Below are 55,433 nucleotides of genomic sequence, written 5' to 3' on the forward strand. Positions count from 1 at the left end.
GGTCTGAGCGGTGCAGGTCGAGGCAATAAAGCTGAGGCGGGCCATTGGCAGGGCCCGCCTCATTTCATCTGTTGCAGCAGCCCTCGGTTGCGGCCGACACGGGCCGCGGCGCATCGGGGCAGCTCGCCATATGGCAACACATGTTGAGCACAATGGCGGTCAATAGAGCGGCAACGTCTCCGTCGCACGCCACATCTTCTGTAGCCGCTTGTGGTCAAGACCGACGCCGGCCTCTTTGGCCTTGATCAGCTCATTCGCGATATGATGCTCTGGCGAAGCGGCATCCATGTCTTCCATCAGATCTTCAAGCCGATCCCGCACAGCGCTTGCATCGCGTGCGGCAACCATGGAATCCAGTAGTTTTTTCAACTGCTTGAGAAACGCTTTGGTTTTCTTGGATGAGAACATCACCTGTGTGAATTCTGCCGTTGCTCGCAGTTTGCGCAGGCTCTTGCGGAAACTGTCGCGGGCCTGACTGTCCAGGCGTTTCAGCGTCTCACCATGTTTCAGGGCCTGGTTCAGGCGCAGTTCCAGCGTTTCATGGCAGAGAGCTTCCAGCTTCTCCTGACTTCCCGCAGCCGGGCGCCAGAACTCGGGATCGCTCATATCGCGGCCTCGCGCCATCATTTCGACGACCCGCTCCCCTTCAAGGAGCTCACGCAGGGCAGCACGCTCGCTGTTAATCCGTTCCAGCGCCCGCACCTCCAGCGACTGCAGCGCTGTATTGTCGGGCAATGCCACCCGTGCAGGGGTCAGCGTATCCTGCCAGAGCAGGTACAGATCGCGCAGGCGGGTGACCTCCGCGCTGAGCCATCGCGCGTCGTCCAGCAGCGCCTTGTTGTGATCGGGGGGCAGCAGCGGTCGGAACAGGGTCAACCCGCTGCGCAACCGCCTGAGCGCAACGCGCAAGGCCTGCGCGCTGTCAAAGGCATCGTCTCGCGCCACAAAGGCGCGAGCGGTGTCGATTTCTTCCATGACCTCCGCCATGATGCTGGCGGGGTGGTTCGCAGGGCTATGCGGATCAGTCATTCGTCTGTGTTCAAGGCCTTGGCTGTATGGGCAGAAGTGCACTGTGACAGATTACAGCGCATCCAGCAGCCCTTCGCCAGCAGACACTTCACAGGTACCCGGACTTTCTTCGAGGTGCAGGATTTTTACCTCACCATCTTTTACCACCATGGCATAGCGTTTGGACCGACCGATCAGGCCAGCGGGTGGTGCGTCAAACCGCATGCCGATGGCGTCGGTAAATGTGCATTCCGCGTCTGCCAGCATGGTGATGCCTGCGTCCGCAGCGCCGGTGGCCTCGCCCCATGCTTTCATCACGAACGGGTCATTGCCTGCGATACAGATGATTTCGTCGACGCCCTTGGCCGCGAGCTGATCCTTGGTACGGATGAAGCTCGGCACATGCGCAGAGTGGCAGGTGGGGGTGAACGCGCCGGGTACGGCAAAAATCGCCACCGTGCGCCCGGATGTCAGATCCTGGAGTGCGACCGGTTCAGGGCCTTCCTCTCCGATCCGGGTCAGTGTGGCGGCGGGCAGCTTGTCTCCAACGGATATCATCGGGCGGTCCTCTCTGTGGTTTTCGAACGGGCTCACGACGGGTTTGGGCAATTGCGTCACGACAGCCCCTGCATGTAGTGTCCCGCGCAGACGGTATAAGAACTGCATCAGGAGACAAGAGGGCACATGACTCATATCGCGGTGATTGGCGCGGGCCAGGCAGGGGCGTCCCTGGTGGCAAAGCTGCGCAAGAGCGGGTTTGACGGTGATATTACCCTGATCGGGGCCGAAGAGGCATTGCCCTATCAGCGCCCGCCGCTGTCCAAGGCCTATCTCTTGGGAGAGATGGAGGTGGAGCGCTTGTTCCTGCGCCCCGAGAGCTTTTATGCGGAGAACAACATCACACTCCGCCTTGGCGCCAAGGTGGACGCGATCGACCCGGCGGCAAAGACCATTCGCATCGGCGAGGAGATCATCGCCTATGACCAGCTGGCTCTGACCACCGGCTCGCATCCGCGCCGCCTGCCGGTCTCCATTGGTGGGGATCTGGGAGGCGTGCATGTCGTGCGCGACCTCACTGATGTTGATGCCATGGCCCCGGCGGTGACCGACGGCGCTCGCGCGTTGATTGTCGGTGGAGGATATATCGGACTGGAGGCGGCCGCAGTCTGCGCCAAACGCGGGGTATCGGTGACTTTGGTTGAGATGGCAGACCGCATCTTGCAACGAGTCGCAGCCCCCGAGACCTCGGATTACTTTCGCACGCTTCACACCGGCCACGGCGTCGACATCCGCGAAGGTGTCGGCCTCAACCACCTTGAAGGCGAGGACGGCACGGTGACGCGCGCGGTGCTGAGCGATGGCAGTACGCTTGATGTGGATTTCGTGGTGGTTGGCGTCGGCATCGCTCCGGCCTACGAACTGGCAGAGGCCGCAGATCTTGAGATCGAGAACGGCATTCGCACTGACGCACATGGCCGTACGTCTGATGCGTCAATCTGGGCCGCGGGCGATTGCGCCTCTTTTCCCTATAAGGATCACCGCATCCGGTTGGAAAGCGTGCCCAATGCCATCGACCAAGCGGAAGTGGTGGCCGAAAACATGCTGGGTGCGGAAAAAACCTACGTTGCCACGCCTTGGTTCTGGTCTGACCAGTATGATGTGAAGTTGCAGATCGCCGGTTTGAACTCTGGGTATGACAATGTGGTCACCCGTCAGGGCGAGGGCGCTACGACCTCCTTCTGGTACTACACCGGCGACCAGCTGGTGGCGGTCGACGCGATGAATGACCCCCGTGCCTATATAGTGGCGAAACGTCTGATCGAAGCGGGCAAAACCGCAGACAAGACCGTGGTGGCCAACCCGGATGCGGATCTGAAGCCGCTGTTGAAAGCGTGAGGATTATTGCTGGCGATTTCCGCGGTCGCGCTCTTGCGGCCTTGGGCAAAGGCGATGCGGCTGCCCATCTGCGCCCGACCACGGATCGGGTGCGCGAAAGCCTGTTCAACGTGCTGTCTCATCGGGTCGAGTTCGAGGAGGCGCGTGTGCTGGACGTTTTTGCCGGCACGGGGGCGCTGGGGCTCGAAGCTCTATCGCGCGGCGCGGCTGCGGTTGCGTTTGTGGATGATGGGCGCGTGGCGCAAGGGTTGATCCAGAAGAACATCGACATCTGCCGCGCCAAACCGCACTGCCACCTGCACCGCCGGTCAGCGTTGAAGCTCGGCGAAAATCCTGACCCGGCATTTGATTTGATCTTCCTCGATCCCCCATATGGCAAGTCACTCGGGCAAAAGGCGTTGACCGCGCTCAGTCTGGGCGGCTGGATTGCCCCGGGCGCGCTTGTGGTCTGGGAAGAAAACGCGCCGATGGATGCGCCCGAAGGCTTCACGCTGGAGGATGCGCGCAAATATGGCGACACGCATATCACATTGCTTTGGGCGCAGCATGAGGCGCGCTCTTAGATAAATCTCAGATGCGCCTGCGATGAGAATCGACCCGGCGCCGCAGTCTGCATGGAGGATCCGCATGCCCACGACCTATCCCAGACCTGCGCTGGTGATCTTTGACTGTGACTGAGTTCTGGTGGACAGCGAGCGGGTGTTCAACGCGGTGCTCGCGCGCAACCTGACGGGCCATGGTCTGACCCTCGACACAGATCAGAGCATGACCACATTTGCGGGTCTTGCCATGCCAGAGGTTGCAGCCAGTGCAACCCAGATGGGGGCCACCTTGCCACAGGATTGGATCGACGAAGTCTATGGTGAGGCCTATCAGACCTTGCGTGACGGCGTGCCGCTGATCCCCGGCGTCATGGAGGTCATCGCCCGTCTCGATCACGAAGGTATCCCCTGCTGCGTTGTGTCCAACGGGAGCGAGGAGAAGATGCGGATTACACTCACGCCGCATGGTCTCTGGGATCGGTTCCACCCCAACGCCATGTTTTCGGCCCATACGCTGAAGGTTGCTAAACCTGATCCGGGCATTTTCCTCGCGGCGGCCGCCCACTTCGATGTGCAGGCGCGGGATTGCGTTGTGATCGAGGACACGGCCACGGGTGCGCGCGGGGCAGCCAGGGCGGGCATGCAGTGCTTCGGCTACGCCGCGCATGACAACGGTGCCGCACTTGTCGCCGAGGCGGCAGAAGTATTCCACGACATGACGGATCTGACGCGCCGTCTCGGCCTGAGCTGACGCGCGGGGTCATCTGAGGGAGGTGGCTGAGCCGACTGGTCGCGTAGTCGGCATACAGGGGCAGGAGGGGTCTCGCCCTCCGCCTTGATCAGTCGTTCTTATAGGTCGGGTGGAACAGCCCGGCAGGCGACAGGGTGAAGATATCCACCCCATCCGCCGTCACACCGACAGAATGTTCGAACTGCGCCGACAGCGATTTGTCGCGGGTCACGGCGGTCCAGTCATCTGCCAGCACCTTGGTTTCGGCGCGGCCCAGGTTCAGCATCGGTTCGATGGTGAAGAACATGCCTTCTTCCAGCACCGGCCCGGTGCCCGGACGACCATAGTGCAGCACATTCGGCGGTGCGTGGAACACCTGACCCAGCCCATGGCCGCAGAAATCGCGCACCACGCTCACCCGCTGGCTCTCGGCATAGGACTGGATCGCATGGCCGATGTCGCCAAAGGTATTGCCGGGCTTCACCACCTCGATGCCCTTCATCAGCGCATCATGGGTGATCTGGATCAGCCGTTCGGCCTTGCGCGGCAGCTTGCCCGCCACATACATGCGGCTGGTGTCGCCGAACCAGCCATCGACGATCACGGTGACGTCGATGTTGAGGATATCGCCATCCTTCAGCTTCTTGTCGCCGGGGATGCCGTGGCAGACCACATGGTTGATCGAGATGCAGCTGGCGTGCTGATAACCCTTGTAGCCGATGGTGGCCGAGGTCGCGCCCGCGTCCTCCACCATCTGGGTGATGATGCGGTCAATCTCGCCCGTGGTCTGGCCGGGGAAGACATGCTGGGCGATCTCATCAAGAATCTTCGCCGCAAGCGCACCGGCTGCGTGCATGCCCGCAAAATCGGACTGATCGTAGATGCGGATACCGTCTTTGGTGGTGCGGCCGTTCTTGGATCTCATCGGGGCATGCTCCGTCGCGTGTCGTTTGCCAGCTATTTAGGGGTTTCCACCGCAAAGGGCCAGAGGCGGCAGGGGTCTTTGTCGGAACCTTCGCCAGGGTCGCGCGTTTTAGGGCGAGAAATACATAAAGAAACGCCAAAAGGGACGCGCAATGGAAAGTTTAAACACACTTATGCAGACCGAGATCTACGACGGCAAGGCGCTGACGGATCTGGTCACGCTGGAATTTCTGGCCCAGCTTCTCGGCAATGTGCTGGCGGCTGCGTTTATCCTCATTGTCGGCTTCATTGTTGCGAGTTGGGCAAAGCGGCGTGTCGTTGCCCTAAGTGACAGCCATATGCGTCTCGACAATACTCTGTTCCACTTCCTCGGCAATGTGGTTCGTTACATCATTCTGGGCTTCGCTCTCCTGTTCGTGCTGAACACATTCGGCGTTCAGACCACCTCCATCATCGCTGCCATCGGTGCGGCGGGCCTGGCCATCGGTCTTGCCATGCAGGGCGCGCTGTCGAATGTGGCGGCGGGCGTCATGATCATCCTGTTCCGCCCCTTCAAGCTGGGTGATTTTATCGACGTGAACGGCGAGATGGGCACGGTGAAGGAGATCAGCCTGAACAATACCGTCATCGCCAGCCTGTCCAACGTGAAGGTGATCATTCCCAATGCCGAGGTCTGGGGCAATACGATCTCTAACTATTCCGTCTACGACACACGTCGCGCCGAGTGGAGCTTTGGCGTGGGCTACGGCGCAAATCTCGCGTTGGCCGAACGCACAATCCGCGACACCATCATGGCTGATGACCGCTCGCTCAGTGATCCGGAGCCGTTTATCCAGGTCAATAATCTGAACGACAGCTCGGTCGATTTTCTCGTTCGGGTCTGGGTCAATTCTGCGGATTATTTTCAATATCAGGCGGATATGAAGCGCAAGGTGAAGGAAGCCTTGGACGGTGCCGGTGTGGATATTCCTTTCCCGACACGTACTCTCGTGCAGCCCGACAACCCGCAAGACGAAGAGCGCGACGCGGCATAATGTTATTCGGTCATCCCGCGAAGGGGTGGCCGACTTCCACACCATCGGGGGTGATCTGGGTTCCGATGACCAGCCGTTCGACGCCCCGTGCCTGCGCTGCATCGAATTCGGCTGCGTAGGTCGGGTCAATGTCGGAGGCCAGCTGGAAATCTGTGCAATCCGTACGTTGCACCAGATAGAGCATCACCGCCCGATGACCGGCGTCTGCCATTTTGGCAAGCTCTCGCAGATGTTTTGCTCCGCGTGCGGTGACACTGTCAGGGAACTCGGCCAGCCCGGGTTCGCGCGATAAAGTCACGCTTTTGACCTCGACATAGGCATCGGGCAGGCCGTCGCCACTCAGTAGGAAATCGATGCGGCTGTTCTCGCCATATTTCACTTCGGCCCGCAGGGAAGAGTAGGCGGCGAATTCTGCAATCTTGCCGACCTCCAACGCGGCCTTGAGGGCACGGTTCGGCACCGATGTATCGACACCGGTGAAATGCCCGTCCGCATGTTCCACCAGCCGCCAGCCGTATTTCAGCTTTTTCTTCGGGTCGTCGTTGGGTTCCAGCCAGATCCGCATGCCGGGTTCTGCCAGTCCCATCATCGAGCCGGGGTTGGCGCAATGGGCGGTCACTTCGCGCCCGTCCTCCAGTCGGCAATCAGCCAGGAAGCGTTTGTAGCGTTTGATCAGCGTGGCGGGGATCAGGGGCGTTGGAAACTGCATGCCACCGGTCATGCGCCAGAAAGCGCCGCCTGTCAAAGCCGGGACCGTGCCGGGCGCGCGAACGTGGTTGCACCGGCTGTCGGGGAAGCTATCCTCTGGCGGAGCCTCGAAAAACACATCCGCATGAAATTCAGGAGACGCGCCATGCCCAATCCCACCGCTGCAATGCTTGTGATCGGGGATGAAATTCTGTCGGGGCGCACGCGCGACTCCAACATGTATTTTCTCGCCGGAGAATTGAACAAACTCGGCGTCGACCTGAAGGAAGTGCGCGTGGTGAGCGATGAGGCCGATGCCATCGTGGCCGCGGTTACGGATCTGTCGAACGGCTATGACCATGTCTTCACATCCGGTGGTATCGGCCCAACGCATGACGATATCACAGCCGATTGTATCGCCCGTGCCTTCGGGGTTGCGATCGACGTGCGAGCAGATGCCCGTGCCATTCTCGAGGAGCACTATGCCAAGACCGGTGCGGAGCTGAACGAGGCGCGTCTGCGCATGGCCCGTATCCCTGATGGTGCGACGCTGATCGACAATCCGGTGTCCCGCGCGCCCGGCTTCACGCTGAACAACGTGCATGTGATGGCAGGGGTGCCTGCGGTATTTCAGGCCATGGTGGCCACGGTCCTGGCGACACTGGCAGGGGGGCAGCCGCTTCTGAGCCAAACCCTCCGCGTGGACCGGGGCGAGGGCGAGATCGCGGCGATCCTGTCCGCGCTGGCCGAGAAATACAGCGACCTGTCGATCGGTTGTTATCCGTTCCAGATAAACGGAGCTTTTGGCGCCAATGTGGTGGTGCGCGGCACGGAGGGGGCGCGTTTGGATGCGGCGATGACCGAACTGGCACGGGATCTTGGCCTGTGAGCACCACTGCGGTGACCGATCCGAAGTATTATGACGTGGTGGAGGCGACATGGCCGTGTCTGCGCAAGGAAGAGCTGGGCGCCATCACCCTGCGCGTGGGGGCAGGCGGTGGCAGCCGCGTGTCGGCCGCAACTGCCGAGGCCGAGGTCAGCGACGACCAGATCGCCGAGGCAGAGGCCGCCATGCAGGCGCTCGACCAGCCGCGCCTGTTCATGATCCGCGACGGGCAGGTCGATCTTGACGCTCAGCTGGATCGTCTCGGTTATGTGGTGGTGGATCCGGTGGTGCTTTGGACCTGTGCGCCTTCTTTGCTGACGGATGTGCCGATCCCGCGTGTCACCACGTTTGATGTTTGGGAGCCTTTGGCGATCCAGCGCGAAATCTGGGAGACCGGCGGCATCGGCCCCGCGCGCCTGGCGGTGATGCATCGGGCCGTGGGGCCAAAGACGGCCTTGCTGGGACGCTGGGACGACAAGCCTGCGGGGGTGGCCTATGTCGGGCTGCACGGTGACATTGCCATGCTGCATGCGCTTGAGATCCTGCCGCATCAGCGCCGCAAGGGCATGGGCGTCTGGATGATGCGTCAGGCCGCCGTCTGGGCAGAACAGCACGGAGCGGCGGAACTTTCTGTTCTCTGCACGCGCGCCAATGTCGCTGCCAACGCGTTATACAGTGGCCTCGGCATGACGGAGGCCGGAGGCTATCACTATCGGATCAAACATTGACCAGCAGTCGCCGGAGGAGGGCGCCCGCATGACACAGATAAAAGAACCCACCGCGCTCGACCTGCCGATGACGGACCCGCTGCCACCTGAAACGCAGAAGTATTTCGACATCTGTCAGGATAAACTGGGCATGGTGCCCAATGTGCTGAAGGCGCATGCGTTTGACGTTGAAAAGCTCAATGCCTTTACCGCCATGTACAACGACCTGATGCTTGGCGACAGCAAGCTGACGAAGCTGGAGCGGGAAATGATTGCCGTCGTCGTCTCCTCCATCAACAAGTGCTTCTACTGTCTCGTCGCGCATGGGGCCGCGGTGCGACAATTGTCAGGCGATCCGCAGCTGGGCGAGATGCTGGTGATGAACTACCGCGTGGCGCCGCTGGATGCACGGCAGCGCGCGATGCTGGAATTTGCCGCAAAGATGACGCGCGCCAGTGCCGAGATCGAAGAGGCTGATCGCGAGGATTTGCGCGTCAACGGTTTCGATGATCGCGACATCTGGGATATCGCCAATGTGACGGGGTTTTTCAACATGACCAACCGTGTCGCCAGTGCCACCGCAATGGTGCCCAACGCTGAATACCACGGGCAGTTCCGTTGAGCCTGCGGCGGCTTCTCCCTGTTGCGCTGGCGCTTGGACTTGGTGGGCATGCGGCATTTGCTGCGCCTATCCAGATCCCGCTGCCTGACGGCGAGGAGCTGCTGCGCGAACAGGAAACGCCACTTGATACGCTGCTTATTCCCACAGGACCTGTTGCCGGGGATGACGTGCCCGCCCGCGCGCTGGAAGGGCGCGTTTATCGGCGCAGCTGGCGGGTCAGTGGCGATTGGAGCACGCTGCAGGTTCTTGCGCCGATCCGGAGCGCGCTGCACGAACAGGGATTTGAAACCATCTACAGCTGCACGGCGCGTGCCTGCGGCGGGTTTGGATTTCGGTTTGGAATCGAGGTGATCCCTGCGCCGGACATGGCGGTGAACCTCTCGGATTATGAATTCCTGTCAGCCCAGCACCCGGACACAGGCGCTGCGGTGTCGTTATTGGCCTCCCGCACCGCCGGATCGGTCTATGTGCAGCTGTTGGAGCGGTATGACCCGGCACATCGCGTGCGTCCCCCCTCGCTTCCTGAGGCGTTGTCGTCGCCAGATGCCGAGAGTTCTGACGATGTGACAGATGGCAATACCGCCCTTTCGGCATCAGCAGAGCAGGCCCTGCTGATAGACGCCTTGAAGAAGGGCGGCAGCCTGTCTACCGGTGCGATCAAGGACCTGCTGGTGTTGCAGGGACATGTCCCGCTTCTGGATCTGGAGTTCGATACTGGCTCGACCCAGATGGGGGAAGGGCCGTTTGATACGCTGGAACAGCTGGCCACATTCATGCGCAGCAACCAGAGCGCCGTGATCCTGCTGGTGGGTCATACCGATACGGTTGGTGCGTTGGATGGAAACATCGCGATCTCACGACAACGGGCCGCCAGCGTGCGCGCGCGGCTGGTCTCCAAGTATGAGATTGCCGGGGATCGCATTCAGGTCGCCGGTGCCGGTTTTATGGCCCCGCTGGCACCCAACTCCACCGAGGCTGGGCGGGAAATCAATCGCCGGGTGGAGGCGGTCCTGGTTCAGCCCTGAACGCCCCCCCCGGTCTCAGGCCAACAGGATCCAGACCGCGACACCAAACAGCATCAGGGCGAACCCTTTGTTCAGCAGTCGCGCTTGTCCGGGGCTTGAGAAGACGGTGGCAAGTTGATCGCCGACCAGCGTCCAGACTGTAAATGCCAGCAAGTTATTGAGTGTGAAGACGGTGGTGATCAGGATGACCAGCCCAGCGTTCTCCCGATCCGAGGGCGGCAGGAACTGGGTGAACATCAGGGCGATGATGACATAGGCTTTTGGATTGAGAAGCAGCAGCATCACCCCATCACCGAACCGGGCCGAGGACGCCGTTGTGGTCACACCGGTGTGGCTGGCCTTCAGGAACCGCCAGGCGATCCACAGTATATAGAGGCCACCCAACAGTTTCAGAGTGCCAAACACCGCTGGCGCCTGCGCGATGATCGTCAGGCTGCCAAAGCCGATCATCAGGGTGATGCCCCATGTTGCAAGGTGATATCCGGCCGAAGCCGCCAAGGTGCCACTCGCCCCAAACCGGGCTCCCGCCGCGGCAAAATACAGGTTGCCGGGACCGGGGCTATAGGCCAGCGGGAACAAGAACATCAGCAAGGCAAGTATCATGATGGCTCTCCTCGGGGGGCAGGATGTGAGCCCTAGAGATGCACGGCAATTCACTTCTATCGCGACCCGAAACCTGCGCATTGGAGGCACCCGACAGACGAAAAAGCCCCTCGCGGAAGGCGCAAGGGGCAGAACGTCTGGCAGGGCCGTGAATGGCTGTGGGGTCAGCGGGGCAGAGGCGGCGCCCGCCCTACCAGGTTTCCATGCCTTTCTGAGCAAAGGCATGGACGAGGAAATCGATAAAGGCGCGCACCTTCGGTTGGGTGAAACGGCCCGGCGGGTAGACGGCATAGACGCCAAGGGTTTCGACCGGCAGCGTGGGCATGACATCTTCGATCAGCCCCTCGGCCTTGGCCTCGGCATAAAGATAGCTCGGCAGATAGGCGATCCCGAGACCGGAGATCGCCGCGTTCAGCAGCGATTGCCCGTCGTTGACCGACAGCCAGCCGGTGGAGCGCACCTGGCGCTTCTCGCCGGACGGGGCGGTCAGTTTCCAGACGTTGCCGCTGGACTGGTTAGAGTAATGCAGGAGCTTGTGTTCGTTGAGGTCGTCGATCTTCTGCGGGCGACCGTATTTCTCAAGGTATCCGGGCGAGGCCACCATCCGCTTGGTGGTCTCGGTCAGCTTGCGGGCCCGCAGGGAACTGTCTTCCAGCTCGCCAATGCGCAGCGCCATGTCGAACCCTTCGGAGATCAGCTCCACAAAACGGTTGTTCAGCACCATGTTGACGGTGATGTCGGGATAATCACCGAGAAACTCTGACAGCACCGGCGACAGGTGGTTGACGCCGAAATCGGTGGCGACCGAGATCCGCAACAGTCCCGAGGGCGCGGTTTGCATGGAGGTCACCAGGGCATCCGCCTCGCCGGCATCGTTCAGCACCCGACGGGCGCGGTCGTAATAGGCCAGACCGATTTCGGTGGGCGACACGCGGCGCGTGGTCCGGTTCAGGAGACGCGCGCCAAGGCGGGCCTCGAGGCTGGACACATGTTTGGAAACCGCCGACTTGGAGATGCCCATCCTCTTGGCGGCGTCGGTGAAGCCACCTTGATCCACCACATTGGCAAAGGCTTCCATCTCGGTCAGTCGGTCCATTTCACAATCCTCGTCGCACATTCTGTCTTGCGTCCTTCCTGCGGGGGAATTCGGGCAAGAACGGGGCGGGCTTGGGATAATTGCAGGGTTTTCGCCGGATCGTTCAGGCTGGGGAAACAAGCGATGTGCAACAGTTCGCTCCACACCGAAGCCTTGTGCGATGTGGCCGGGGTATCAGGAGAGGTCATTGAAAACACGAGGACTCCTGCCATGCTGACCTGCATCATCCGCTACCAGATCGACCCCACGAAACAGGCGCAGTTCCGCCAGTATGCGCAGACCTGGGGGCAGGCCATTCCCCGCAATGGTGCAGACCTGATCGGCTATTTCGCCCCGCATGAGGGCTCCTCGACACTGGCCTATGGCATCTATTCGATACCGTCTCTGGCCGAATATGAAGCTTATCGCGCGCGTTTGGCAGCCGATCCGCTGGGGCGGCAGAACTATGAATTTGCCCAAGCTGAAAAGTTCATTTTGCGTGAAGACCGCAGCTGGCTCAAACTGGCCTCGGCACCCCATGGCACCACAGGAGAGGCACAGTGATTGCAGTCATATTCGAAGTCATTCCGGCGGAGGGCAAACAGGACGCCTATCTGGAACACGCCGCCGCGCTCAGGCCGCTGTTCGAGGTTATGGAAGGGTTCATTTCGGTGGAGCGGTTCCAGAGCCTGACCACACCGGGAAAGCTGCTGTCGCTGTCGTTCTGGGAAGATGAGGACGCATTGGCGCGCTGGCGGCAGCTGGAGAAGCATCGCGCGGCACAGAGCAAGGGGCGCGACGGCTATTTTGCCGACTACCGCCTTCGGGTTGCCGGCGTGATGCGTGACTATGGCATGACGGAGCGCGCGCAGGCTCCGGCAGACAGTCGCGCCCTGCATGACAGCTGAAAGGTGGTCGGTAGACCTCCCGCCAGTCGGGGTTACATTCAAATGCCACCCTCCTGTTGGGCCGCGCAGCGCGCCTGCGGCGCGCTGCAGTTGCGGGTCGCGCCAACGGTGCGGCTGAGACCTGACCGGCGCCGGGTCAAGGGCCGCATCTGCGGCCGTGCCGCAGGCACGGTTTATCCTTGAGGCGACAGAGGTCTCGTAAACTGGAAAAGGCGCTTCAGGAGCAGATCTGCCCCTGAAGCGCCTCTCAGTGGGTTTTCCTGCATCGCGCAGCGATGCCCGGCCCAACGCCGCCAGCCGGTCCCGGCAAAGCCGGGGCAGGCGCGGGGGCGGGAGCCCCACCGGCCGTATTGCTGCGATCTTTCCGGCTCAGGCGGCCTTTCGCTCGTGACGACCTTCTTCGACCTCTTCGACAATCTTCGCCACAAAGGCGTCGAGATCGTCGGGTTGACGGCTGGTTACAATACCTGCGTCCGCCACCACTTCGGCATCCTGCCATTTCGCGCCTGCGTTGACGATATCGGTCTTGATCGACCCGTAAGAGGTCATATCGCGCCCTTTTACGATCCCGGCTTCTGCCAGTACCCAAGGCGCGTGGCAGACTGCGGCGATCACTTTACCTTCATTGTGGAAATCCTTGACCCGCTTGATCACATCCGCCTCGACCCGCAACAGGTCGGGATTGATCTGGCCACCTGGAATGACCAGCGCGTCGTAGTCGAAGGTATTGGCGTCCGCTATCTTCAGGTCGGCTTCGGCCTCACCCTTCCAGTCCAGGCCTTCCCAGCCCTTGACCGGCTTGCCGTCCAGGGTGGCGACATGGACCGTGGCGCCCTTGGCGCGCAGCTGGTCGCGCGGCACTTCAAGCTCGGATTTCTCAAAACCATGCGTCGAAATGATGAGGATTTTTGCGTCGGAAATCTTTGGCATGTCGTGTCCTTTCCTATCTGCGTTGAGATCGCGTCACCGCGGTCTCGTCACCCAGAAAACGAAGCCCCGCCCAGATTGTTCCGGACGGGGTCGATTTCAGATCGGCTGACGCGACGTGAAGCGACTAGAGTGTCGCCGCCAGCCGGGTGCCCTGGTTGATGGCGCGTTTGGCGTCCAGCTCGGAGGCCACATCAGCACCCCCAATCACATGGGGCGTGATGCCCTTGGCCTCCAGCGCATCCGCCAGAGAGCGTTCGCTGACCTGCCCGGCACAGAGCACGATGGTATCCGCGGCGATCACGGTAGGATTGTCCCGCGTCTCGCCAAAGCTCACATGCAGGCCCGCGTCGTCGATGCGTTCGTAGTTCACGCCGCCGACAAACTCGACCTCCTTCATCTTGAGCGCGGCTCTGTGGATCCAGCCGGTGGTCTTGCCGAGACGCTTGCCATGGCGCTCTGCTTTGCGCTGCAGCAGGGTGACCTGACGGGCGGGGGGCTCGGGCTGGGGGCCTTCAGGGGCCAGGCCGGAGCGATGTTCCGCCGGGTCCGTGACCCCCCATTCGCGCATCCACAGCGGCAGGCTTTCGGTGGGGCTCTCGCCCTCGTGCAGCAGGTATTCGGAGACATCAAACCCGATGCCGCCAGCGCCGATCACGGCCACCTTTTCGCCCACGGCTACCTTGTGGCGCAGCACGTCGATATAGCTCACCACGGACGCGTGGTCCTGTCCCGGAATGCCCGGATCGCGCGGCAGGACACCGGTGGCGATGATCACCTCGTCAAACCCGCTCAGGTCCTCTGCATCGACCCGGCGGCCCAGCTGCAGGGTGATTCCGGCCTTGGCGACCATGGTGCGGTACCAATCCACCAGCCCCCAGAACTCTTCCTTGCCGGGGATCTGCTTGGCCATGTTCAGCTGGCCACCGATTTCCTCGGCGGCATCAAAGAGCGTCACCGCATGCCCCCGTTCCGCCGCCGCCAGCGCGGTCGACAGGCCCGCAGGTCCGGCACCGACGATGGCGACGGATTTTGTCACCTCGGCCTTGTTCAACACCAGCTCGGTTTCATGGCAGGCGCGGGGATTGACCAGACAGGAGGTCAGCTTGCCACCGAAGGTATGATCCAGGCAGGCCTGATTGCAGGCGATGCAGGGCGCGATCTCGGTCCCGCGCCCCTCCGCCGCCTTGGCCACGAAATCTGCATCCGCCAGCATCGGGCGCGCCATCGACACCATGTCGGCGCAGCCCTGCGACAGCACGTCTTCGGCCACCTCCGGCGTATTGATACGGTTCGAGGTGATCACTGGGATCGACACATGACCCATCAGCTTTTGCGTGACCCAGGAAAAGGCCGCGCGCGGCACCGAGGTGGCAATGGTCGGAATGCGGGCCTCATGCCAGCCGATGCCGGTGTTGATGATGGTGGCGCCCGCAGCCTCCACCGCCTTGGCCAGCTGCACCACCTCCTCGAAGGTCGAGCCATTTGGCACAAGGTCAATCATCGACAGGCGGTAGATCAGGATGAATTCGCGCCCCACTGCCTCACGCACCCGGCGCACCACCTCGATTGGCAGGCGCATGCGGTTTTCATACGACCCGCCCCAGCGATCCTCGCGCTTGTTGGTGTGGGTGACGAGGAACTGGTTCAGGAAATATCCTTCGGAACCCATGATCTCGACGCCGTCATAGCCCGCCTCCTGCGCCAGACGGGCGGCGTTCACGATATCGGAGATCTGCTTCTCGATACCCTCCTCGTCCAACTCCGCCGGCGGAAAGGGCGAGATCGGCGATTTCACCGGGCTGGGCGCGACGCATTTCGGCCCGTAGGAATAACGGCCCGCGTGCAGGATTTGCATCGCGATCTTGCCGCCCGCCTCATGCACCGCAGATGTGACCACTGCATGATTGGCGACATCCTTTTCCGTGGTCATCATCGCCGCCCCCGGCAGCACTGATCCTTCGAGGTTCGGACCGATGCCGCCAGTGACCATCAACGCCACGCCACCACGGGCGCGCGCCGCGTAGAATTCCGCCACCCTTGGCCAGTCGCGGGTCTCCTCCAACCCGGTGTGCATGGAGCCCATCAGCACCCGGTTCTTCAGCGTGGTGAAGCCCAGATCCAGCGGGGCCAGCAAATGTGGGTACGCAGCCATGACACTCTCCCTCCATGTCCGTCGGGCCACCGCACGGCGACCCCTTTGGGCGACAAGATCGCGCGGCTGCAGCGGATTGTCACCCGTCAACGCGGCGTCACCCCCTTGCGTGCCCCGGCGGCACACGGTCTAAGGTGGCGACACCTGGATCAACGCGGAGCCCGCATCTGATGAGCAAGACGCCCCCTAAAGCCTTCAGCGCCGCGCAGATTGCCGCGCTGCCCTATCGCCCCAATGTCGGCGTGATGCTGATCAATGGCGCGGGCGATGTTTGGGTCGGGCAACGCATGGACCGGCACAAGGAGGCTTGGCAAATGCCTCAGGGGGGCATCGACAAGGGCGAAGATGCCCGCGCCGCCGCCCTGCGCGAGCTGGAAGAGGAAACCGGCGTCACGCCCGATCTGGTGGAGATCATCGCCGAAAGCGACGGCTGGTTGCCCTATGATCTGCCGCAAGAGGTGGTGCCGCATTTCTGGGGCGGCAAATACCGTGGTCAGGAACAGAAATGGTACCTGATGCGCTTTGTCGGGCAGGACGCACAGATCAACATTCAAACCGACGATCCCGAATTCTCCGCCTGGTGCTGGCAGCCGGTCGCTGAGCTGGTGGAAAAGGTCGTCCCCTTCAAGCGAGAGGTCTATGCCCGTGTGGTCGAGGAATTCAAAGCGCATCTCTGAGGCGCTGCTGTCGGGTGCGCTGGCCCTGCTCTGTGCCACGCAGGCACAGGCGCTCAGTTGTCTGCCGATGGGGCCCGGGGACGTCTACCGGATCGTCTCCAAGAGCGAGGACCCCTTCGTGATCATCGAGGGTCGTGTCACGTTCGACGAGGCGCTTTTGCCGACATATTCCGAGGCGGCCCCGCAGGCGACCAAACAGCCGGTCGAAATTCCGGCGCAGGTTTCCGGGCTGATGCTAGGGGATCGCATGTTTGACCAGCCGGTTGAGGGCGAAATCACCCTAGAGGCGCATTGCCTGGGCCCCTGGTGTGGCGCGTTGGTCTCAGACGCGCGCTACCTGTTCTTCGCTCGCCAGCAGGAGGGCCGGGTGGTGGCGGTGGTCGAACCCTGCGGCGGGTTCTTCTTTGATGCGGAAGATGGCAGCGCTGGCGATACCGTGCTGCAATGCCATCGGGGCCGGGCCTGTCCGTCGAAACTGCCCGATACCCTGGAGGGCGCGCAGCAGGTGCCCGCCCTCGATTAGAGTCTAGCGGGCCGCGATATTCGGCGCAGGGGCCGCAGTCTGCGCAGCGGACGCTTGCGCAGGGTGCGGAGGTTTCTGTTGCCCCAGCCAGACACTGAAAAGCGCGACCAGCGCCCCGGCGGCTTGCAGCGCGGTGAAGCTCTCGCCCGCAAATAACGCCCCAAGTGTCACAGCCGTCAGCGGGCTGAACACCCCAAGGAGCGAGATCTGCGCCGGGGCGATGCGCCCAATGCCGCGGAACCACAGGATATAGGTCAGGGCGCCGCCGATCAGGCTCATGTAGGCCAGCCCCAGCAGGTTGCCCGCGGTCAGGGTCGGCCAGGCTGGCAGGGCGATGATTGCCACCGGGATCAGCAGCAGCCCCCCGGCGGTCAGCTGCCAGGCGGTAAAGGTCAGCGCCGGCACACCGGGCTGCCATTTGCGGGTCAGCACCACGCCGGTGGCCATCGACAAGGCGCCGCCCAGACCCGCCACCACGCCAAGCGGATCGAGCGTTGCCTCCGGCCCCAGCACCAGCAGCCCGACGCCGACAATGCCGAAGAGCGCCGCTGCCACTCCCTTGCCATGGATCCGGGTGCCCAGCAGTGCTCCGGACAAGCCGAGCACAAACAGCGGCTGCACCGCGCCAAGCGTCGCCGCCACCCCGCCGGGCAGGCGATAGGCTGAGAGGAACAGCAGCGCCCAGAATACCGAGAAATTGAGCGCGCCCAGCACGAAGATCTTTGGCAGCAAGGCCAGAGGTGGCAATTGCCGAACGAACAGCAAGAGTAACAGCCCTGCTGGCAGGGCGCGCAGCAGCGCCACCAGATAAGGGGACTCGCCGGGCAGGAAGGTGGTGGTCACGATATAGCTGCTGCCCCATATCGCGGGTGCAAGCGCCGCCAGGGCCAAGTCTTTCGAGGGAATCATGGTGGGCTCCTATATATCTTGACGTCGAAGTAATGCGATAATGCTTCGACGTCAAGATAACCTCATAGATTGACCTCTGCCCCACCACGTCACATTACTGCGGCATGGATCATGTGGAATTTATATTGGATCAGTGGCGACGCGAACGCCCGGACCTCGACGTGACGGCGATGGGAGTGGTCGGTCGGGTGGGCAGATTGAGCCTCGCCTATCTGAAACCGATGGAGAAGACCTTCGCCCGCTTTGGCCTCAACGCGGCCAAGTTCGACGTGCTCGCCACTCTGCGGCGGGCCGGGGCGCCGCATTGCTTGTCTGCTGGTGCATTGATGAAGGCGACGATGGTGGCCTCTGGTACCATGACCAACCGGATTGACCGCCTTGAGGTGGACGGGTTGGTCAGTCGCACCACCAACCCCGAAGACAGCCGCAGCTTTCTGATCGCTTTGACGCCCGAAGGGCGCGCGCTGATCGATCAGGTGGTGGAGGCACATGTGGCCACCCAGGCCGACCTGATCGAGGGGCTTTCGGCGGAGGAAGTCGCGCAGCTCAGCGCGCTGTTGGCCAAGGCCCTGAACGCATTGGAGAGCAGCTGAGGGGCAGCTGTTCTCCTGACATGTTGAGGGGAGGGGTTGGCCCAGCCCGGTCCCTAGAAGTCTTCGTAGTAATTGAGCGCCGCGCTGCCCTCGCTGCCGTGGGCCGTCGGTTTGCTGGGCGTTGCATCACTGCTGTTGTCCGAGGTGTCCCAGCCCTCGTCAACGTCCCAGCTGTCGTCGGCATGGGCGGTTGGGGCCGGGGGGGACGTACGCGCAGTGGGGGCCGTTGGTTTGCCCGCAAGCCGGAAGTTCGCCACCACGCCGCCCAGTTCGGATGCGTCGCTGTCCAGCATCTGGCAGGCGGCGGAGGCTTCTTCGACCATGGCGGCATTTTGCTGTGTCACCTGATCCAGCTGCACCATGCCTGTGTTGATCTCTTCGATACCGTTTGACTGCTCCGCCGCGCCCTCGGCAATACCAGAGATCAGCTGCGAGATATGGTTCACCCGCTTTGTGATCGTCTCCAGCGCCTCGCCGGCCTTACCGACCAGATCGACGCCTTGATCGACCTGCTTGGAGCTTTCACCGATCAGCGCCTTGATCTCCATCGCGGCGTCGGAAGACCGCTGTGCCAGACCGCGCACTTCGCTCGCGACCACGGCAAAGCCGCGCCCGGCCTCGCCCGCCCGGGCCGCCTCGACCCCAGCGTTGAGCGCCAGCAGGTTGGTCTGAAAGGCGATGTCGTCGATCACAGAAATGATCTGTTCGATCTTTTTGGAGGACTGCTCGATCTCGGTCATGGCGGTGACCGCATTCTGCACCACCTGACCGCTCACTTCGGCCTCTTGCTTGGCCTCTCCTGTGATCTGTTCGACGCTGCGCGCGCCGTCGGCTGCTGATTTGACGCTGGCGGTGATCTCTTCCAGCGCAGCGGCTGTTTCTTCCAGAGTGGCAGCCTGACTTTCGGTGCGATGCGACAGATCATCCGATGACTGATTGATCTCCGCCGCGCCGTTGCGAATGCGCTCGATCGCGGTCACCACCTGACCAAGTGTATCGTTGAGCTTGGTCACGGTCGTGTTGAAATCGGTGCGCAGTTTCTCGTGCTCGCCGGAGAAGGGCGTATCTATCGTGGCCGAGAAATCCCCCTGCGACAGGCGCAGAAGACCTGTGCTGAGATTTTCCACGACGACCTCCTGCTCGCGCTGCTGTTCGGCGCGGCCCTCTTCGGCGGTGCGCGCCACGCGCAAGTCATCCTGCAGCGACAGCAGCGCCTTGCCGATGTCGCCAATCTCGTCGCCGCGTTGCGCCTCGGCAACTTCGGTTGAGAGATCGCCAGCAGCCACCGTGTTCATACCCGTGGAAATATGATGCAGCGGTTGGGTGATCGAGCGCGCGATACGCCAGCCGAAAACGGACATCACCCCACATATTGCCAGCCCGATCAGAGCCAGCATCCAGGCTTGCTGGCGCAATGGCGCCATGATGTCAGTGACGTCTTGTTCCACAACCAAGGCCCAGTTGGCGACGTCCAGACCAAGCGGCTGCGAATAGGCATAAACCGGATGACCCGAGATCCCGGTTGCAGCGTCCAGAAAGTGGCGCTCGCCATCGAGCGCCAGCGCCACCTGTTCATTGTCCGGCAGCGCCTCGAGAACTTGGAAACCGTCTTCAAACCGGGACGTGGTCCGCGTTTTCCGGTCTGCGCCCAGAAGGTAGACCTGCGCGGTTTCGCCAAGGCCGTCGGCGTTGTTGGTGATCAGACCCAAAAGATCAACCGGCACCTGCAATGCAACCACACCAAGTGGCGTGCCATCCTGGGCCGAAACCGGGGTGGCCAGGAAGGCGGCCGCTGCTCCGTTGCTGGGGGCATAGGGTTGCATATCGGCAAAGATCACCTCGCCGACCTCTGCTGCATTCGCCGAACGGAACGCCTCTGCCAAGTTGGAATTCGCATAGCTGCCATCGATCAGATTTGTGGCGTAATCCATTTCTTTGAAAACGGAGTAGACAATGTCGCCCGCTGGGCTGATCAGAAAAGCATCATAGTAGCCTTTGGTCTCGATCAGCGTGCGAAGCCCGGTATGAAAGGTTTCATGGGCATCATGATAGGTCGCGTCCCCGTCCGCTCGCAGTAATTTATGCTTCTCGCCGGACGGGTGGCTGTTGTCCGCGATATAAGCGCGTTGCAGCGTGGTGTCCGCGTCAGATCCCAGCGCGGCCCAGCTCTCTTCAAAGACAGCCAGGGCTGAGGTTGTGGCAGGAGAACGCGCCAGCGACACTAGGTCCGCCTCTATCCCGCTCATCATTCGACGAATTGATGCACTTCTGTCCGCCAGCAAGGACGCCATTTGGCGCTCTGTGGTGTCTTTGGCAAACCCCCTGAATGCCAAGAGCGAAGCAGCGATCAGTAGAGCGCCGGTAACAGCACAAAAGCCTGCGAAGAAGAGGGGCAGCTTGCGAGAAATCTTTATGGTGTTGGTGCGAAACATGGTGCGATCCTGTCGGAGTGGCGTAACCTGCAGGATAGAAGGCGCTGGCACCATTTAAGATTTCGCAAATATGTGGGAGGCTGCATGTCTTTTGGGCACAACCTGACTTTTGCGGCAGTTTTTTGTGCGTCTTTCCCGCCAGTGGTGGCCGGTTCTCGCAATTTATTGTTTTTCAATGGGATAGGTGATTCGTTTCGGTGGGTGAGATCGCGTCCCTCCTTAGGTTCTCGAAATCACATTGCTGGGGGTTGAATTGATTTTTTGAATACAAGCGAGGGTGTAGCGGATCGAAGCGAGAGGGGCGGGGGCGCGCAAAGCCCGCCCCGCCATTTGAAATAGCCAAGAACGGATCAGGCGTTGATCAGGCCTTGGGCTTGCAGCAGGCTACGCATATCAGTCTTGGGACGCGGCCCGATATGACTGATGACCTCTGCGGCGCAGGTGTTGCCGATGCGTGCGCAGGTCTCAAGGTCACGGCCCGAGGCAAGACCGAACAAGAACCCGGCTGCAAATTGATCCCCTGCGCCCGTGGCGTCCACAGGCACGACCTTGGTCACGGGGATGTCGATGCGGCCTTCCTCGCTGACCACTGTCACCCCGTCGCCAGAGCGGGTGCAGACCACCAAGGGGCAGATGGCCGAGGTCTTTTGCAGCGCCTCTTCGAGGTCATCGGTCTCGAACAGGGATTTGATCTCAGCCTCATTGCCGATCACGAAGTCCAGCTCGCTTTCGATCAGCTTCAGGAAATCCGCGCGGTGACGTTCGACGCAGAAGGGATCGGAGATCGCGATGCCGGGCTTGCCGCCGCCGGCCTTGCAGTCCCGCGCGGCCTCCATGAAGGCTGTTTTGCCCTTGTCCTTGTCGAAGAGATAGCCCTCGAGGAACATGATCTGCGCCTGTCCGGCCACCTCATTGGGCACGTCGTCGGAGCTGAGTTCCGAGGAAATCCCGAGGTAGGTATTCATGGAGCGTTCGCCGTCGGGCGAGACGAAGATCATCGTGCGCGAGGTTGGCAGCTCGCCGCCTGCGACGGGGGCATTGACGAAATCGACACCCTCGTCCTGCATCGCGTTGGCGTAGAACCGCCCGATGGCGTCGTCATGCACCCGGCCGATGAAGGCGGAGGTGAGGCCAAGCGCCCCGGCCCCGGCGATGGTATTGGCGACCGAGCCGCCGGGCGTTTGCACCCGGTCCTTCATCGCGGCAAACAGCACTTCGCTGCGATCCCGCTCGATGAGCTGCATGATGCCCTTTTCGATCCCCATATGGTCGAGGAAGCTGTCATCGCATTGCGAGATCACATCGACAACGGCGTTGCCGATGCCCACGAGTTGATAGGTCTTGGTCATAAAGTTTTGTCCTCGTACTGACATAGGTCCCGGATGATGCAGGTGGGGCACTGGGGTTTGCGCGCCTTGCAGTGATAGCGGCCGTGCAGGATCAGCCAGTGATGGGCGTGGAGCTGGAAATCGACGGGGATGTTGTCCTCGATGGCACGCTCCACCGCGTCCACGGTCTTGCCCGGCGCGATGCCGGAGCGATTGCCGACGCGAAAGATATGGGTGTCCACAGCCTGGGCCGGATGGCGCCACCACATGTTCAAAACCACATTCGCGGTCTTGCGGCCGACGCCGGGCAGGCTTTCGAGCGCGGCGCGGGAACAGGGCACATCGCCGCCGTATTGCTCGACCAGAATGCGCGAAAGCTTGATGACGTTCTTGGCCTTGTTGCGGTAGAGGCCGATGGTCTTGATATGCGCGATCACGCCCTCTTCGCCCAGATCCAGCATCTTTTGCGGCGTGTCGGCGATCCTGAACAGCTCCTTGGTGGCGCGGTTCACACCGGCATCGGTGGCCTGCGCCGACAGCGCCACGGCCACGACAAGCGTGTAGACATTGACGTGATCCAGCTCGCCCACGGGGGCTGCATCGGCGTCCTGAAACCGCGTGAAGATCTCGCGGAGGGTATGATAATCGAGTTGCTTGGCCATCGGGCGCTGTTGTGCCTGCTGGGGCGCGGGGGCGCAAATCAAAAACACCGGGCATTTGTCCGGCCTTTGCGGGTGCGGTGCAAAAGTCGCGGTTTCACGTGCCGCTTAGGGGAACGCCGGAGGGGTTGCGCTGCGCCTTGCGCATCGCGGGGAGCGGGGGCCGCGCCTTGCAGGCGCGGCCCCCGCTCGGCCCAACGCTTTGGACGGTGGCTTTGCCACAGGTCAAAGGGGCGGGAGGGCTACGGTCGTGTGGCAAGACATTAGGACAGCACAGCTGCCCTAATGTTTCGCGCGCGAAACAATGGGTCAGGACGGGAGCCACTTTTTATGGGCGTTGCCGGTGCAGCGACCGCATAGATCTGGCTGCGACGCAACAGCGGCCAACGCAGGAGGCTATAGTGTCCCCAAGCCCGCGCTGTGGTCGCTCAAGAAGGCTTCGGGATCGTCTACCTCCTGCAGCTTGCGACCCTTGATCCACCAGAAGCGATTGCCGACGTTGCGCAAGAACTGCCGGTCATGGCTCACCAGCAGGCAAGAGGCGTCATGTGCGACCAGTTCGGCTTCCAGCGCCTCCTGTCCCTCGATGTCCAGATGGTTGGTCGGCTCGTCCAGCAGATAGATATTGGGCTCCCTCAGCCGCAGCAGCAGCATGGCCAGCCGGGCTTTCTGGCCGCCCGACAGGCTGTCGATGCGCCGTTCCTGCATCTGGATGTCGATGCCGGCCCCGGCCAGGACCCCACGGGCGCGCTGGTCGCCGATGGCGCTGTGTGCCGTCACCATGGCAAGCGGCGTGTCGGAGCCGGGCAGTTGGCTCAGCTGCTGATCCGAATAGGCCGGAACCAGCGAGGCGGCGCATTTCACCCGGTCATCCACGCCACTCAGAGCGTCTGCGATCATCCGGATCAGCTGCGTCTTGCCAGCCCCGTTCTGACCCAGCAGAACAACCCGGTCGCCCCGACACAGCCATTTCTGCCCGGTTTTGTACAACAGTCGCCCGTCCGGTGTTTCCACCGCGATGTCGTCCAATGTGATCAGGGCCCGCGCGTGGGTACCGCTGTTCGCCAGCTTGATATCGCCCGCCGATCGCTCCCTGTGCGCCGGTTTTGCTGCCTCCTCCAGCCTGTCGGCGCGGTCGCTCAACTGGCGGGTCTTGGTCAGCAACAGGTCGGAGCCGGAGTTGAGGCCGACGTTCTTCAGCTTGGCCGCCTGACGGCGCAATTGTTTGGCCTTGTTCAGATCATTGGTCAGACGTCGGGCATCCGCCGCATCCGCCTCGTCCAAAGCCGCGCGAGCGGCTGAATAGGGCAGTTGGAACACGCGGGAGGCCTCCGCGCGCAGGAACAGGGTGCGGTTGGTCGTGGCATCCAGAAACGCGCGATCATGCGAGGTGATCACCACCGGCACGTCGCGGGGCAGCGCTGCCAGCCAGGCCTCGAGAAGGGAAATGCGGTGGAGGTCCAGGTGGTTGGTGGGCTCGTCCAGCAGCAACAGATCCGGCTCACAAACCCAGGTCGCCGCCAGCATCGCGCTGCGCTGCCAGCCACCGCTGAGATCTGCCAGCGGGGTGTGAAAATGCGCGTAAGGGATTTGCAGCGTGTCCAGCACGACATCCACGCGCCAGCCTTCGTATTCGGCCTGCTCGGCCGGAAGCGCGGCCAGAACCCAGTCATATAAACTGTGCGACAGGGCCTCGGGCGGGACATCCTGTTTGACATGGCCGACCCGCAGGCCACGGGCGCGGGTGATCTCGCCGCTGGTCTGCTCCCGTTCGCCGGACAGGCAGGCCAGCAGAGTGGATTTGCCGCGCCCGTTGGCAGCCACCAGACCGATGCGGTCGGATTTGGAAATCGTCAGGGTGAGGTCGGCAAACAGCGGCTCACCAAGGGTCACGCCCAAAGCGTTTGTATTGAGAAGGGACATCTGAAACTCGGATCAAAAGGGTATGGCCGCAGCGCGGCTATGGGCAGACCTGTGATGAGAGTGTTCTCGAGGTCAGCCCTGCAAACGGATTTACAGGGCGAAACGGGGACCATGCTGAAGTCGGCGGATGATACGCATGTTCAGCTGATGCCCTCCCGTTGTTGCATGTGACCTTTGCCCCCAGAGTAGGAGGCCTTGAAAATCTTGGCAAGTGTCTTGTCCGATCATCTCGGAGCCAGCCCGGTCATGCCCGTGATCCCTTGAAATCGCAGGTTCCGGGTCGCGCCGGGGCGGGGGGCTCGCTACGGTGGAGGAAACAAGATAACGGATGATCGAGGACAGCAACCATGGAACGGGATGAACAGGCCTATCACTACGGGGTGATCCGCCGCGCCATCGAGTTGATCGATGCCGGTGGCGCAAACCTGTCGCTGGAGGAGCTGTCGGCCCAGATGGGCATGAGCCCGGCGCACTTCCAGCGGGTGTTTTCCGCCTGGGCCGGGGTCTCGCCCAAGCGCTACCAGCAGTATCTGCGGCTAGGTCACGCCAAATCCCTGCTGCGCGAGGATCTGCCCCTGCTGGAGACCGCGCATGCGGTGGGCCTGTCCGGCTCCGGGCGGCTGCACGATCTGTTCCTGCGCTGGGAGGCGATGAGCCCGGGCGAGTATGCCCGTCGGGGCGAGGGTCTGACGGTGCGTTGGGGCTGGTTCGACAGCCCTTTTGGTGCTGCGTTGGCGATGGGCACCGAAAAGGGGCTTTGCGGTCTGGCCTTTGCCGCCGAAGTGGGCGCGGATCAGGCGTTGGCGGACATGCGGGCGCGCTGGCCCAACGCGGCGTTTGTCGAGGATGGGGGCGCCTTGCGCGCGCCGGTGGAAGCGGCCTTTGCCCGCAAGGGAGAGGCGCGGCTGCATCTGATCGGCGCGCCGCTGCAGATCAAGGTTTGGGAAGCACTGCTGACCATCCCCGAGGGCAGCGCCACCACCTATGGCGAGATTGCCGAGGTGATCGACAGCCCCCGCGCGGTGCGCGCCGTGGGCACCGCGGTGGGGAAGAACCCGCTGAGCTGGCTCATCCCCTGCCACCGCGTGTTGCGTAAGGGCGGCGCGATGGGGGGCTACCACTGGGGGCTGCCGGTCAAACGCGCGATGCTGGCGTTCGAGGCCGCGCGCGCAGATGCCGCACATGAGAGCGCCGCGTGAACATCCGCGCGATCAGGGTCCGCAGCGGCAACAGCAGCGCCTTGCGGCGGGCCTGTCGCAGCGCGGTCTGATGCTCGGCGGTGGCCTGCCAGGCCTCCTCCCGCTCGATCTCATAAGTGGTGCGCGGGCGGCGTGGCGTGTCCCAGCGGTCGAGGCCGAGGGTGACAAGGACGATCCAGTCGTAGGACAGCATGGGAAATCTCCTCTGCGGGTTGTGTGATACCCCATCAAAAGCAGAGTACTGCTGACACCCTGTTGTCAGTGGTGCGTGCTAGAGTGGCAGCAGGGTGTCACTCGACATGCCACCCGTCCTGCCACCGGAGGTTCCCATGACCCGCAGCAACCGGCTGTTCGAATTGATCCAGATCCTGCGCGCCGCCGCGACGCCGATGCGGGCCGAAGATCTGGCGGCGCAGCTCGAAGTCTCCAAGCGCACGATCTATCGCGATATTGCCGCGCTGCAGGCGATGCGCACCCCGGTCGAGGGTGAGGCGGGCATCGGGTATATGCTGCGCAAGGGCTATGATCTGCCGCCGCTGAACTTTGACGAGGAAGAGATCGAGGCGCTGCATGTGGGATTGGCGATGCTGATGCGCACCGGCGACGGTGCCCTGCAGCAGGCCGCCGCGCGGGTCGGGCGCAAGATCTGCGACGTACATGCCAGCGCTGAATGGCTGCAGGTGGCCCCCTATGGCGCGCCGCTGGATGATCCCGACAATGGCTGCGTGTCCAAGGCGATCCTGCGACAGGCGGTCCGCAGCGCACAGAAGTTGCGTCTGGTCTATGTCAATGAAGCCGAGGAACAGAGCGAACGGATCCTGCGACCGCTGGCACTGATCTATCACGTGGACTGCACGCTGCTGGCCGCGTGGTGCGAATTGCGCCATGGATTTCGCCATTTCCGCACAGATCGTATGCTGGCTGCGGATCTGCAGGATGCCCATTTTGTCGAAGAAGCGCCGCTCTTGAGAAAACTCTGGCAGGAACAAGAACGCGATACGTTTGTTTATAACCTGTAATGTGGCTTGGCCGAGCGGGGCGAGAGGTGCGCGGCAATCCGCCGAACATGCGGGGGGACCGCTTGCTGTGCCGGTCGATGCATACAATATCTACACGTAACGTCTCACTCTGGGGCTGACCCCGGATACGTTGCGAGACAGGTTTGAGGAAGAAAAGGTAGACTGTAATGTCTTTTGCAAAACTCCCCGCCCTTGGCGTTCTGGCCGCTGCCGTGGCGCTGAGCGCCTGTGACGATCCCGCCTCCTATGGCGCTCCCGGCGGAACGAACCGCTCTCAGAACGGGGCCATCATTGGTGGTTTGATCGGCGCGGGGCTCGGTGCAGCGACGTCGGATGACGACAAGGCTGAAACCATCATCGGCACGGCTGCGGTGGGGGCTCTGGCAGGTGGTCTGATCGGGCGCCAACTCGACAAGCAGGAAGCGGAACTGCGTCAAAATCTCGACAATGACTCGATTTCCATCGTGAACACTGGCGACCGTCTGATCGTGTCGCTGCCCAATGATCTGACCTTTGCCACCGACAGCTCGGCGATCTCTTCCCTGGTACGCAGCGATCTGCGCAAGGTGGCGGGCAGCTTGCAGCGTTATCCTGGCAGCGTGGTGCAGGTGATCGGTCACACCGACAGCGACGGCGCGGCTTCCTACAACTATTCCCTGTCCGAGCGCCGCGCCAATGCGGTTGCGGACGAGATGGCTGCTGGCGGCGTGTCCTACAGCCGTATGCGCATCATCGGTCGCGGTGAGGAGCAGCCGGTGGCGAGCAACCTGACCGGCGAGGGCAAGGCCCGCAACCGCCGCGTGGAAATCGTGATTATTCCGCAGGCAACCTGACGCCATCCATTCAGACACGGGAAAGAGGCTGCGCGTTGTGCGCGGCCTCTTTTCTTTTGGCGCCCTAAGATCCGTGCCCTGTGGAGCAACGCACAGGGCGTCTGCGGTGACAGGTGTTGGTTTGCGCGCTGGCGCACCCTAGCTTTATTTGTGACACAGCACGTACTACAGGAGAACGACCATGGCCGACCCCGTATTGCTTATTCTGTCCGGCTCTCTGCGCAAGGAGGCGACCAATCGCAAGCTGGCCCGCGAGGCCGCGCGACTGTTCGGTCCCGCCGAGGTGGTCGAAGGCGATCTGAACCTGCCGCTCTATGACGGTGATGTGGAGGCCGCATCTGGCGTCCCGGCGGAGGTGCAGATGCTGGCGGATCAGATCGCGCGGGCGGATGCGGTGGTGATCTCCACCCCGGAATACAACAAGGGCCCCTCCGGCGTGTTGAAGAACGCGCTTGATTGGGTCAGCCGCACCGAGGGCGCCCCGTGGCAGGACAAGCCGGTGGCGGTGATGTCAGCGGCGGCAGGGCGCGCTGGCGGCGAGCGGTCGCAGATGATCCTGCGCAGCTTTCTCGTGCCGTTCCGCCCACAGGTTCTGCCGGGGCCCGAGGTGCATCTGGCCGGGTCGAGCAAGGAGTTCGATGACGCCGGGCAACTGACCAGCGAGATCTACACCAAGACGCTGACCGAGCTGATGACGCAGCTCCGCGCGGCAGCCACCACTGCCCGATAGGGTTGGAAACAGCGCGGGAGGGGCTCCCGCCCCTTTGACGGTGCCCCTGGCGGGACCCCACAAAGCGTTGGGCCGAGCGGGGGCCGCGCCCGCAGGGCGCGGCCCCCGCTCCACCGCGATGCGCAAAGCGCAGCGCAACCCCTCTGGCGAAGGCGGCGCGGCGGTGTGACAGGTCAGAGGTTGTCTGAGACCCGAAACCCTTCCGGGATGGCGTCGCGCCCCTCCAGCAGCAGATCGGCCATTACCTCGGCGATCTTCGGCGCCATGCCGAAGCCGATCTTGAAACCACCATTGGCAATGAAATGCCCGGCGCGCCCGGGGTAGGCCCCCAGCATCGGTGCGCGAGTGCGGGCGCGGGGCCGCACCCCGGCCCAGCGATCCAGCACGTCCACACCCGCTAGCTGCGGCATCGCGGCGACCGCTCGGGCGATCACGTCGTCGAGCTGGCTGTCGGTCTCATCGGGGCGGCCAAACTCCCGCTCGCTGGTGGAGCCGATGGCCAGCGTGCCATCCGCATGCGGAATGATGTGCAATCCGTCCGCGTAGAGCTGCGGCACCGCGCCGGCATCATGGGCCAGGAGCGCGGCCTGCCCCTTGACGCCGCCCCCCACGGTGCGCGGTGATAGTGCGTTCAGCTCCAACAGCCCCTGATAGCCGGTGGCATGCAGCACAAGCCCCGCCTCCCGACCATCGCCGCTGACCTCAACGCCACCGGCACGCAGCGCGGCCACCAGCGCGGCGCAGGCGCGGCGGGGGTGCATGCGGGCCGAGAGCGTGTCGTGGATCACCTGACCCGTGGCGCTGGGCGGGCACCAGTCGCCGAAGTCCGAGGCCGGTCGGACCTGCCAGGTCGCCTTGCCCTGCCATAGATCCGCCGCAGTCTGGCACCGTGCCTCGGCCAGCTCCAACGTGCGCGCATCAGCGATCGGTTGCAGGCGACCCAGGCGACCATAGCCTGCCGACACGCCGCCCGTCGCCTCGACATCCTGCCAGAAGGCCTCGGCTATCAGCAGGCTTTCAAGCTGGAACGCCTTTTTCGGGTTCCAGTTTTCCGGCACATGCGGGGCGAGGGCCCCGACGACACCACCGCTGGACCCCGCGCCCGGTCCGGCGGGGTCGATCACCTGCACCCTTGCGCCGCGCCGGTGGCAGATCCAGGCGATCGACAGGCCAAAGATCCCGGCTCCGCGCACCGTAACATCAACCGTGATATCAGCAGTTGCCATTTCTGTGACCTTTCGTCAGGTTCGCCCTCGTACCACGCTCCACCTAAAGGAAATCGCGATGGCAGACCAGCAGGCACGGCTGAGCTGGCGGGAGGGGGATTTGCCCGTCTCCGACCAGTTTGATGACCCTTATTTTTCATTGCACAACGGCCTGCTGGAGACCGAGCATGTGTTCCTTGCGGGCAATGATCTGCCGGCGCTGTACGCTCCCGGGTTTCACATTGCCGAACTGGGCTTTGGCACCGGGCTCAACATGCTGGCGGCCTGGCGCGCCTGGGAAGAGAGCGGGCAGACCTCGCCGCTGCGGTTCACCAGTTTCGAGGCCTTTCCGATGGTGCCCGCCGACATGGCCCGCGCGCTGGAAGCCTTTCCGGACATCACGCCGTGGGCGGAGCGGTTTCTGGCGCAATGGCGCGGCGGAGGGCGTTGTGATCTTGGCACCCTGCAGCTGGAGGTTGTCATCGGCGACGCACGCCTGTCGCTGCCAGAGTGGACAGGGCAGGCGGACGCCTGGTTTCTGGACGGGTTCTCACCCGCCAAGAACCCGGAGCTGTGGCAGGGGGATCTGATGCAGGCGGTGGCGGATCACACCCGTCCCGGCGGCACAGCGGCGACCTATACCGCGGCCGGATTTGTCCGTCGCGGGCTGGAAGAAGCAGGTTTCACCGTGACGCGCACACCGGGATTTGGACGCAAACGACATATGACGCAGGCAATTTTGACGCGCGAATTGAAAGGCTGAACCATGGATCAGGTCATGGCCAAGAACGACACCAAACTGGGCATTCTGTTGATGATCGGGGCCACCATCGTCTTTGCCCTGCAGGACGGGGTTTCGCGCCATCTGGCGAGCGAATACAACGTCTTCATGGTGATCACCATTCGCTACTGGTTCTTCGCCGCCTTCGTGATCGCGCTGGCGCTGAAGCAGACAGGCAGCCTCCGGGCCGCCGCGCAGACCAGCCAGAAGGGGGTGCAGATCTTCCGCGCCTTTGTGCTGGTGGCGGAAATCTGCGTCATGGTGCTGGCCTTCACTGTACTGGGACTGGTCGAGAGCCACGCGGTCTTTGTCTGCTACCCGCTGCTGATCGCGGCGCTTTCCGGACCCATTCTGGGCGAACAGGTGGGCTGGCGGCGCTGGGCGGCGATCGGCGTGGGCTTTCTCGGGGTGCTGATCATCCTGCAGCCGGGATCGGGCGTGTTCCAGGTGGCGGCCCTGATCCCGCTGCTGGCGGCGCTGATGTTTGCGCTTTACGGACTGCTGACGCGTTACGTGGCGCGGCGCGACACCACCGCCACCAGTTTCTTCTACACTGGCGTTTACGGCATGCTGTTCATCACGCCTCTGGGCCTGTGGTGGTGGGAGCCGATGACCGCGCCGGACTGGGGCTGGATGGCGACCCTCTGCGTGACCGGCGCCCTTGGGCATTGGCTGCTGATCAAATGCTACGAGATGGCCGAGGCCAGCGCCGTGCAGCCCTTTGCCTACATGCAGCTGCCTTGGGCCGCGATGATCGGGCTCACGGTGTTTGGCGAGGACATGCGCACCAATGTGGTGATCGGCGCCGGGCTGGTGGTGGCGGCGGGCCTATTCACTTTTTGGCGCGAAAACCTGAAGCGTTCGGCCCGCTAGCTCGCGCGTAAACGGCACCGGCAGGGGTGTCTGCCCCAGTCGGGCGCGGTAGACCGGCAGGCTTTCGGTGACCCGCATCACGTAGTTGCGGGTCTCGTTGAAGGGGATGTGCTCGATCCAGTCGATCACATCGACCTCCGCGCTGCGCGGATCGCCGTAGCGCTCCATCCAGGCGGTCGGACGGTGAGGCCCGGCGTTATAGCCTGCGGCCATCAGCACCACATTGCCGTCGAAGTCGCCCGCCAGCCGCGCCAGATAGGCGGCACCGAGCGTGGCATTATATTGCCAGTCCTCGGTCAACCGTGCGGTTTTGTGATCGTCGAGGATGTCCAGCTCGCGCGCCACCAGTTCTGCGGTGGCGGGCATCACCTGCATCAATCCGCGCGCGCCCACATGGCTGACGACCACCGGGTCGAACTCGCTTTCCCTTCGGGCGATTGCCAATACCATCTCGGAGGCCATCGGAAGACTCATCTGGGTCACCGGGTGCAGCGGGTAGTAGGCGCCTGCCAGTTCCAGCCCATCTTGGGCCGCACGTTTGGAGATCATCACTGCCAGATGCGGCTGCTCCCGATCCACCGCCATCTGCCCCAGTTGCAGCGCTTCATCCGGCGGTAGGGTTTCAACAAGATGGGTCAGGAAGCGTTCACCGAGCGACAGGTCGCCCGCCTCCAGCAATGCAATGCCCGCCTTGTAGACCGAGGAGGTAAGGAACGGCGCACCCTTCCAATCGGGCGCGTCCGGCGTGGTCAGACGCGGGTCAAAGCCGCGCCCCAGCGCCTGTGCCGACAATAAACCGTAGTAGGAGCTCTGGAATTTCGCCCCCAGTCGATAGGCCGCGTGCGCCTTGTCGATCTCGCCCATCTGCGCATAGGCGCGGCCCAGCCAGTAACCGGCGCGGCCCACAGAGATCGGGCTTTCGACTGCCGCAAGGAAGCGGGTGAAGTGATAGACCGCCAGTTCGGCGTCATCGAGTTTGCGCAGCGCCACATAGCCCGCGATCCATTCATTGTCGGCGTAGCCATAGCCATCCTCGGGGCTGGCAAAATGATAGGCGGCCAGCTTGTAGGCGCGGGTGTTGTCATTGTCGCGCATCAGTTGACGGGCAAAGTCGCGACGCCGGGTCAGCCATTTGGACGGCTCGCCCAGAGCCTCTGCCGAGCTGGAGCGCTCCAGCATCATGGCGATGGCGTCATCCTGCCGCCGCTTGGCATCACGCCAGGCAAAGCGGTCATAGGCGAGGCCAGAGTCATCCTGCAGGCTGTCGGGCACCGCGGCAATCGCCGCATCGACGCCATTGGCCTGATCCTGCAGCGCGATGCGCGCCTCGGCCAGCTTGCGGGCACCTGCGCTGACCAGATCCAGCATGCGGCGGGAAGAAACCTTGTGTCCGTCCCACAACAGCCGGGTCAGCCGGGCCTCATGATGTTTGGCCAGCAGAGATTTATGACGGGTGAGGAAGTTGGTCTGGGTTTCGTCCGTCATGGCCATGCTGCGCCAGGCGCGGATCAGCTCGGCCTGTCCGGCCTCGGTCTGGCCAGAGGCAATGAGCGCTTCCCCGAGGCTCAGCGCGCCTTCGGGGGTCTGGGCTTGGCCATCCTTGCCGTAAAACGCGAGGACGGTGGCCTGCCCAGCCTTGGCGATCACCTCTTCGCTCTGGCGGCGCAGGTATTCCATGCCGGGCCAGTCGGCGCGGCGCTCGATAAAGGACATCACCTGGCGCGCCGCTCCCTTGCCGGCCCGCAAATGGTGCCATTGGATCACGTCGCGCGGGATGGAGCCTTCCTCGCCAGCGTCGATCAGCGCCTCCTGCCACTGGCCGTCGCGCATCAGCGGCAGCGCGGTTTCCAGCCCGCGGGCCAGGGCAGGGGCACCAAAAAGGGTCGCACAAATCAGCAACGAGCAGGCAAGTCTGCGTGTCATCTCTTGCATTTTCCAGCATTCCGGGGATACAGCCTGTGACGATAGTGCGTGTGGACCCGGGTGCAACTCAATTTCCCGCCAGCACGTGCGTCCGGGCAAGGAATTGCCCGCAAGAAAATCTCGAATTGGAGCGTTCCCATGTTCACAGGCTCTATGCCAGCCCTCGTCACCCCGTTTCGCAATGGTGAGTTGGATCTGGATACGCTCAAACACTTGGTGGAATGGCATATTGCCGAAGGTTCGACCGGGCTGATTCCCGTCGGCACCACTGGCGAAAGCCCCACCCTGAGCCATGAAGAGCATGAACTGGTGATCAAGGTGGTGGTGGAAACCGCCGCAGGTCGCGTGCCGGTGATTGCCGGCGCCGGGTCCAATAACACCGTCGAGGCGATTCGTTTTGTCGAGTATGCCGAGCGAGTCGGTGCGGACTGCGCATTGGTCGTGACCCCCTATTACAACAGGCCGACCCAACGTGGCATGATCGCACATTTCACCGCGCTGCATGACTGCGCCGATATTCCGATCATCATCTACAACATCCCGCCGCGCTCGGTGGTGGACATGACCCCTGCCACCATGGGTGAGCTGGCAAAACTGCCGCGCATCATCGGCGTCAAGGATGCCACCGGCAAGCTGGAGCGCGTCAGCCAGCAGCGGGCTTCTTGTGGTGCGGATTTCATCCAGCTGTCCGGCGAGGATGCCACCGCGCTGGGCTTCAACGCCCATGGTGGAGTCGGCTGCATCTCGGTCACCGCAAACGTGGCGCCGAAGCTCTGCGCCGAATTCCAGGCGGCCACACTGGCGGGCGACTACAAGACCGCGCTGGAGTATCAGGACCGCCTGATGCCTCTGCATGAGGCGATCTTTATCGAGCCGGGCTTGGTGGGTGCGAAATACGGCATGTCGAAGCTGGGTCTGTGCTCCGAGGAAGTGCGCTCGCCGCTGACCGGGCTTGAGGACAGCACCAAGGCGAAGATCGACGCGGCCATGGTGCATGCCGGTCTGCTCTGAGCTCTTCTCTTTCGTCGTCTGATACCAGCAGCCCCGGTTTGTCCGGGGCTGTTTGCGTTTTGGCAGATCTCCCATCTGGCCGACAGGCCGGACAGCGCCTGCCCCGCCCCCGGGAGGGCGCTGTCCTCAGCCCTGCAGTTGCAGGGCTGAGGACAGATGTCCGGTCTTCTCCGGGTTGCGGATCACATAGACCTTCGTGATCCGCCCCTCGCGGATTTCCAGCGCGGTGGCCTGTACCAACCCTTCCGGTTCCAGGCTGAGGATCGCAGGCAGCCCGTTCAGCATGGCAAACCGCCAGCGCGGCGGCAGATGAGCGCCGGACTTGCGCGCCAGCCCCTCGGCCAATCGCATGACCTTGGCGCGCCCGTAGATTGGGTTCAAGGTCGCCAGAACCTTGCCGCCGCCATCGCTGACCAGCTCCACATCCTGCGCCAGAAGCTGTGTCAGCGCCGCCATGTCGCCGGTCTTGGATGCGCGAAAGAAGGCTTCGGTCAGGGCGCGCCCCTCTTCGGGCGGAACCGTGGCGCGGGGACGCTCCGCCTGCACGTGGCGGCGTGCGCGTGACACCAGCTGGCGGCAGGCGGCAGGGCTGCGGTCAAGCGCCTCGGCCACCTCGTCGTGGCTGTTGCCAAACACGTCATGCAGCAGAAACGCGGCGCGTTCCAGCGGCGTCAGCCGCTCCAGCGCCAACAGCAGCGCCACCGAGACATCATGGTCCAGCCGCTCTGTCGGATCCTCGGTCAGCAAGGGTTCCGGCAGCCAGGCGCCGGTATAGGTCTCGCGCTTCACCCGCGCCGATTTCAGCTGATCGAGACAGAGCCGCGTCACCACCCGCACCAGATAGCCGGTGGCATCGCGGACCTCGTCCTGCGGCGCGGACTGCCAGCGCAGGAAGGCCTCCTGCAGCACGTCCTCCGCATCCGCAACGCTGCCCAGCATGCGGTAGGCGACCGCGAACAATCGCGGCCGCGCGGTCAGGAACACATCGGCTCCCATATCCTGTGGCTTGTGGCTCACGCGGCGCTGGTCTCCTTGGTCACAGGATGCGGCGTGCGAAAGCCGATGGCAATGCGGTTCCAGGCGTTGATCGCGCCGATCAGCAGCGTCAGCGCCACCTGTTCACGCGGCGAGAACTGCGCCTCCACCAGCGCGTAGTCTTCATCGGGGGCGGCCGTCTCCGCCACCAGGGTCAGCGCCTCGGTCCAGGCAAGGGCGGCCTGTTCGCGCGCTGAGTAAAGAGTGCTTTCGCGCCAGGCGGGCAGCAGATGCATGCGGTCCTCGCTTTCGCCCATCTTGCGGGCGTCATGGGTGTGCATGTGGATGCAGAAGGCACAGCCGTTGATCTGGCTGGCACGCAGCTTCACCAGTTCGATGATGGTCATGTCGAGGCCGGAGGCCTTCAGCAGCTCTTCCTGCTCCATCATCGGTTTGAAGAGATCACCGGCAGCGGCAAACTGGTCGAGACGTTGGGTCATGGGTCCTGTTCCTTTCTCAGTCAGAGGGGACGCAGACAGGACGAGCCAGCCCCACGCGCTGTGACACGCGGGGGGAGATTTTTTCAGCGTTTGCCGTAATAAAGCCCGACCACATGTTCGGCTTCGGCAAAGAACAGCCAACGGGTGCAGGCGACACCGATGATATGAGACAGCACGGCAAGGCCCGCGAGGGCGTGTTTCAGCGCCAGTCCACCAACCGGCAGCGCCAGGCACAGGAGCGGCAGCACGATCGCCAGCACAAAGCCGATCACCCGCAGCCGGGCGGCATGTTTGCGGCCCAACTGATGCACAAATTCGCGCAGCAGGTAATTGGTGCCGGTATGGGGCGGCTCAAACGCGCGCACCTGACCACGGGTGCCGAGGCCGGTGGCGCTGGCTATCGTCGTGCCGGAGGTGTCAAAGGCGCGATCCCCCTGATGCCAATAGGCCAACAGGGTGAGCCCGGCGAGCACCAAAAGCCCCGTTGCCTTGCTCTCTTGCCCGGCCAGCAGGGCGCCCCCGGCAAGCGACAGGGTCAGGAACAGCGCCGGGGTCAGAGGGATCATGTTCCAGCGCGGCACCGTCCTGAGCTGGGCATAGATCATCGAGGTGGTGAAGACGGTGGCGATGCTGAGCGCTGCGCCAAGCGCGCCGAGGAACGGCCAGTGGGTTTCGAGGAAGATCGCCCCAATGGCGTAGAGGCCCATGGTCAGCAGGGCCACCACCGCGCAACAGCCCTCACGCGAGAGCCAGCTGCTGCGCCATTGCGAAAACGCCTTCCACGCCCGTTCTGGACGTCCGAGGTGCAAGGTGGAGGCCAAGAGCCCGCCCACCGCCAGTGCATAGGCGATGGCGTAGAATATAAAGGCGACCCAGCCGGTGACCGCAGGCAGGCCAAGGCCGAGGAAGAACAACAGGCCGAAGCCAAGCCCGGACAGGGTGGTGAAGGCGATGACGGGAGGGGCCGGGTGCATCAGCTTTGTCCTCCGGGCAGTTTGTCCAAGGCACGGTCGAGCCAGCCGAGAAAGCCTCCCGCCTCCTCGGTGACGGGGGCCAGCAGCGGCGCGAGGAGGTCGATGTCGCCCGCGCCCTGTTCCATGCCCTGCGCGGCGAGCGTGTCCTTGGGGCGGGGCGGCAGGTATTTGTTCACCGGCTTGGTGCCCTGTTCGGGCATCAGGTCCATGCCGCCGCGCTCCGCGACCAATTGCGAGACATCCGACGTCGGGTCGCCGAGATCGCCGAAATGGCGTGCACCGGCGGGGCAGGTGCGCACGCAGGCGGGCACGCGGTCCTCTTCGGGGAGGTTTTCGTTGTAGATCCGATCCACGCAGAGGGTGCATTTCTTCATCACCCCGGCGGCCAGATCGAGCTCGCGCGCCCCGTAGGGGCAGGACCACGCGCAGAGGCCGCAGCCGATGCAGTCGCTCTCGTTGACCAGCACGATGCCGTCTTCCACCCGTTTGTAGCTGGCGCCGGTGGGGCAGACAGTGACGCAGGGGGCGTCTTCGCAGTGCAGGCAGGATTTCGGGAAGTGGATCAGCTGGGCGGCGTGGGCGGGGTCTGTGCCGCAGGCTTCTGGCTGTACCTCGTAGGAATGCACACGGTTGAGGAAGGTACCCGAGGGATCGGCGCCATAGGCGTCCTGATCGGAGAGCGGCGCACCGTAGTTTTCGGTGTTCCAGCCTTTGCAGGAGATCACGCAGGCATGGCAGCCGACGCAGGTGTCGAGATCGATCACCAGACCCATCTTGCGGGTGGTTTCGGTGGGGAGGTCGGTCATCGGGTCGGGCCTCCGTCTGTGATGTGGGTGCAGGACCGGGGCGCGGCCCCGGACCCCGAGGTATTTTCAAAAAGATGAAAGGGTGTGGAGGTCATTTGCCGACCTTCCATGTGAGGGTGCCGGGGCCTAAGCCGACCGGGGAGGCTTGGGGAGGGGTCTCGGGCTGGCTTTGGGTGAGGTCCTTTGGCGGGGCGGCTTTTTCCAGTTTGACCTTGAGGTCGAACCAAGCGGCCTGTCCGGTAACGGGATCGGAATTGGCCCACCGCAGCCCGTCGCCCTTGGGCGGCAGCAGCTCGTGGATCAGGTGGTTCATCAGGAAGCCTTTGGTGGCTTCTGGGGCGTCCTCGGTGAGGGCCCAGGCGCCCTTGCGCTTGCCGATGGCGTTCCAGGTCCAGACGGTGTTTTCATTGAGGGCTGCCATTTCCATCACGGGCACGGTGATTTCGCCATGAGGAGAGGTGACGCGGGCCCAGTCGCCGTCTTCAAGCCCTGCGTCGCGCATCAGTTTGGTGGGCACATAGAGCGGGTTGTGGCCATGCAGCTGGCGGAGCCAGGCGTTCTGGCTGCCCCAGGAATGATACATCGCCATCGGGCGCTGGGTGAGGGCGTTGACGGTGAAGCCCGCGTTGCCTTGTTGGTCGGTGTCGTACCAGATTGGCAGCGGCGTCATGGTGTCTTGGATGCGGACGCGCAGGTGGTCGGGGGGCTGACGCTCGCCGTGGCCTTCGGCCGCCAGCTGGAATTTGCGCAGCGGCTCCACATAGAGCTGGAACAGATAGGGTTGCGGCGCGTCGAACAGGCCGAGCTCCACCGCCCAGTCCTGATAGGCCATGTTCCAAGGTTTGTAGTAGCTGGCGTCCTCGGGGATGTGCTTGAGGAAAAAGCCGCCGTTCTCGATATAGCGGTCGAGCTGGTCCGGGTTGGGCGCGCCACGTCCCGTTTCGGTGCCGTCGCCGCGAAAGCCCGCAAGCGGGCCGATGCCGGGCTTGCGCTGGTGGTTGACGATATAATCGGCGTAGTCTTGGTATTTCGCGCTGCCGTCCTCGTTGGTGAAGCCGGGCAGCTTCATCCGGTTGGCAAGGTCGACCAGCACGGACTGGAAACCGCGGACGTCGCGGTCTGGCTCCACCACTGGCCAGCGGATCGCATCCGCCGCGCCGTCCGCCTCGCAGATCGGGCGATCCAGCAGCGAGATGCAGTCGTGTCGTTCCAGATAGGTGGTGTCGGGCAGGATCAGATCGGCATAGGCGACCATTTCCGAAGAATAGGCATCGGAGTAGATCAGATGCGGGATGACGTACTCGCCGTTCTCGTCGGTGTCGGTCAGCATCTCCATGACACCTTGGGTGTTCATCGAGGAGTTCCACGCCATGTTCGCCATGTAGAGGAACAGCGTGTCGATCTTGTAGGGGTCACCTGCATGGGCGTTGGAGACCACCATATGCATCAGCCCGTGGCTGGACATCGGGTTCTCCCAGGTGAACGCCTTGTCGATGCGCGCCGGGCTGCCGTCATTGAGCAGCGCCAGATGCTCCGGCCCCTGCACAAAGCCCAGGTGCGGGCCGTCCAGCGGTTTGCCCGGTGTGACGCGGCAGTGGGGCGGTGGATGTGCGGTGGCGGGTTTGGGATAGGGCGGTTTGAAACGAAAACCGCCGGGAACCTCCACCGTGCCGAGCAGGATTTGCAGAACATGCAGCGCCCGGCAGGTCTGAAAGCCGTTGGCATGGGCGGAGACGCCACGCATCGCATGCATGGAGACCGGACGGCCTACCATGGTCTTGTGGGTCTCTCCGCGGAAATCGGTCCATTCACGGTCCAGCTCGAACGCTTCGTCAAAGGCGACGCGGGCGATTTCGGCAGCGATGGCGCGGATACGCGGGGCGGGGATGCCGCAGCGCTCTGCCACCGCCTCCGGGGCGTAGTCGTCTGACAGATATCGCTCCGCCATCAGCCGGAAGACCGAGACATGGGTGACATCGCCCATCTGGAAACTGCCATTGAGGTCGGGGCGCACGCCATGCATGTCGAAGGGTGCCAGCTGGCCGGTCTTGCGGTTGATCACCAGCGGTGCGCCGTGATCATCGCGCAGAAACAGGCCAAAGTCGGCGCTGTCCTTGTCCTGGTTCACCAGCACCGGCGCGTTGGTGTAGCGGGAGAGGTAATCCAGATCGATCTTGCCCGCCTTCATCAGCACATGGACTAGCGACAGGATGAACAGCCCGTCGCTGCCGGGGGTGATGCCGACCCAGTCATCCGCCACAGCGTTATAGCCGGTGCGGATCGGGTTGACACCGATCACCCGTGCGCCGCGTGCCTTGATCTTGCCGATGCCCATCTTGATCGGGTTGCTGTCGTGATCCTCGGCGACGCCGAACAGCAGGAACAGTTTGGTATGATCCCAGTCGGGCTGGCCGAACTCCCAGAAGGCACCACCCATGGTGTAGATGCCCGCCGTGGCCATGTTGACGGAGCAGAACCCGCCATGCGCCGCGTAGTTGCAGGTGCCGAAGTTCTGCGCCCAGAAGCTGGTGAAGCTTTGCGACTGGTCACGCCCCGTAAAGAACGCCAGCTTTTCGGGGTGATCCTTGCGCAACGGCTCCAGCCAGCCCTGCGCGATGTCGAGTGCCTCGTCCCAGGAGATTTCCTCAAATTCGCCGGAGCGGCGCGGACCGACACGTTTCAGCGGCGCGCGCAGGCGGGAGGGGGCGTTGTGCTGCATGATGCCGGCAGAGCCCTTTGCGCAGAGCACGCCCTTGTTGACCGGGTGGTCGCGGTTGCCCTCGATATAGGCGACCTTGCCCTCCTTCATGTGGACGTTGATGCCACAGCGGCAGGCGCACATGTAGCAGGTCGTCTTGCGGATCTCGTCCGAGACCGGCGGCGAGGTGTCCACCTCGGGTTGCTGGAATGTCATCTGGCCTCCCTTAAATTTCGCCCCTCAGGTCAAAAGCGTGATCCCTGTCAGTATGACCCCGGCAATAAACAATGTTTCGACAATCAAGAGCGCGATGGCAGCACCGCCGACAGAAAGCACCTGCTTGAGGTTGCTCTTCATGCCGACGGCGGCAATGGCGATCAGCAACAGCCAACGCGAGCAGGCGCTGAGGAAATCGCTCAGCGCGGGCGGAATGAGACCGAAGGAATTGAGTGCGGCCAGCGCGATGAAGGCGATGACGAACCCGGGCAGCAGCGGGGGTTGCTTGCCATCCGACGGTGCCTCTAACCGGCTGCGGATCATCAAGGAGGCCACCAGCACCACCGGCGCCAGCATCGACACGCGGATCAGCTTGACCAACGTGGCAGTGTCGCCGGTCTCCTCGGAGATCGAGAACCCCGCGCCGACCACCTGCGCCACATCGTGGATAGTTCCGCCGAGGAAAACTCCGGCCTGGATGTGGTCGAACTCCATGAACCGGGCAAGGATCGGGTAGGCGATCATCGCCACAGTCGACAGGACGGTGACGCCCATGACGGTGAAGATCAGCCGCTGTTCGCTGCGTTCGTCGCGCGGCAGGATCGCGGCGATCGCCATCGCTGCCGACGCGCCGCAGATCGCCACGGACCCGGCTGTCAGCAGGGCAAAGCGCCAGCCGTGGCCGAAGAACCGCGCGATCAGGAGGCCAAAGCCGATGGTGGCCACCACGCCGCCCGCGGTGAGCAGAATCAGCGGCAGGCCAAGGCCCGCCAGCACCATCATCGACACCCGCACGCCCAGTAGCGCCACGCCGAGCCTGAGCAGCGTTCGTGCCGAGAACGCCACGCCGGGCACCGTGCGCCCCTCTTCGCCAAGAAAGCTGACCGCGATCCCCAGAAGCAGCGCCAACAACATCGCAGGGGTCGCGTAATGCTCTGCCAGAAACTGTGCGGTGACCGCGACGATGATCGAAACTGCCACGCCGGGAAAAAGCGCCTTCGCGGTGATACGAAAGGTCTGGATCGTGGAAGACAGGCGGGCAGGCAGGAGGGTGTCGGTCAAGGGATGGCCTTCGGGATGTGATGTGCGCAAGCACAGGCAGGGAATTGGTGTATCATTTGTGTAGCAATTTGCGCCGCCCTCGCAAGGTGAAACAATTGGCTAATTTACCTGCCATAAGTGGTAGTTCTGTTCTGCGTTTTTGAAAAGAGGAGGACATTTGTTTCGCCTCTCATTGGGTGTCAGCGATCAATGCGCGCGCGTGCATGGCGATCTGGCGTTCCTCTTCTGCGGGCACGATCCAGGCGGAGGGCTGACTGTCTGCGGAGGTCAGGCAGGCGGCGTTTTCGGCATTGCGGTGCGGGTCCGGGATGCAGCCGAGCCATGAGAACCCGGCAAGGATACGCGCCCGGATGGCGTCGGCGTTTTCTCCGATACCGCCGGTAAAGGCGATGGCGTCACAGCCGCCCATGGCTCCGATCAGGCTGTGTCCATGCCGGATCGCCCAATAGCAGAAATGCGCGATGGCAAAGCGTGCCTCCGGGGTGTCGGCCTCCTCCAGCGCGCGCATGTCGGACAGCCCGCCGGACAATCCCGCAAGGCCGGATTTGCTGTTCAGCAGGGTTCTGGTCTGTGTGAGGCCGATCTCCTCCACCAGTCGCAGGGTCGCATTGGCGTCCAGCGTACCCACCCGCGTGCCCATCGTCAGGCCTTCGAGTGGGGAATAGCCCATGGTGGTGGCCACTGACTGACCGTTCTCAATGGCGCAGATGGAGGCGCCATTGCCGAGGTGAAAGGCCAGCAGTCGTGTGGGCAGTGGCGTGCCGGAGATCTCCGGCAGGCGACGACACAGCGCGGCATAGGACAGCCCGTGAAATCCGTAGCGGCGCAGCCCCAGCGCCTCGGCCTCGGGCGGCAGGGCGTATCGTTGTGCCACCTCCGGCGCAGTGGCGTGAAAGGCGGTGTCGAAACTGGCATATTGCGGCACTTCGGGCGCGAGATGGTCGAGGGCATCAATCGCGGACAGCGCATGTGGGTTGTGCAAAGGGGCCAGTGGCACGCAGGCGGCAATCTGCGCGCGGATCTCCGGTGTGATACGTGTCGGGGCAGTCAATTGCGTGCCGCCATGGACCACGCGGTGGGCGACCGCGCGCAGCGCTTCAGGGCCGATGCCGTCGTGTGCCAGCCGCGCTAGCACCGCCGACAGCGCATGGCGATGATCGGGCAGGGCCACGGCTTCGCCTTCAGCGCCAATGCGCAGCTGGCCGGCACCGCCGATGCCATCAGCGACACCGCTGAGCCGTTCTTGCAGCTGCGCATCGAAGACCGCGAATTTCACCGACGACGAGCCGGTGTTCAGCACCAGAATATCCGATGGCGCGGTCATAGCGCCACCTTCAGAATGTTCAGCGCTGCAAGCGTGGCCAACAGGATCACCACCTTGCGCCGGAACCCGGCCGGATTCGCGCGCGTAAACCCCTGGCTGCCAAGCCAGACCCCTGCGCCGAGAATGGGAAAGGCCATCAGCGCCGCCACTGCCGTCTCGTCAGTGACCAGCCCGTGCGCCGACATGGTGGGTAGCGCCATCAGGTCGATGCCGGTCAGAAACACGATCATGGTGGCACGAAAGCTGGCGGGGCTCATCGCCTGCGCCGACAGGAACGCCGCCGTGGGCAACCCGCCGACCCCGGCGGCATTGGCGGTGCCGGAGATCACGCCGACCCCGGTGTGACCCAGCGCGCCGATGGGGCGTTTGAGCTGCCAGCCGCTGAGCAGGATCAGGCTGAGCAACAGGATCAGAGCGGAGACCGCCAGCCGCGCCTGCACGGGATCAAGTCGCGCCATGATCGCCACGGCGGGGACGACCGCCAGCGCCGCGCCCAACAACAGCGCGCCTGCCCGGCGCCAGTCCACATGGGCGCGGATGCCGCGCGCCTGAAAGGCAGTCATGGCGATTTCGCAGGAAAACACCACCGGAATCAGCGGCAGCGGGTTGGTGGTCAGCGCCGCCAAGACGATGAAGATGGCGGAAAAGCCAAAGCCGGAATAGCCCCGGATCGCCGCCGCGCCAAACAGCGCGACCGCAAGGAACAGGCCCTGTCCAGTGGTCAAGTCAAAGGGCAGGACCAGAGTCATTGGCGTCAGGCGCCTTCCTGCGGGCGCATGTCATCGGCGGAAATGCCCGCGACCTCAACCGGGTTCTTCATCGCATCGCGACGGAACGGCTCGCCCAGCTCCTGATTGATCAGCGCCTCGATCAGGGTGGTGATGCCGTTCTTCTGGTCCTCGATGGCCTGATGCAGGGCGGAGGTCAGCTCGTCCATGCTGCGGGCGACAACGCCCTTGAGGCCGCAGGCATTGGCGATCCCGGCGTAGGTGACCTTGGTGTCCAGCTCGGTGCCGACAAAGTTGTCGTCGAACCACAGGGTGGAGTTTCGTTTCTCCGCGCCCCATTGGTAGTTGCGGAACACCACCTGGGTGATCGCGGGCCATTCCTCGCGACCGATCGCCGTCAGTTCGTTGACCGCGATGCCGAATGCACCGTCACCGGCAAAGCCCACCACCGGCGTGTCCGGGCAGCCGATCTTGGCCCCCATGATGGCGGGCAGGCCGTAGCCGCAGGGGCCAAAAAGACCCGGTGCGAGGTATTTGCGCCCTGCCTCAAACGACGGGTAGGCGTTGCCGATAGCGCAGTTGTTGCCGATGTCGGACGAGATGATCGCCTCTTTCGGCAGGGCGGACTGGATCGCGCGCCAGGCCATGCGCGGGCTCATCCAGTCGGGCTTGTCGGCGCGGGCGCGCTGGTTCCAGCTGGTGCCGGGATCGTCGTCCTCGTGATCCATCGAGGCCAGCTGCTGTGCCCAGCGGGATTTGGTCTCGGCGATCTTGGCCTTGCGGGCGTCGCGACCGGCGTCGCCCGCAGTCTCGGACAATTGGCCCAGGATGCCGGTGGCCACCTTGGCTGCATCGCCGATGATGCCGACCGAGACGGTCTTGGTCAGGCCGATACGGTCCGGGTTGATGTCGACCTGGATGATCTTGGCCTCCGCGGGCCAATAGTCCATGCCATAGCCCGGAAGGGTGGAGAACGGGTTGAGCCGGGTGCCGAGGCAGAGCACCACATCGGCCTCCTTGATGAGGTCCATGCCCGCCTTGGAGCCGTTATAGCCCAGAGGACCGGCAAACAGCGGGTGCGAGCCGGGGAAGGCGTCGTTGTGCTGGTAGCCGACGCAGACCGGCGCATCGAGCCGTTCCGCCAGCGCCATGGAGGCGTCGATGCCGCCCTTGGACAGCACCACACCGGCGCCGTTCAGGATCACCGGGTTATTGGCGTTCGACAGCAGCTCGGCGGCTTGCGCAAGAGCGCCTTCGCCGCCGGAGGGGCGTTCAAATTCGACGATGGCGGGCATCACCACGTCGATCACCTGGGTCCACATATCGCGTGGGATGTTCAGCTGTGCCGGGGCGGAGGCGCGCTTGGCCTGCATAATGACGCGGTTCAGAACTTCGCACACGCGGGACGGGTCGCGAACCTCTTCCTGATAGGCCACCATGTCCTCGAACAGTTTCATCTGCTCGACCTCCTGGAACCCACCCTGACCGATGGTCTTGTTGGCGGCCTGCGGGGTGACCAGCAAGAGCGGCGTGTGGTTCCAATAGGCGGTTTTGACGGCGGTGACGAAATTGGTGATGCCGGGGCCGTTCTGGGCGATCATCATCGACATCTTGCCCGTCGCCCGCGTGTAGCCATCCGCCATCATGCCGGCGCTGCCTTCATGGGCGCAGTCCCAGAAGGTTATCCCGGCCTTGGGGAAGAGGTCGGAGATCGGCATCATGGCAGAGCCGATGATGCCAAAGGCGTGTTCGATGCCATGCATCTGCAGAGTTTTGACAAAGGCTTCTTCGGTGGTCATGCGCATGATGCGGTCTCCCGTTTGCCCGGCGGTCCGATGCGGCCGGCGCTGATCGTCTTTATTCCGGTTTAGGCGGCGCTTGAGGGTGACGTTAGGGCCAGTTCTCCGGTGCCGTAGCTCCAGCGGCTGGTCTGCCCGGGATCGGGGCTGAGCAAAGGCGTGATCGCGGGGGGCTCCCGCCCGTCCTCCATGGTCCTGGCGGACCATATCGTCCCGTTGGGCCCGGCGCCGCGCTTTGCGCGGCGCCGGGCCCAACCCTGAGCGGTGCATCTGTGATGCGCCTTCGAAGGGGCGGGAGCGCCCCCCTTGCCCGGGTACTCACGGGCGGGCGTTGCGGATTGCCTCTGCCACATGGGCCACCCCTTGCGGGATGCGCTCGCTGGCGATGGAGGAATAGCCGAGCCGGTAGAAATTATGTCGCCGGGTCTCGGTAGAGAAGAAGGGCGCGCCGGGTTCGATGATCACGCTGTTGGCGCGCAGGTCTTCGGCGGCGCGGCCCATGTCGACATGCGCTGGCGCCTGCATCCACAGCGACGAGCCACCGTAGAGGCTGCGGTTTGCAGGGATTAAGCCGTGGCTGGAGATCGCCTCCTCCAGCACCGCGCGCCGTTCCTGCAGCACCCGCGCCATGCGGCGGATCTGCGCGTCGTAGTGACCCAGTGATAGGAAATAGGCCACCGTGCGCTGGATATGACCGGGCGGGTGGCGCAGCACATTGGCTCGCAGCGCGCGGGCCTGACGGATGAAGGGCTCCGACCCCACGAGATAGCCCAGCCGCAGCCCCGGAAACAGCGATTTCGAGAAGCTGCCGAGGTAGATCACCCGCCCGTCGCTGTCGATCGACTTGAGCGCGGGCGAGGGCGGCGCGCGAAAGGACATCTCGAACTCGTAGTCATCCTCGACCACGATGGCGTCGATCTCCTTGGCGCGGCTCAGCAGCGCCTTGCGTCGCGCCATCGGCATGGTGGCCGTGGTCGGGCTCTGATGGCTGGGAGTGGTGAAGACCACATCCGTGTCCGCCGCGATCTGTTCCGGCGGCAGGCCGTCGCTGTCCACCCCAATCACATCCAGCGCGCAGCCGGTGTGGCCCAGCTGGTCGCGCAGGGTGTAGTAGCTGGGATCCTCGATCGCCGCCTTTCGCCCCTGCTGCAATAGCAACTGGACCACGATCCAGAGCGCGTTTTGCGCCCCCAGCGTGATCAGGATTTCCTCCGGGCGGGCGATGATGCCGCGGCGCGGCAGGGTGTGGCGGGCGATATATTCGATCAGCAGCGGGTCGTCCTGATCGAAGTAGTCGCCGGTCATGGCGGCAAAATCCTTTTGCCCCAGTGCCCGCAGCGCACAAAGCCGCCAGTTGGCATGGTCGAACAGCGTGGCATCCGCCTGCCCGTAGATGAACGGATAGCGGTAGCTGCGCCAATCCTTGGGCTTGCGCGGGGTGTCGCCACCGGTGAACTGGCGGGTGATGGTGCCGGCCCAATCGACCGTTTCCTGCCCCTTTTCGGTCGGCGAAAAGGAGGGCGGCACCGGAGCGGTTCCGGAGACAAAAAAGCCCGACCGTCCCCGCGCGGTCAGGTAGTCATTGGCCACAAGTTCCGTGTAGGCCAGCGTCACGGTGATGCGGCTGACCCCGAGATGGGCGGCCAGCTTGCGCGAGGAGGGCAGCTTTTCTTCGGCGCGGAACCGACCCGAGAGGATGCCGGCGGCGATCATCTCCTGGATCTGCGCCTGCAGCGTGCCCTGTGCGTCCGGGTTGAGGAAAAAGGTTTCGACGGAAATAGCCATCGCCAGAGCCTATTCTGGACTTATGTGCAAAGCAATCTGGACCGTGCGGATGCGGGCAGGTTTTTGCGTCGGCGCCAATTCCTGCCGCAAAGACAGCGGGGTAGGCGGGCAGACCTGCGCGGTATGGATTGCCGCTTGCGACACGCTTCATAAAACCATAAAACTAGTTTTATCGAATCGAATGGGGAGATCCGACATGGATCCATCACTTGCCGCGCAGGGATTTTCTGCGATGGGGTCCGAGGCCCGCCTGGAGGTGCTGCGTGTCCTGGTGCGCGCCGGGGAAGCCGGGTTGACGGTCGGAGAGATCCGCGACCGCACGGGCATCGCCGCCTCGACATTGGCGCATCACCTGAAATTCCTCGCCGCCGCCGATGTGGTGGCGCAGGAAAAAGCCGGGCGCAGCACTATTTGCCGCGCCAATTTCACACATCTCGAACGCCTTGCGGGCTTCATCCTCAGCGAATGCTGTCAGGATGCGGATGCAGGGGTTGCCGGAAAGGTTGCCAACGATGGCTGATACATCTGTTTCACAACGTCCGGCACGCATCGCCTGGAGCTGGCTGCAAAGCCCCTGGACCATCGGCGCGCTGATCCTGCTGGCGGTGGCGGTGCTGGACATGGCGAATTTCGTCCCCGTGCTGAGCTTTGCCGCCGCTGCACTGCTGTCGACCTCGAAGTACATTCTCTTTGCGGTGACACTGCTGGCCTATCTCAAGGCCACCGGGGCCGAGGCGCTGGTGGCGCGGGCCTTTGTCGGGCGCGAAACACGGATGATCTTCTTTGCCGCGCTCCTGGGCGGGCTGGCGCCGTTCTGTTCCTGCGAGGTCATCCCCTTCATCGCCGGGCTTCTGGCGCTGGGCGCACCGCTGGCGGCGGTGATGGCATTTTGGCTGTCCTCGCCCCTGATCGACCCGCCGACGCTGCTGATTACCGCTGCGGCGCTGGGCTGGCCCTTTGCGATCGCCAAGGCAGTGAGCGCGGTGGCGCTGGGCCTGTTTGGCGGCTTCATCATAAAGGCGCTGCGCAGTGGTGGGCTGTTTGCCCAGCCGTTGAAAAAAGCGCCGGTCAAAAGCTGCTGCGGCAGTGGCACGCCCAAGATTGAGCAGCAGCCCAACTGGAGGTTCTGGCAGGAAGAGGATCGCCGTGCGACCTTCCGCAAGGAGTTCATTGAGAACGGGCTGTTCCTGCTGAAATGGTTGGCCTTTGCCTATGTGCTCGAGGCGCTGCTGGTGACTTACGTGCGCCCCGAGTGGATTGCTTCGCTGGTGGGGGGCGAGGGCATCGTGCCGATCGCCACGGCCGCGTTGGTGGGCATGCCGGCCTATCTGAACTCCTATGTCGCGCCGCCGCTGCTGGCGGGGCTGATGACCCAAGGCATGAGTGCTGGCGCGGCGCTGGCCTTCATGGTGGCGGGCGCGGTCAGCTCGATCCCGGCGATGGCGGCGGTTTGGTCACTGGTGAAACCGCGGGTGTTTGCGATGTATCTGGGGCTTGGGGTCTCCGGCGCGATCCTGTCGGGCGTGGTGTTCCAGATGATCTGACGGGACGGCTCGGCGGAATACTCCCGCCGACTCACGATGCACGCGTGCGTGCAGCATGAGTCGTTGGGCCGCGCGCCTTCGGCGCAGGAGCTGCTGAGATGGCTCTGAGGGGCAGGTCTGCCCATCAGAGCCGTTTTCCATTTTGGGAGGGGAAAGCGCGTCAAGGACAAGCCGCCCGAACGGGCGGGGCTTGTCGGCCTCCCTGACCCGCATGTGCTGTTAGCGGGCTGCCATATGGGCAAGGTTGGCGCGCACCATGGGCCATTCGGCGGCGGTGATCGAATAGACGGCGGTGTCGCGGAGGGTGCCATTGGGCAGGATGCTATGCGCCCGCAGAATGCCGTCGAGCTTTGCGCCAAGGCGTTCGATGGCGGCGCGGCTCTGGCGGTTCAGCACATGGGTGCGAAACTCCACCGCGATGGCGTCCTTTGTGTCAAACGCATGGGAAAGCATCAGCTGTTTGATCGCGGTGTTGAGGCCGGTGCGCTGCACTGATTTTCGATACCAGGTGGAGCCGATCTCTGCCCGGTGATTGGCCTGGTCGATGTTCATGAAGGTGGTCATGCCCACCGCGCGGTTTGATGCGTCGAGGATGGCGAAGGGGACCATGCTGCCCGCCTGCTGCAAGGCCAGACGGCGGCGGATTTCGGCCGCGACCCCGTCGGGCGCGGGTACGGCGGTGTACCAGAGGCGATGAAGCTCGCCATCGGCTGCGGCCTCGGCCAGATCCGGCGCATGATCGTGGGACAGGGGGACGAGGCTTGCGATCTCGCTCTGCAATTCGGTCGGGGTCATCCACATGGGCCTGGCCTTTCGGAAAATTGTCTCTCCCGTCCAGATGCAGAAAAGGTGGCCCCGTCTAAAGGGCCACCTTTTGCAATTCTTGCTGGACCAATTGGGGTGGTCAGCCAAAAACAGTCGTCAGCGCCTTGTCCACAGCATCGGTGATCTGGTCGATGTCGTCGGCGGTGGCGATCAGCGCGGGGGAGAAACACAGCGTGTTGTTGCGCCCCGGCACCGAGCGGTTGGTGACGCCGATGATCACCCCGTGGTTGCCGCATTCGGCCACCACTTTTTGGGCCAGCGTCTCGTCCACCGGCTCCTTGCTGTCGCGATCCGAGACCAGCTCGACGCCGAGGAACAGCCCCTTGCCGCGGACATCGCCGATAACCGCGTGTTTTTCCTGCAAGGCCTGCAGGTTGGACATCATGCGCGCGCCCATGGCGGTGCAGTTTTCCAGCAGGTTCTCGTCCTCGATGATGCGCATGTTCTCCAGCGCCGCCGCCGGGCCTGCGGTGCAGCCGCCAAAGGTGGAGATGTCGCGGAAATAGTTCATCTTGTCCGACGGGTCGTCCTTGAACAGGTCAAAGACCTCCTCGGTGGCGACCATGCAGGCGATGGCCGCGTAGCCGGAGGCGACGCCCTTGGCCATGGTCACGAAGTCGGGCTTGATGCCGTAATGCTGGTAGCCGAACCAATGGGTGCCGGTGCGACCGATGCCGCAGACCACTTCGTCGATGTGCAGCAGCACGTCATATTGCTTGCAGATCTCCTGCACACGCGGCCAATAGCCCTCGGGCGCCTCGATTACGCCACCGCCTGCGGTGACCGGCTCCAGGCAGAGCGCACCGACCGTGTCCGGGCCTTCACGCAGGATGACCTCCTCGATCAGGTTGGCGGCGGCGATGCCGAACGCCTCACCGGACAGATGTTCCAGCCCCAGCTCGTGCTTGCGGTATTCCATGCAATGCGGCACGCGCACAAAGTCCGGCGCGAAGGGGCCGTATTGCGCGTTGCGCTCGTCCTGACCGCCCGCGGACATCGCCGCCAGAGTGGAGCCGTGGTAATCACGGTCGCGGTAGAGGATCTTGGTTTTCTTGCCACCATACTTCTTGTGCGCGATCTGGCGCACCATCTTGAAGGCTTTCTCGTTCGCTTCCGAGCCGGAGTTGCAATAATAGACCCGCGACATGCCGGGCATCTTTTCGATCAGCTTCTCAGCATAGAGCGCGCCGGGGACCGACCCCGCTGCTTGTGCGAAATAGCACATCTTCATCATCTGATCGTAGACCGCCTTGCAGATGCTTTCGCGGCCATAGCCCACGTTGACGGTCCAGACCGCGCCGGACACCGCATCGAGCCATTCCTTGCCGTTCTGATCCCAGACGCGCATGCCCTTGCCCTCGACAATGATGCGCGGATCGGAGGATTCAAACGGCTTGTGCTGTACCAGATGGTGCCAGACATGCGCCTTGTCGGCGTCGATCACATGGCTGAGGTCGTTATCGGTGAACGTGCCGTGCATGACATGTTCCTTTCATTCTGGAAAAGCGGTGAGAATCGTCCGGCTGGCGGACACACTCTGTCCTTGAACAGCAAAGGACAATTCCGCCATTTGGAATAGGTCCAGTTGACCCTGAGGTTTGAGGCCACAGGTCCGGGCTGCAATTGTGATAGGGATGATGAGTGGGAAAGAACGTTTGTGCTGCGCTGTGCTGCTTGAGCACATACGTGCGAAGGGTCACAGTCGGTGTGACACACAGGGGCTCTGGCGATGATGACCGGCTGGGGCAGATCGGTAAGAGGGCCGGAACGATGGTGGAATTCACGATGATGGTCGCCCCGAACGGGGCGCGAAGGGGCAAGGGGGATCATCCCGCGCTGCCGGTGACAACGGCTGAGATCGCCGAGACCGCGCGGGCCTGCCATGTGCTTGGCGCGCAGGCTCTACACCTGCATGTGCGGGACGGTGAGGGCGTGCATTCGCTGGATGCCGGGCGCTACCGCGCGGCCATCACGGCTGTAGCGGAGACCGCGCCCACCATGGGCGTGCAGATCACCACCGAAAGCGCTGGTCTTTTTGACGTGCCCGCACAACTGGCCTGCCTCGAGACGCTGCGCCCGGCGGCGGCGTCTGTATCGGTGCGCGAGATGGCACGCGATGCCGGACTGGCGGCGCGGGTCTATGCGCTTTGTGCCGAGGCGGGCACTGAGGTGCAGCACATCCTCTATTCACCCGCCTGCGTGGCGCAGCTCAAGGCATGGTATAAGGACGGAACTGTGCCGCTGCAGATGCGTGACGCGATCTTGGTGCTTGGCCAATATGCCACCGGCCAGCCCGCACGCCCCGCGATGCTGCCTGCGTTTCTGAAGGAGATCGCGCCGTTACAGCTGAGGTGGACCCTCTGTGCCTTTGGCCCCGAGGAACATGCCTGCCTGCTGGCCGCCATCACGGCGGGAGGACAGGTCAGGATCGGCTTTGAAAACAGCCTTGGCGCACAGGATTCCGCGCCATGGGCGGACAATGCCGCCTCGGTCGCGGTTTTCCTCAACCTGGCAGAGGCGCAGGGTCATCGCCTTGTTCCACTGGCCGCTACCCCGGACACAACCCTGCGAGATTTCTCATGAGCCATGTCTTTCCCCGTCACAGCACATCCGACCTGCCCACCGCCGTCGCGGGCGAGGGCTGCTACCTCATTGACGCCAATGGCAAACGCTACTTTGATGGCTCTGGCGGCGCGGCGGTCTCCTGTCTGGGGCATTCCGATGCTGCGGTGATCGAAGCGGTCAAGGCGCAGGTTGAGACGCTGGCCTTCGCTCACACCGGATTTATGACATCGCAGCCGGCAGAGGCTTTGGCGGATCTGTTGATCTCCAACGCGCCCGGCACGCTGGACCGGGTCTATTTTGTCTCCGGCGGGTCGGAGGCCACGGAGGCGGCGATCAAGCTTGCCCGCCAGTATCATCTCGAACGGGGGGAGCCGCAGCGCCGTCATCTGATTGCGCGGCGGCAGAGCTATCATGGCAACACGCTTGGTGCGCTGGCGGCGGGGGGCAATGCGTGGCGACGGCAGCAATTTGATCCGCTGCTGATCGGTGTGTCGCATATCGCGCCCTGTTATGAATATGTGGACCGCACCGAGGGCGAGAGCCGCTTTGACTACGGTCAACGGGTTGCCAATGAACTGGAGGCAGAAATCCTGCGGCTGGGGCCGGAGACGGTCATGGCCTTCATGGCGGAACCGGTGGTCGGGGCGACCCTGGGTGCGGTGCCGGCGGTCGACGGCTATTTCAAGCGTATCCGCGAGATCTGCGATCAATACGGCGTGTTGCTGATCTTGGATGAGGTGATGTGTGGCATGGGACGCACCGGGCACCTGTTTGCCTGCGAGGCGGATGGGGTCGCGCCAGATATCCTCTGCATCGCCAAGGGGCTTGGCGCGGGCTACCAGCCCATCGGGGCGATGCTGTGTTCGGCGGAGATCTACGATGCCATCGCGAGTGGCTCGGGGTTCTTCCAGCATGGTCACACCTATATCGGTCATCCGGTGGCGACTGCGGCAGGGCTGGCGGTGGTGACCCAGATGCAGGAACGCGATCTGGTTGCCCGCTGCGCCCGCATGGGTGAGGTGCTGCAGGCGGCTCTGGTCGACCGGTTTGGTCAGCACCCGCATGTTGGGGATATCCGGGGCCGCGGCCTGTTCCGTGGTTTGGAACTGGTGGCGGACCGCGACGACAAAACCCCGTTTGATCCTGCGCGGGGCTTGGCCGCGCGTGTGAAAAATGCAGCGCTGGAAGCCGGTTTGATCTGTTATCCGATGGCTGGCACGCGGGATGGTCGCAACGGGGATCATATCCTCCTGGCGCCGCCGTTCATTCTCAGTGAGGCGCAGGTCGGCGAATTGACCGATAAGCTGTCAGATGCGCTTGGTCGGGCCTTGTCAGCAGGGTGAGGCCATTGTGCGACCTCTGAGCAGGGAGGGCCAAGTACGCAGGTGAAGGCAGGGCTGGATTGTACTTGCAACGCTGGCAACCATTGCACCTTGGCGGGCCTTGGTTTCAATATGCGGCCAAAGCGGAATGCGCCACCGGTCACGGTCGGGGCGAGAGCAAAAGGACGATGATCATGAGCCAATATTCACAAACGCCCGGAGCCAATATTGCAGAGGTGATCTGTGATCTGCGCAGCGACACCGTGACCCGCCCGGATGCCGCCATGCGCGCGGCGATGGCGGCAGCAGAGGTCGGTGATGACGTTTATGGCGAGGATCCAAACGTCAATCGGCTGGAGGCAGCTCTGGCCGAACGCTCCGGCAAGGAGGCGGCGCTGTTCCTGCCCACCGGCACCCAGAGCAACCTTGTCGCCCTGCTGGCCCATTGCGGGCGCGGCGAGGAGATCCTCACCGGGCGCGGCTATCATGTCTACAAATACGAGGCCGGCGGCGCCTCGGCGCTGGGCGGGATCGTGCTGGATCCTCTTGGAGTGTCCGAGGATGGCGGTCTGCGCCCGGCGGATATTGCAGCGGCGGTGAAAGAAGATGATTCCCATCATCCGATCACCCGTCTGCTGTCGCTGGAAAACACCCACAACGGCAAGGCGGTGTCTCTGGCGCGGCTGGATGAGTGCATCGCACCGGCGCGGGCTGCCGGGCTGTCGGTGCATCTGGACGGTGCGCGGGTGTTCAACGCGGCGACAGCATTGGGCTGTGAGCTGACGGAGATCGCCGGGCGCTTTGATACGGTCTCGATCTGTCTCTCGAAAGGGCTGGGCGCTCCGGTGGGCTCGGTTCTGGTGGGGCCTGCGGATCTGATCGACCGGGCCCGCCGCTGGCGCAAGATGGTCGGCGGCGGCATGCGGCAGGCCGGTGTTCTGGCCGCAGCAGGGCTGCATGCGTTGGACCATAACGTGGCGCGACTTGCCGAAGACCATGCCCGGGCCGAGGCCCTGGCCTCCGCCCTGCGCGACCTCGGGGCAGGATCTGTGGAGCAGGATACCAACATGGTGTTCTTCACGCCCGCAACGGGCGAGAATGCCGCGCTTGGCATGGCGCTGGCCAAACAGGGCGTTGTGATCTCCGCCGGGGGCACGGGGGCAATCCGCATGGTGCTGCACAAGGATGTCACCGACGACGGGTTTGCCGCCACTCTTGCAGGGCTGAAGGCGCATCTCAGCTGAGGTTTTGCGAGCTGTGATGGGGAGGGGCTCCCGCCCCCGGTTGATGCAGCACAGCTGCCCCGCCCGGCGTTGGGCCGGGCGCCGCGCCTGTGGCGCGGCGCGCATCGCGTGCCCCTTGGGCACGCGATGCCACCCCCAAGGAGGTGAGATCGCCAGATCGAAAACGCGCGGGAGCGTCTCCTCAGCCTGAGCCACATACGGCCCGGGGGCAGTTGCCTAGATTTCCTTGCGCGCCCTGAGGGCTGCGGAAATCGTTCCGTCATCGAGGTAGTCCAGCTCGCCGCCGATCGGCACGCCCTGCGCCAGCGAGGTCAGCTTCACCCGTCCTTCCAGCTGGTCGACGATGTAATGCGCCGTGGTCTGACCGTCGATGGTGGCATTGAGCGCCAGGATCACCTCGCTCACCGCTTCGGTTGCCACCCTGTCCACCAGCCGCGGGATGCGCAGATCTTCCGGCCCCACCGCGTCCAGCGCCGAGAGCGTGCCGCCCAGTACGTGATAGCGGCCCTTGAACACACCGGCGCGCTCCATAGCCCAGAGATCGGCCACATCCTCCACCACGCACAGCTCGCCATTGGCGCGGGTCTCATCCTCGCAGAGCGCACAGATGTCGCTGGTGCCCACATTGCCGCAGTTCAGACACTCGCGCGCGGTCTCCGCCACCCGGCTCATGGCGTCTGCCAGCGGTGTCAGCACCAGCGCGCGCTTGCGGATCAGAT

General features: G+C 63.4%; 56 protein-coding genes (2 of these 56 cut by a window edge). 26 read left to right on the forward strand and 30 right to left on the reverse strand.

From position 1 onward, the window contains the following. Positions 1-7 carry the 3' portion of a 4a-hydroxytetrahydrobiopterin dehydratase gene (locus tag CLV89_RS00285; protein WP_106161397.1) on the forward strand. The gene continues 287 nt to the left of window position 1, outside the view, so the window shows 7 of its 294 coding nt (coding positions 288-294); its start codon lies off the left edge, out of view; the stop codon is at positions 5-7. Between the two features lie 152 nt (positions 8-159). Here the strand turns inward: CLV89_RS00285 and CLV89_RS00290 are convergent, their stop codons facing one another. Beyond that, positions 160-1,029, reverse strand: coding sequence for a CHAD domain-containing protein (locus tag CLV89_RS00290; protein WP_106161399.1), 870 nt, complete (start codon positions 1,027-1,029; stop codon positions 160-162). Positions 1,030-1,080: 51 nt separating this feature from the next. Beyond that, positions 1,081-1,566 carry a peroxiredoxin gene (locus CLV89_RS00295; protein WP_106161401.1) on the reverse strand — a complete coding sequence of 162 codons (486 nt, stop codon included), beginning with the start codon at positions 1,564-1,566 and terminating at the stop codon, positions 1,081-1,083. A gap of 126 nt (positions 1,567-1,692) precedes the next feature. Here CLV89_RS00295 and CLV89_RS00300 point away from each other — a divergent pair, with 126 nt between their 5' ends. The 3 genes from CLV89_RS00300 (at position 1,693) to CLV89_RS00310 (ending at position 4,197) form a co-directional block, all read left to right on the forward strand. Continuing rightward, a complete protein-coding gene (locus CLV89_RS00300; RefSeq protein WP_106161403.1) occupies positions 1,693-2,904 on the forward strand; it encodes an NAD(P)/FAD-dependent oxidoreductase in 1,212 nt (403 codons plus the stop codon). Further along, on the forward strand, positions 2,901-3,467 hold the full coding sequence (gene rsmD, locus CLV89_RS00305; protein ID WP_106161405.1) for a 16S rRNA (guanine(966)-N(2))-methyltransferase RsmD: 567 nt from the start codon (positions 2,901-2,903) through the stop codon (positions 3,465-3,467). The genes CLV89_RS00300 and rsmD overlap by 4 nt, the downstream gene beginning before the upstream one ends. 121 nt (positions 3,468-3,588) lie before the next feature. After that, positions 3,589-4,197, forward strand: a complete 609-nt coding sequence (locus CLV89_RS00310; RefSeq protein WP_423837287.1) for an HAD family hydrolase — start codon at positions 3,589-3,591, stop codon at positions 4,195-4,197. A gap of 88 nt (positions 4,198-4,285) precedes the next feature. On the opposite strand, the gene map is transcribed toward CLV89_RS00310, so the two are convergent. After that, the gene (gene map, locus CLV89_RS00315) at positions 4,286-5,101 is read right to left on the reverse strand and encodes a type I methionyl aminopeptidase (protein ID WP_106161407.1); all 816 of its coding nucleotides are present in this window, start codon (positions 5,099-5,101) and stop codon (positions 4,286-4,288) included. Positions 5,102-5,252: 151 nt separating this feature from the next. On the opposite strand from map, the gene CLV89_RS00320 reads away from it, so the two are divergent. After that, complete coding sequence (locus tag CLV89_RS00320) at positions 5,253-6,134, forward strand: mechanosensitive ion channel family protein (protein WP_106161409.1); 882 nt, start codon at positions 5,253-5,255, stop codon at positions 6,132-6,134. Positions 6,135-6,144: 10 nt separating this feature from the next. Here the strand turns inward: CLV89_RS00320 and sfsA are convergent, their stop codons facing one another. Continuing rightward, positions 6,145-6,843, reverse strand: coding sequence for a DNA/RNA nuclease SfsA (gene sfsA / locus CLV89_RS00325; RefSeq protein ID WP_106162284.1), 699 nt, complete (start codon positions 6,841-6,843; stop codon positions 6,145-6,147). Between the two features lie 144 nt (positions 6,844-6,987). Here sfsA and CLV89_RS00330 point away from each other — a divergent pair, with 144 nt between their 5' ends. The 4 genes from CLV89_RS00330 to CLV89_RS00345 are packed head-to-tail and all read left to right on the forward strand — an operon-like array spanning position 6,988 to position 10,061. Further along, positions 6,988-7,710, forward strand: a complete 723-nt coding sequence (locus CLV89_RS00330) for a competence/damage-inducible protein A (protein ID WP_106161411.1) — start codon at positions 6,988-6,990, stop codon at positions 7,708-7,710. Beyond that, positions 7,707-8,435 carry a GNAT family N-acetyltransferase gene (locus CLV89_RS00335; RefSeq protein ID WP_106161413.1) on the forward strand — a complete coding sequence of 243 codons (729 nt, stop codon included), beginning with the start codon at positions 7,707-7,709 and terminating at the stop codon, positions 8,433-8,435. Before CLV89_RS00330 ends, CLV89_RS00335 begins: the two co-directional genes overlap by 4 nt. 28 nt (positions 8,436-8,463) lie before the next feature. After that, positions 8,464-9,036, forward strand: coding sequence for a peroxidase-related enzyme (locus CLV89_RS00340; RefSeq protein ID WP_106161415.1), 573 nt, complete (start codon positions 8,464-8,466; stop codon positions 9,034-9,036). Further along, a complete protein-coding gene (locus CLV89_RS00345; RefSeq protein WP_243394896.1) occupies positions 9,033-10,061 on the forward strand; it encodes an OmpA family protein in 1,029 nt (342 codons plus the stop codon). The genes CLV89_RS00340 and CLV89_RS00345 overlap by 4 nt, the downstream gene beginning before the upstream one ends. Positions 10,062-10,076: 15 nt before the next feature. On the opposite strand, the gene CLV89_RS00350 is transcribed toward CLV89_RS00345, so the two are convergent. The 3 genes from CLV89_RS00350 to CLV89_RS22530 form a co-directional block, all read right to left on the reverse strand. Then, positions 10,077-10,664: a LysE family translocator gene (locus CLV89_RS00350; protein WP_106161419.1), complete on the reverse strand. Its 588-nt coding sequence runs from the start codon at positions 10,662-10,664 to the stop codon at positions 10,077-10,079. A gap of 190 nt (positions 10,665-10,854) precedes the next feature. After that, on the reverse strand, positions 10,855-11,760 hold the full coding sequence (locus CLV89_RS00355) for a LysR family transcriptional regulator (RefSeq protein ID WP_106162285.1): 906 nt from the start codon (positions 11,758-11,760) through the stop codon (positions 10,855-10,857). Continuing rightward, positions 11,748-11,972 (reverse strand): hypothetical protein, encoded by a 225-nt coding sequence (locus tag CLV89_RS22530; RefSeq protein ID WP_165798069.1) that lies wholly within the window; start codon positions 11,970-11,972, stop codon positions 11,748-11,750. Before CLV89_RS22530 ends, CLV89_RS00355 begins: the two co-directional genes overlap by 13 nt. On the opposite strand from CLV89_RS22530, the gene CLV89_RS00360 reads away from it, so the two are divergent. Together CLV89_RS00360 and CLV89_RS00365 are read left to right on the forward strand one after the other, a co-directional pair. Next, positions 11,971-12,303 carry an NIPSNAP family protein gene (locus CLV89_RS00360; RefSeq protein WP_106161421.1) on the forward strand — a complete coding sequence of 111 codons (333 nt, stop codon included), beginning with the start codon at positions 11,971-11,973 and terminating at the stop codon, positions 12,301-12,303. The genes CLV89_RS22530 and CLV89_RS00360 overlap by 2 nt on opposite strands. Next, the gene (locus CLV89_RS00365; RefSeq protein WP_106161423.1) at positions 12,300-12,647 is read left to right on the forward strand and encodes an antibiotic biosynthesis monooxygenase family protein; all 348 of its coding nucleotides are present in this window, start codon (positions 12,300-12,302) and stop codon (positions 12,645-12,647) included. Before CLV89_RS00360 ends, CLV89_RS00365 begins: the two co-directional genes overlap by 4 nt. Before the next feature lie 369 nt (positions 12,648-13,016). Here CLV89_RS00365 and CLV89_RS00370 read toward each other — a convergent pair whose 3' ends face one another. Together CLV89_RS00370 and CLV89_RS00375 are read right to left on the reverse strand one after the other, a co-directional pair. Continuing rightward, complete coding sequence (locus CLV89_RS00370; RefSeq protein WP_106161425.1) at positions 13,017-13,577, reverse strand: type 1 glutamine amidotransferase domain-containing protein; 561 nt, start codon at positions 13,575-13,577, stop codon at positions 13,017-13,019. Positions 13,578-13,701: 124 nt separating this feature from the next. Further along, positions 13,702-15,729: an NADPH-dependent 2,4-dienoyl-CoA reductase gene (locus CLV89_RS00375; protein ID WP_106161427.1), complete on the reverse strand. Its 2,028-nt coding sequence runs from the start codon at positions 15,727-15,729 to the stop codon at positions 13,702-13,704. 170 nt (positions 15,730-15,899) lie between these two features. Here CLV89_RS00375 and CLV89_RS00380 point away from each other — a divergent pair, with 170 nt between their 5' ends. Beyond that, complete coding sequence (locus tag CLV89_RS00380) at positions 15,900-16,406, forward strand: RNA pyrophosphohydrolase (protein ID WP_106161429.1); 507 nt, start codon at positions 15,900-15,902, stop codon at positions 16,404-16,406. Next, a complete protein-coding gene (locus tag CLV89_RS00385; RefSeq protein WP_243394897.1) occupies positions 16,369-16,929 on the forward strand; it encodes a hypothetical protein in 561 nt (186 codons plus the stop codon). Before CLV89_RS00380 ends, CLV89_RS00385 begins: the two co-directional genes overlap by 38 nt. Positions 16,930-16,932: 3 nt before the next feature. Here CLV89_RS00385 and CLV89_RS00390 read toward each other — a convergent pair whose 3' ends face one another. After that, positions 16,933-17,838 (reverse strand): DMT family transporter, encoded by a 906-nt coding sequence (locus tag CLV89_RS00390; RefSeq protein ID WP_106161431.1) that lies wholly within the window; start codon positions 17,836-17,838, stop codon positions 16,933-16,935. A 104-nt stretch (positions 17,839-17,942) separates the two neighbouring features. Here CLV89_RS00390 and CLV89_RS00395 point away from each other — a divergent pair, with 104 nt between their 5' ends. Further along, entirely contained in the window at positions 17,943-18,431 is a 489-nt protein-coding gene (locus tag CLV89_RS00395; RefSeq protein WP_106161433.1) for a MarR family winged helix-turn-helix transcriptional regulator, read from the forward strand. Between the two features lie 53 nt (positions 18,432-18,484). On the opposite strand, the gene CLV89_RS00400 is transcribed toward CLV89_RS00395, so the two are convergent. The 4 genes from CLV89_RS00400 to CLV89_RS00415 form a co-directional block, all read right to left on the reverse strand. After that, positions 18,485-20,863 carry a methyl-accepting chemotaxis protein gene (locus CLV89_RS00400; protein ID WP_106161435.1) on the reverse strand — a complete coding sequence of 793 codons (2,379 nt, stop codon included), beginning with the start codon at positions 20,861-20,863 and terminating at the stop codon, positions 18,485-18,487. Positions 20,864-21,213: 350 nt separating this feature from the next. Continuing rightward, positions 21,214-22,212 carry an adenosine kinase gene (locus CLV89_RS00405; protein WP_106161437.1) on the reverse strand — a complete coding sequence of 333 codons (999 nt, stop codon included), beginning with the start codon at positions 22,210-22,212 and terminating at the stop codon, positions 21,214-21,216. Continuing rightward, positions 22,209-22,853 (reverse strand): endonuclease III, encoded by a 645-nt coding sequence (gene nth / locus CLV89_RS00410; RefSeq protein ID WP_106161439.1) that lies wholly within the window; start codon positions 22,851-22,853, stop codon positions 22,209-22,211. Before nth ends, CLV89_RS00405 begins: the two co-directional genes overlap by 4 nt. A 393-nt stretch (positions 22,854-23,246) precedes the next feature. Then, positions 23,247-24,773: an ABC-F family ATP-binding cassette domain-containing protein gene (locus CLV89_RS00415; RefSeq protein WP_106161441.1), complete on the reverse strand. Its 1,527-nt coding sequence runs from the start codon at positions 24,771-24,773 to the stop codon at positions 23,247-23,249. 347 nt (positions 24,774-25,120) lie between these two features. Between CLV89_RS00415 and CLV89_RS00420 the strand changes: the two genes are divergently transcribed. After that, positions 25,121-25,972: a methylated-DNA--[protein]-cysteine S-methyltransferase gene (locus tag CLV89_RS00420; protein ID WP_106161443.1), complete on the forward strand. Its 852-nt coding sequence runs from the start codon at positions 25,121-25,123 to the stop codon at positions 25,970-25,972. Here the strand turns inward: CLV89_RS00420 and CLV89_RS00425 are convergent. Then, on the reverse strand, positions 25,908-26,165 hold the full coding sequence (locus CLV89_RS00425; protein WP_106161444.1) for a hypothetical protein: 258 nt from the start codon (positions 26,163-26,165) through the stop codon (positions 25,908-25,910). The genes CLV89_RS00420 and CLV89_RS00425 overlap by 65 nt on opposite strands. Before the next feature lie 136 nt (positions 26,166-26,301). On the opposite strand from CLV89_RS00425, the gene CLV89_RS00430 reads away from it, so the two are divergent. The 3 genes from CLV89_RS00430 to CLV89_RS00440 all read left to right on the forward strand — a co-directional run bounded on the left by CLV89_RS00430 (position 26,302) and on the right by CLV89_RS00440 (position 28,554). Next, on the forward strand, positions 26,302-26,991 hold the full coding sequence (locus tag CLV89_RS00430) for a helix-turn-helix transcriptional regulator (RefSeq protein ID WP_106161446.1): 690 nt from the start codon (positions 26,302-26,304) through the stop codon (positions 26,989-26,991). Positions 26,992-27,158: 167 nt separating this feature from the next. Beyond that, the gene (locus CLV89_RS00435; RefSeq protein WP_106161448.1) at positions 27,159-27,824 is read left to right on the forward strand and encodes a YiaD family glycine zipper/OmpA-like lipoprotein; all 666 of its coding nucleotides are present in this window, start codon (positions 27,159-27,161) and stop codon (positions 27,822-27,824) included. 181 nt (positions 27,825-28,005) lie between these two features. Beyond that, positions 28,006-28,554, forward strand: coding sequence for an NADPH-dependent FMN reductase (locus CLV89_RS00440; protein WP_106161450.1), 549 nt, complete (start codon positions 28,006-28,008; stop codon positions 28,552-28,554). Between the two features lie 173 nt (positions 28,555-28,727). Here CLV89_RS00440 and CLV89_RS00445 read toward each other — a convergent pair whose 3' ends face one another. Then, positions 28,728-29,780 (reverse strand): NAD(P)/FAD-dependent oxidoreductase, encoded by a 1,053-nt coding sequence (locus CLV89_RS00445; RefSeq protein WP_106161452.1) that lies wholly within the window; start codon positions 29,778-29,780, stop codon positions 28,728-28,730. A 58-nt stretch (positions 29,781-29,838) separates the two neighbouring features. On the opposite strand from CLV89_RS00445, the gene mnmC2 reads away from it, so the two are divergent. Next, entirely contained in the window at positions 29,839-30,522 is a 684-nt protein-coding gene (gene mnmC2 / locus CLV89_RS00450; RefSeq protein ID WP_106161454.1) for a tRNA (5-methylaminomethyl-2-thiouridine)(34)-methyltransferase MnmC2, read from the forward strand. A 15-nt stretch (positions 30,523-30,537) separates the two neighbouring features. Beyond that, entirely contained in the window at positions 30,538-31,413 is an 876-nt protein-coding gene (locus CLV89_RS00455; protein WP_243394898.1) for a DMT family transporter, read from the forward strand. Here the strand turns inward: CLV89_RS00455 and CLV89_RS00460 are convergent. Then, entirely contained in the window at positions 31,369-33,336 is a 1,968-nt protein-coding gene (locus CLV89_RS00460; protein ID WP_106162287.1) for a lytic transglycosylase domain-containing protein, read from the reverse strand. The two genes, CLV89_RS00455 and CLV89_RS00460, sit on opposite strands and share 45 nt — an antisense overlap. A 138-nt stretch (positions 33,337-33,474) precedes the next feature. On the opposite strand from CLV89_RS00460, the gene dapA reads away from it, so the two are divergent. After that, positions 33,475-34,347, forward strand: coding sequence for a 4-hydroxy-tetrahydrodipicolinate synthase (dapA, locus tag CLV89_RS00465; protein WP_106161458.1), 873 nt, complete (start codon positions 33,475-33,477; stop codon positions 34,345-34,347). A gap of 126 nt (positions 34,348-34,473) precedes the next feature. Here dapA and CLV89_RS00470 read toward each other — a convergent pair whose 3' ends face one another. The 10 genes from CLV89_RS00470 to pdxR all read right to left on the reverse strand — a co-directional run bounded on the left by CLV89_RS00470 (position 34,474) and on the right by pdxR (position 47,214). Beyond that, positions 34,474-35,364: a sigma-70 family RNA polymerase sigma factor gene (locus CLV89_RS00470; protein WP_106161460.1), complete on the reverse strand. Its 891-nt coding sequence runs from the start codon at positions 35,362-35,364 to the stop codon at positions 34,474-34,476. Continuing rightward, positions 35,361-35,822, reverse strand: coding sequence for a carboxymuconolactone decarboxylase family protein (locus tag CLV89_RS00475; RefSeq protein ID WP_106161461.1), 462 nt, complete (start codon positions 35,820-35,822; stop codon positions 35,361-35,363). Before CLV89_RS00475 ends, CLV89_RS00470 begins: the two co-directional genes overlap by 4 nt. 83 nt (positions 35,823-35,905) lie before the next feature. Beyond that, positions 35,906-36,796 carry a dimethyl sulfoxide reductase anchor subunit family protein gene (locus CLV89_RS00480; RefSeq protein WP_106161463.1) on the reverse strand — a complete coding sequence of 297 codons (891 nt, stop codon included), beginning with the start codon at positions 36,794-36,796 and terminating at the stop codon, positions 35,906-35,908. Next, positions 36,796-37,602, reverse strand: a complete 807-nt coding sequence (locus CLV89_RS00485; protein ID WP_106161465.1) for a 4Fe-4S dicluster domain-containing protein — start codon at positions 37,600-37,602, stop codon at positions 36,796-36,798. Before CLV89_RS00485 ends, CLV89_RS00480 begins: the two co-directional genes overlap by 1 nt. Before the next feature lie 91 nt (positions 37,603-37,693). Further along, a complete protein-coding gene (locus CLV89_RS00490; protein WP_106161467.1) occupies positions 37,694-40,516 on the reverse strand; it encodes a molybdopterin oxidoreductase family protein in 2,823 nt (940 codons plus the stop codon). Between the two features lie 24 nt (positions 40,517-40,540). After that, complete coding sequence (locus CLV89_RS00495; protein WP_106162288.1) at positions 40,541-41,551, reverse strand: YeiH family protein; 1,011 nt, start codon at positions 41,549-41,551, stop codon at positions 40,541-40,543. Between the two features lie 196 nt (positions 41,552-41,747). After that, positions 41,748-42,902: an acetate/propionate family kinase gene (locus CLV89_RS00500; protein ID WP_106161469.1), complete on the reverse strand. Its 1,155-nt coding sequence runs from the start codon at positions 42,900-42,902 to the stop codon at positions 41,748-41,750. Further along, positions 42,899-43,645 carry a TSUP family transporter gene (locus CLV89_RS00505; protein ID WP_423837291.1) on the reverse strand — a complete coding sequence of 249 codons (747 nt, stop codon included), beginning with the start codon at positions 43,643-43,645 and terminating at the stop codon, positions 42,899-42,901. Before CLV89_RS00505 ends, CLV89_RS00500 begins: the two co-directional genes overlap by 4 nt. An 11-nt stretch (positions 43,646-43,656) precedes the next feature. After that, a complete protein-coding gene (xsc, locus tag CLV89_RS00510) occupies positions 43,657-45,435 on the reverse strand; it encodes a sulfoacetaldehyde acetyltransferase (RefSeq protein WP_106161473.1) in 1,779 nt (592 codons plus the stop codon). 312 nt (positions 45,436-45,747) lie between these two features. Then, complete coding sequence (gene pdxR / locus CLV89_RS00515; protein WP_106161475.1) at positions 45,748-47,214, reverse strand: MocR-like pyridoxine biosynthesis transcription factor PdxR; 1,467 nt, start codon at positions 47,212-47,214, stop codon at positions 45,748-45,750. A gap of 196 nt (positions 47,215-47,410) precedes the next feature. Between pdxR and CLV89_RS00520 the strand changes: the two genes are divergently transcribed. Together CLV89_RS00520 and CLV89_RS00525 are read left to right on the forward strand one after the other, a co-directional pair. Continuing rightward, complete coding sequence (locus tag CLV89_RS00520; protein ID WP_106161477.1) at positions 47,411-47,734, forward strand: ArsR/SmtB family transcription factor; 324 nt, start codon at positions 47,411-47,413, stop codon at positions 47,732-47,734. Next, on the forward strand, positions 47,727-48,758 hold the full coding sequence (locus CLV89_RS00525) for a permease (protein WP_106161479.1): 1,032 nt from the start codon (positions 47,727-47,729) through the stop codon (positions 48,756-48,758). The genes CLV89_RS00520 and CLV89_RS00525 overlap by 8 nt, the downstream gene beginning before the upstream one ends. Positions 48,759-48,977: 219 nt before the next feature. On the opposite strand, the gene CLV89_RS00530 is transcribed toward CLV89_RS00525, so the two are convergent. Continuing rightward, positions 48,978-49,559 (reverse strand): GNAT family N-acetyltransferase, encoded by a 582-nt coding sequence (locus CLV89_RS00530; protein ID WP_106161481.1) that lies wholly within the window; start codon positions 49,557-49,559, stop codon positions 48,978-48,980. A gap of 103 nt (positions 49,560-49,662) precedes the next feature. Next, the gene (locus CLV89_RS00535) at positions 49,663-51,063 is read right to left on the reverse strand and encodes an aminotransferase family protein (protein ID WP_106161483.1); all 1,401 of its coding nucleotides are present in this window, start codon (positions 51,061-51,063) and stop codon (positions 49,663-49,665) included. Positions 51,064-51,353: 290 nt separating this feature from the next. Between CLV89_RS00535 and CLV89_RS00540 the strand changes: the two genes are divergently transcribed. From CLV89_RS00540 to ltaE, 3 genes are all read left to right on the forward strand, one after another. Continuing rightward, positions 51,354-52,166 (forward strand): beta-keto acid cleavage family enzyme, encoded by an 813-nt coding sequence (locus tag CLV89_RS00540; protein WP_106161485.1) that lies wholly within the window; start codon positions 51,354-51,356, stop codon positions 52,164-52,166. Next, positions 52,163-53,491 (forward strand): aspartate aminotransferase family protein, encoded by a 1,329-nt coding sequence (locus CLV89_RS00545; protein WP_106161487.1) that lies wholly within the window; start codon positions 52,163-52,165, stop codon positions 53,489-53,491. The genes CLV89_RS00540 and CLV89_RS00545 overlap by 4 nt, the downstream gene beginning before the upstream one ends. A gap of 173 nt (positions 53,492-53,664) precedes the next feature. Beyond that, positions 53,665-54,714, forward strand: a complete 1,050-nt coding sequence (gene ltaE, locus CLV89_RS00550) for a low-specificity L-threonine aldolase (RefSeq protein WP_106162289.1) — start codon at positions 53,665-53,667, stop codon at positions 54,712-54,714. A 216-nt stretch (positions 54,715-54,930) separates the two neighbouring features. Here the strand turns inward: ltaE and recR are convergent, their stop codons facing one another. Further along, on the reverse strand, positions 54,931-55,433 hold the 3' portion of the coding sequence (gene recR, locus CLV89_RS00555; RefSeq protein WP_106161489.1) for a recombination mediator RecR. Its footprint extends 97 nt past the window's final position; the window shows 503 of its 600 coding nt (coding positions 98-600); the start codon falls outside the window, past its right edge — the gene reads right to left on this strand; it ends in the stop codon at positions 54,931-54,933.

Source organism: Tritonibacter scottomollicae (genome assembly GCF_003003215.1).
GTDB classification, from domain to species: Bacteria; Pseudomonadota; Alphaproteobacteria; order Rhodobacterales; family Rhodobacteraceae; genus Epibacterium; species Epibacterium scottomollicae.

Coding starts and splice junctions, on each gene's coding strand:
- CLV89_RS00460 (WP_106162287.1), bottom strand. CDS start 33,336: ATGACACGCAGACTTGCCTGCTCGTTGCTGATTTGTGCGACCCTTTTT.
- CLV89_RS00490 (WP_106161467.1), bottom strand. CDS start 40,516: ATGACATTCCAGCAACCCGAGGTGGACACCTCGCCGCCGGTCTCGGAC.
- CLV89_RS00545 (WP_106161487.1), top strand. CDS start 52,163: ATGAGCCATGTCTTTCCCCGTCACAGCACATCCGACCTGCCCACCGCC.
- dapA (WP_106161458.1), top strand. CDS start 33,475: ATGTTCACAGGCTCTATGCCAGCCCTCGTCACCCCGTTTCGCAATGGT.
- CLV89_RS00290 (WP_106161399.1), bottom strand. CDS start 1,029: ATGACTGATCCGCATAGCCCTGCGAACCACCCCGCCAGCATCATGGCG.
- CLV89_RS00355 (WP_106162285.1), bottom strand. CDS start 11,760: ATGGACCGACTGACCGAGATGGAAGCCTTTGCCAATGTGGTGGATCAA.
- CLV89_RS00340 (WP_106161415.1), top strand. CDS start 8,464: ATGACACAGATAAAAGAACCCACCGCGCTCGACCTGCCGATGACGGAC.
- CLV89_RS00440 (WP_106161450.1), top strand. CDS start 28,006: ATGGCCGACCCCGTATTGCTTATTCTGTCCGGCTCTCTGCGCAAGGAG.
- CLV89_RS00455 (WP_243394898.1), top strand. CDS start 30,538: ATGGCCAAGAACGACACCAAACTGGGCATTCTGTTGATGATCGGGGCC.
- CLV89_RS00535 (WP_106161483.1), bottom strand. CDS start 51,063: ATGCACGGCACGTTCACCGATAACGACCTCAGCCATGTGATCGACGCC.
- sfsA (WP_106162284.1), bottom strand. CDS start 6,843: ATGCAGTTTCCAACGCCCCTGATCCCCGCCACGCTGATCAAACGCTAC.
- CLV89_RS00385 (WP_243394897.1), top strand. CDS start 16,369: ATGCCCGTGTGGTCGAGGAATTCAAAGCGCATCTCTGAGGCGCTGCTG.
- CLV89_RS00475 (WP_106161461.1), bottom strand. CDS start 35,822: ATGACCCAACGTCTCGACCAGTTTGCCGCTGCCGGTGATCTCTTCAAA.
- CLV89_RS00400 (WP_106161435.1), bottom strand. CDS start 20,863: ATGTTTCGCACCAACACCATAAAGATTTCTCGCAAGCTGCCCCTCTTC.
- CLV89_RS00430 (WP_106161446.1), top strand. CDS start 26,302: ATGACCCGCAGCAACCGGCTGTTCGAATTGATCCAGATCCTGCGCGCC.
- ltaE (WP_106162289.1), top strand. CDS start 53,665: ATGAGCCAATATTCACAAACGCCCGGAGCCAATATTGCAGAGGTGATC.
- CLV89_RS00485 (WP_106161465.1), bottom strand. CDS start 37,602: ATGACCGACCTCCCCACCGAAACCACCCGCAAGATGGGTCTGGTGATC.
- CLV89_RS00370 (WP_106161425.1), bottom strand. CDS start 13,577: ATGCCAAAGATTTCCGACGCAAAAATCCTCATCATTTCGACGCATGGT.
- CLV89_RS00300 (WP_106161403.1), top strand. CDS start 1,693: ATGACTCATATCGCGGTGATTGGCGCGGGCCAGGCAGGGGCGTCCCTG.
- CLV89_RS00395 (WP_106161433.1), top strand. CDS start 17,943: ATGGATCATGTGGAATTTATATTGGATCAGTGGCGACGCGAACGCCCG.
- CLV89_RS22530 (WP_165798069.1), bottom strand. CDS start 11,972: ATGGCAGGAGTCCTCGTGTTTTCAATGACCTCTCCTGATACCCCGGCC.
- CLV89_RS00330 (WP_106161411.1), top strand. CDS start 6,988: ATGCCCAATCCCACCGCTGCAATGCTTGTGATCGGGGATGAAATTCTG.
- nth (WP_106161439.1), bottom strand. CDS start 22,853: ATGGCCAAGCAACTCGATTATCATACCCTCCGCGAGATCTTCACGCGG.
- CLV89_RS00295 (WP_106161401.1), bottom strand. CDS start 1,566: ATGATATCCGTTGGAGACAAGCTGCCCGCCGCCACACTGACCCGGATC.
- CLV89_RS00380 (WP_106161429.1), top strand. CDS start 15,900: ATGAGCAAGACGCCCCCTAAAGCCTTCAGCGCCGCGCAGATTGCCGCG.
- CLV89_RS00425 (WP_106161444.1), bottom strand. CDS start 26,165: ATGCTGTCCTACGACTGGATCGTCCTTGTCACCCTCGGCCTCGACCGC.
- CLV89_RS00525 (WP_106161479.1), top strand. CDS start 47,727: ATGGCTGATACATCTGTTTCACAACGTCCGGCACGCATCGCCTGGAGC.
- CLV89_RS00445 (WP_106161452.1), bottom strand. CDS start 29,780: ATGGCAACTGCTGATATCACGGTTGATGTTACGGTGCGCGGAGCCGGG.
- CLV89_RS00360 (WP_106161421.1), top strand. CDS start 11,971: ATGCTGACCTGCATCATCCGCTACCAGATCGACCCCACGAAACAGGCG.
- CLV89_RS00500 (WP_106161469.1), bottom strand. CDS start 42,902: ATGACCGCGCCATCGGATATTCTGGTGCTGAACACCGGCTCGTCGTCG.
- xsc (WP_106161473.1), bottom strand. CDS start 45,435: ATGCGCATGACCACCGAAGAAGCCTTTGTCAAAACTCTGCAGATGCAT.
- CLV89_RS00415 (WP_106161441.1), bottom strand. CDS start 24,773: ATGTCCCTTCTCAATACAAACGCTTTGGGCGTGACCCTTGGTGAGCCG.
- pdxR (WP_106161475.1), bottom strand. CDS start 47,214: ATGGCTATTTCCGTCGAAACCTTTTTCCTCAACCCGGACGCACAGGGC.
- map (WP_106161407.1), bottom strand. CDS start 5,101: ATGAGATCCAAGAACGGCCGCACCACCAAAGACGGTATCCGCATCTAC.
- CLV89_RS00540 (WP_106161485.1), top strand. CDS start 51,354: ATGGTGGAATTCACGATGATGGTCGCCCCGAACGGGGCGCGAAGGGGC.
- CLV89_RS00350 (WP_106161419.1), bottom strand. CDS start 10,664: ATGATACTTGCCTTGCTGATGTTCTTGTTCCCGCTGGCCTATAGCCCC.
- CLV89_RS00375 (WP_106161427.1), bottom strand. CDS start 15,729: ATGGCTGCGTACCCACATTTGCTGGCCCCGCTGGATCTGGGCTTCACC.
- CLV89_RS00435 (WP_106161448.1), top strand. CDS start 27,159: ATGTCTTTTGCAAAACTCCCCGCCCTTGGCGTTCTGGCCGCTGCCGTG.
- CLV89_RS00420 (WP_106161443.1), top strand. CDS start 25,121: ATGGAACGGGATGAACAGGCCTATCACTACGGGGTGATCCGCCGCGCC.
- CLV89_RS00390 (WP_106161431.1), bottom strand. CDS start 17,838: ATGATTCCCTCGAAAGACTTGGCCCTGGCGGCGCTTGCACCCGCGATA.
- CLV89_RS00405 (WP_106161437.1), bottom strand. CDS start 22,212: ATGACCAAGACCTATCAACTCGTGGGCATCGGCAACGCCGTTGTCGAT.
- mnmC2 (WP_106161454.1), top strand. CDS start 29,839: ATGGCAGACCAGCAGGCACGGCTGAGCTGGCGGGAGGGGGATTTGCCC.
- CLV89_RS00320 (WP_106161409.1), top strand. CDS start 5,253: ATGGAAAGTTTAAACACACTTATGCAGACCGAGATCTACGACGGCAAG.
- CLV89_RS00480 (WP_106161463.1), bottom strand. CDS start 36,796: ATGCACCCGGCCCCTCCCGTCATCGCCTTCACCACCCTGTCCGGGCTT.
- CLV89_RS00530 (WP_106161481.1), bottom strand. CDS start 49,559: ATGTGGATGACCCCGACCGAATTGCAGAGCGAGATCGCAAGCCTCGTC.
- CLV89_RS00520 (WP_106161477.1), top strand. CDS start 47,411: ATGGATCCATCACTTGCCGCGCAGGGATTTTCTGCGATGGGGTCCGAG.